General features: G+C 59.6%; 48 protein-coding genes (1 of these 48 running past the window's edge). 27 read left to right on the top strand and 21 right to left on the bottom strand.

Annotation, left to right across the window (positions count from 1 at the left end):
- From Q0R02_RS13440 to Q0R02_RS13415, 6 genes are all read left to right on the top strand, one after another.
- Positions 1 to 431 carry the 3' end of a hypothetical protein gene (locus Q0R02_RS13440; RefSeq protein WP_293884299.1) on the top strand. 523 nt of this gene lie to the left of the window's left edge, so 431 of the gene's 954 nt are visible here — the last part of the coding sequence; its start codon lies beyond the left edge, outside the window; the stop codon is at positions 429 to 431.
- An 11-nt stretch (positions 432 to 442) separates the two neighbouring features.
- Positions 443 to 904 (top strand): hypothetical protein, encoded by a 462-nt coding sequence (locus tag Q0R02_RS13435; protein ID WP_293884297.1) that lies wholly within the window; start codon positions 443 to 445, stop codon positions 902 to 904.
- Positions 905 to 977: 73 nt separating this feature from the next.
- Positions 978 to 2021 (top strand): hypothetical protein, encoded by a 1044-nt coding sequence (locus Q0R02_RS13430; RefSeq protein ID WP_293884295.1) that lies wholly within the window; start codon positions 978 to 980, stop codon positions 2019 to 2021.
- A 110-nt stretch (positions 2022 to 2131) separates the two neighbouring features.
- Positions 2132 to 3184, top strand: coding sequence for a hypothetical protein (locus tag Q0R02_RS13425; RefSeq protein ID WP_293884293.1), 1053 nt, complete (start codon positions 2132 to 2134; stop codon positions 3182 to 3184).
- Positions 3185 to 3307: 123 nt separating this feature from the next.
- A complete protein-coding gene (locus tag Q0R02_RS13420) occupies positions 3308 to 8326 on the top strand; it encodes a hypothetical protein (RefSeq protein ID WP_293884291.1) in 5019 nt (1672 codons plus the stop codon).
- Positions 8327 to 8409: 83 nt separating this feature from the next.
- Positions 8410 to 8586, top strand: coding sequence for a hypothetical protein (locus tag Q0R02_RS13415; protein WP_293884289.1), 177 nt, complete (start codon positions 8410 to 8412; stop codon positions 8584 to 8586).
- 464 nt (positions 8587 to 9050) lie between these two features.
- Here Q0R02_RS13415 and Q0R02_RS13410 read toward each other — a convergent pair whose 3' ends face one another.
- Complete coding sequence (locus tag Q0R02_RS13410) at positions 9051 to 9413, bottom strand: PilZ domain-containing protein (protein ID WP_293884287.1); 363 nt, start codon at positions 9411 to 9413, stop codon at positions 9051 to 9053.
- Between the two features lie 195 nt (positions 9414 to 9608).
- Here Q0R02_RS13410 and Q0R02_RS13405 point away from each other — a divergent pair, with 195 nt between their 5' ends.
- Genes Q0R02_RS13405 through Q0R02_RS13380 form a run of 6 tightly spaced genes read left to right on the top strand, consistent with a single transcriptional unit; the run spans position 9609 to position 17378 of the window.
- Positions 9609 to 9698: a K(+)-transporting ATPase subunit F gene (locus tag Q0R02_RS13405; RefSeq protein ID WP_293884286.1), complete on the top strand. Its 90-nt coding sequence runs from the start codon at positions 9609 to 9611 to the stop codon at positions 9696 to 9698.
- 13 nt (positions 9699 to 9711) lie between these two features.
- Positions 9712 to 11415, top strand: coding sequence for a potassium-transporting ATPase subunit KdpA (gene kdpA, locus Q0R02_RS13400; protein ID WP_293884284.1), 1704 nt, complete (start codon positions 9712 to 9714; stop codon positions 11413 to 11415).
- A gap of 11 nt (positions 11416 to 11426) precedes the next feature.
- The gene (gene kdpB, locus Q0R02_RS13395) at positions 11427 to 13448 is read left to right on the top strand and encodes a potassium-transporting ATPase subunit KdpB (protein ID WP_293884282.1); all 2022 of its coding nucleotides are present in this window, start codon (positions 11427 to 11429) and stop codon (positions 13446 to 13448) included.
- A gap of 11 nt (positions 13449 to 13459) precedes the next feature.
- The gene (kdpC, locus tag Q0R02_RS13390; protein ID WP_293884281.1) at positions 13460 to 14050 is read left to right on the top strand and encodes a potassium-transporting ATPase subunit KdpC; all 591 of its coding nucleotides are present in this window, start codon (positions 13460 to 13462) and stop codon (positions 14048 to 14050) included.
- Positions 14047 to 16701, top strand: a complete 2655-nt coding sequence (locus Q0R02_RS13385; protein WP_293884280.1) for a sensor histidine kinase KdpD — start codon at positions 14047 to 14049, stop codon at positions 16699 to 16701. The genes kdpC and Q0R02_RS13385 overlap by 4 nt, the downstream gene beginning before the upstream one ends.
- A complete protein-coding gene (locus Q0R02_RS13380; RefSeq protein WP_293884278.1) occupies positions 16698 to 17378 on the top strand; it encodes a response regulator transcription factor in 681 nt (226 codons plus the stop codon). Before Q0R02_RS13385 ends, Q0R02_RS13380 begins: the two co-directional genes overlap by 4 nt.
- Here the strand turns inward: Q0R02_RS13380 and Q0R02_RS13375 are convergent.
- Positions 17364 to 20525 carry an efflux RND transporter permease subunit gene (locus Q0R02_RS13375; RefSeq protein ID WP_293884277.1) on the bottom strand — a complete coding sequence of 1054 codons (3162 nt, stop codon included), beginning with the start codon at positions 20523 to 20525 and terminating at the stop codon, positions 17364 to 17366. The two genes, Q0R02_RS13380 and Q0R02_RS13375, sit on opposite strands and share 15 nt — an antisense overlap.
- A gap of 290 nt (positions 20526 to 20815) precedes the next feature.
- Here Q0R02_RS13375 and Q0R02_RS13370 point away from each other — a divergent pair, with 290 nt between their 5' ends.
- Positions 20816 to 21952 (top strand): acyltransferase, encoded by a 1137-nt coding sequence (locus Q0R02_RS13370; protein WP_293884275.1) that lies wholly within the window; start codon positions 20816 to 20818, stop codon positions 21950 to 21952.
- A 67-nt stretch (positions 21953 to 22019) separates the two neighbouring features.
- Complete coding sequence (locus tag Q0R02_RS13365; protein ID WP_293884326.1) at positions 22020 to 22487, top strand: phosphotyrosine protein phosphatase; 468 nt, start codon at positions 22020 to 22022, stop codon at positions 22485 to 22487.
- On the opposite strand, the gene Q0R02_RS13360 is transcribed toward Q0R02_RS13365, so the two are convergent.
- The 7 genes from Q0R02_RS13360 to Q0R02_RS13330 all read right to left on the bottom strand — a co-directional run bounded on the left by Q0R02_RS13360 (position 22456) and on the right by Q0R02_RS13330 (position 29883).
- Positions 22456 to 23658: a carboxylate--amine ligase gene (locus tag Q0R02_RS13360; protein WP_293884273.1), complete on the bottom strand. Its 1203-nt coding sequence runs from the start codon at positions 23656 to 23658 to the stop codon at positions 22456 to 22458. The genes Q0R02_RS13365 and Q0R02_RS13360 overlap by 32 nt on opposite strands.
- Complete coding sequence (locus tag Q0R02_RS13355; RefSeq protein WP_293884271.1) at positions 23655 to 24626, bottom strand: hypothetical protein; 972 nt, start codon at positions 24624 to 24626, stop codon at positions 23655 to 23657. The genes Q0R02_RS13360 and Q0R02_RS13355 overlap by 4 nt, the downstream gene beginning before the upstream one ends.
- A 74-nt stretch (positions 24627 to 24700) precedes the next feature.
- Complete coding sequence (locus Q0R02_RS13350) at positions 24701 to 26113, bottom strand: short-chain fatty acyl-CoA regulator family protein (RefSeq protein WP_293884269.1); 1413 nt, start codon at positions 26111 to 26113, stop codon at positions 24701 to 24703.
- A 70-nt stretch (positions 26114 to 26183) separates the two neighbouring features.
- Positions 26184 to 27524: a dicarboxylate/amino acid:cation symporter gene (locus tag Q0R02_RS13345; protein WP_293884268.1), complete on the bottom strand. Its 1341-nt coding sequence runs from the start codon at positions 27522 to 27524 to the stop codon at positions 26184 to 26186.
- The gene (locus Q0R02_RS13340) at positions 27521 to 28687 is read right to left on the bottom strand and encodes a glutathionylspermidine synthase family protein (protein WP_293884267.1); all 1167 of its coding nucleotides are present in this window, start codon (positions 28685 to 28687) and stop codon (positions 27521 to 27523) included. The genes Q0R02_RS13345 and Q0R02_RS13340 overlap by 4 nt, the downstream gene beginning before the upstream one ends.
- Positions 28688 to 28692: 5 nt before the next feature.
- The gene (locus Q0R02_RS13335) at positions 28693 to 29418 is read right to left on the bottom strand and encodes a PspA/IM30 family protein (RefSeq protein WP_293884265.1); all 726 of its coding nucleotides are present in this window, start codon (positions 29416 to 29418) and stop codon (positions 28693 to 28695) included.
- Between the two features lie 27 nt (positions 29419 to 29445).
- Complete coding sequence (locus tag Q0R02_RS13330; RefSeq protein ID WP_293884263.1) at positions 29446 to 29883, bottom strand: YjfI family protein; 438 nt, start codon at positions 29881 to 29883, stop codon at positions 29446 to 29448.
- Between the two features lie 123 nt (positions 29884 to 30006).
- On the opposite strand from Q0R02_RS13330, the gene Q0R02_RS13325 reads away from it, so the two are divergent.
- Genes Q0R02_RS13325 through Q0R02_RS13315 form a run of 3 tightly spaced genes read left to right on the top strand, consistent with a single transcriptional unit; the run spans position 30007 to position 31638 of the window.
- Positions 30007 to 30645, top strand: coding sequence for a DUF2491 family protein (locus Q0R02_RS13325; protein ID WP_293884262.1), 639 nt, complete (start codon positions 30007 to 30009; stop codon positions 30643 to 30645).
- Positions 30646 to 30656: 11 nt separating this feature from the next.
- Positions 30657 to 31070: a DUF350 domain-containing protein gene (locus Q0R02_RS13320; protein ID WP_293884261.1), complete on the top strand. Its 414-nt coding sequence runs from the start codon at positions 30657 to 30659 to the stop codon at positions 31068 to 31070.
- 10 nt (positions 31071 to 31080) lie between these two features.
- Positions 31081 to 31638 (top strand): DUF1190 domain-containing protein, encoded by a 558-nt coding sequence (locus Q0R02_RS13315; protein ID WP_293884259.1) that lies wholly within the window; start codon positions 31081 to 31083, stop codon positions 31636 to 31638.
- A 20-nt stretch (positions 31639 to 31658) separates the two neighbouring features.
- On the opposite strand, the gene Q0R02_RS13310 is transcribed toward Q0R02_RS13315, so the two are convergent.
- From Q0R02_RS13310 to Q0R02_RS13285, 6 genes are all read right to left on the bottom strand, one after another.
- A complete protein-coding gene (locus tag Q0R02_RS13310) occupies positions 31659 to 31934 on the bottom strand; it encodes a hypothetical protein (RefSeq protein WP_293884258.1) in 276 nt (91 codons plus the stop codon).
- Positions 31931 to 33517, bottom strand: a complete 1587-nt coding sequence (locus Q0R02_RS13305; protein WP_293884257.1) for a PepSY domain-containing protein — start codon at positions 33515 to 33517, stop codon at positions 31931 to 31933. The genes Q0R02_RS13310 and Q0R02_RS13305 overlap by 4 nt, the downstream gene beginning before the upstream one ends.
- Positions 33514 to 33819, bottom strand: a complete 306-nt coding sequence (locus Q0R02_RS13300; protein WP_293884255.1) for a hypothetical protein — start codon at positions 33817 to 33819, stop codon at positions 33514 to 33516. Before Q0R02_RS13300 ends, Q0R02_RS13305 begins: the two co-directional genes overlap by 4 nt.
- 103 nt (positions 33820 to 33922) lie before the next feature.
- On the bottom strand, positions 33923 to 35293 hold the full coding sequence (locus Q0R02_RS13295) for a PepSY domain-containing protein (RefSeq protein WP_293884253.1): 1371 nt from the start codon (positions 35291 to 35293) through the stop codon (positions 33923 to 33925).
- A 10-nt stretch (positions 35294 to 35303) separates the two neighbouring features.
- Positions 35304 to 37469, bottom strand: a complete 2166-nt coding sequence (locus Q0R02_RS13290; protein ID WP_293884251.1) for a TonB-dependent siderophore receptor — start codon at positions 37467 to 37469, stop codon at positions 35304 to 35306.
- Positions 37470 to 37616: 147 nt separating this feature from the next.
- Positions 37617 to 38024: a DUF2946 family protein gene (locus Q0R02_RS13285; protein ID WP_293884249.1), complete on the bottom strand. Its 408-nt coding sequence runs from the start codon at positions 38022 to 38024 to the stop codon at positions 37617 to 37619.
- A gap of 186 nt (positions 38025 to 38210) precedes the next feature.
- Between Q0R02_RS13285 and Q0R02_RS13280 the strand changes: the two genes are divergently transcribed.
- Positions 38211 to 40007 (top strand): IlvD/Edd family dehydratase, encoded by a 1797-nt coding sequence (locus Q0R02_RS13280; protein WP_293884247.1) that lies wholly within the window; start codon positions 38211 to 38213, stop codon positions 40005 to 40007.
- Positions 40008 to 40115: 108 nt separating this feature from the next.
- Positions 40116 to 40907 (top strand): FadR/GntR family transcriptional regulator, encoded by a 792-nt coding sequence (locus tag Q0R02_RS13275; RefSeq protein ID WP_293884245.1) that lies wholly within the window; start codon positions 40116 to 40118, stop codon positions 40905 to 40907.
- Positions 40908 to 41057: 150 nt separating this feature from the next.
- On the opposite strand, the gene Q0R02_RS13270 is transcribed toward Q0R02_RS13275, so the two are convergent.
- The 3 genes from Q0R02_RS13270 to Q0R02_RS13260 all read right to left on the bottom strand — a co-directional run bounded on the left by Q0R02_RS13270 (position 41058) and on the right by Q0R02_RS13260 (position 44272).
- Positions 41058 to 42476: a sugar porter family MFS transporter gene (locus Q0R02_RS13270; RefSeq protein ID WP_293884243.1), complete on the bottom strand. Its 1419-nt coding sequence runs from the start codon at positions 42474 to 42476 to the stop codon at positions 41058 to 41060.
- Between the two features lie 26 nt (positions 42477 to 42502).
- On the bottom strand, positions 42503 to 43363 hold the full coding sequence (locus Q0R02_RS13265) for an SMP-30/gluconolactonase/LRE family protein (protein ID WP_293884241.1): 861 nt from the start codon (positions 43361 to 43363) through the stop codon (positions 42503 to 42505).
- 279 nt (positions 43364 to 43642) lie between these two features.
- Positions 43643 to 44272, bottom strand: a complete 630-nt coding sequence (locus Q0R02_RS13260; RefSeq protein ID WP_293884239.1) for a TetR family transcriptional regulator — start codon at positions 44270 to 44272, stop codon at positions 43643 to 43645.
- Between the two features lie 141 nt (positions 44273 to 44413).
- On the opposite strand from Q0R02_RS13260, the gene Q0R02_RS13255 reads away from it, so the two are divergent.
- The 7 genes from Q0R02_RS13255 (at position 44414) to Q0R02_RS13225 (ending at position 54099) form a co-directional block, all read left to right on the top strand.
- On the top strand, positions 44414 to 46894 hold the full coding sequence (locus Q0R02_RS13255) for a TonB-dependent receptor (RefSeq protein ID WP_293884237.1): 2481 nt from the start codon (positions 44414 to 44416) through the stop codon (positions 46892 to 46894).
- Positions 46895 to 46934: 40 nt separating this feature from the next.
- Positions 46935 to 48743 (top strand): NAD(P)/FAD-dependent oxidoreductase, encoded by a 1809-nt coding sequence (locus tag Q0R02_RS13250; protein WP_293884235.1) that lies wholly within the window; start codon positions 46935 to 46937, stop codon positions 48741 to 48743.
- Positions 48628 to 49524 carry an SDR family oxidoreductase gene (locus tag Q0R02_RS13245; RefSeq protein ID WP_293884233.1) on the top strand — a complete coding sequence of 299 codons (897 nt, stop codon included), beginning with the start codon at positions 48628 to 48630 and terminating at the stop codon, positions 49522 to 49524. Before Q0R02_RS13250 ends, Q0R02_RS13245 begins: the two co-directional genes overlap by 116 nt.
- Before the next feature lie 58 nt (positions 49525 to 49582).
- Positions 49583 to 51046: an aldehyde dehydrogenase family protein gene (locus Q0R02_RS13240; RefSeq protein ID WP_293884231.1), complete on the top strand. Its 1464-nt coding sequence runs from the start codon at positions 49583 to 49585 to the stop codon at positions 51044 to 51046.
- Positions 51043 to 52461, top strand: coding sequence for an MFS transporter (locus tag Q0R02_RS13235; protein WP_293884229.1), 1419 nt, complete (start codon positions 51043 to 51045; stop codon positions 52459 to 52461). The genes Q0R02_RS13240 and Q0R02_RS13235 overlap by 4 nt, the downstream gene beginning before the upstream one ends.
- A gap of 252 nt (positions 52462 to 52713) precedes the next feature.
- Positions 52714 to 52836: a hypothetical protein gene (locus Q0R02_RS13230; RefSeq protein ID WP_293884227.1), complete on the top strand. Its 123-nt coding sequence runs from the start codon at positions 52714 to 52716 to the stop codon at positions 52834 to 52836.
- Between the two features lie 168 nt (positions 52837 to 53004).
- Complete coding sequence (locus Q0R02_RS13225; RefSeq protein WP_293884225.1) at positions 53005 to 54099, top strand: histidine kinase dimerization/phosphoacceptor domain -containing protein; 1095 nt, start codon at positions 53005 to 53007, stop codon at positions 54097 to 54099.
- Positions 54100 to 54135: 36 nt separating this feature from the next.
- Here the strand turns inward: Q0R02_RS13225 and Q0R02_RS13220 are convergent, their stop codons facing one another.
- The gene (locus tag Q0R02_RS13220; protein WP_293884223.1) at positions 54136 to 54717 is read right to left on the bottom strand and encodes a cytochrome P450; all 582 of its coding nucleotides are present in this window, start codon (positions 54715 to 54717) and stop codon (positions 54136 to 54138) included.
- Positions 54718 to 54752: 35 nt separating this feature from the next.
- The gene (locus tag Q0R02_RS13215) at positions 54753 to 55319 is read right to left on the bottom strand and encodes a hypothetical protein (RefSeq protein WP_293884221.1); all 567 of its coding nucleotides are present in this window, start codon (positions 55317 to 55319) and stop codon (positions 54753 to 54755) included.
- Positions 55320 to 55543: 224 nt separating this feature from the next.
- Between Q0R02_RS13215 and Q0R02_RS13210 the strand changes: the two genes are divergently transcribed.
- The gene (locus tag Q0R02_RS13210; protein ID WP_293884219.1) at positions 55544 to 56098 is read left to right on the top strand and encodes a TetR/AcrR family transcriptional regulator; all 555 of its coding nucleotides are present in this window, start codon (positions 55544 to 55546) and stop codon (positions 56096 to 56098) included.
- A 28-nt stretch (positions 56099 to 56126) separates the two neighbouring features.
- Here the strand turns inward: Q0R02_RS13210 and Q0R02_RS13205 are convergent.
- On the bottom strand, positions 56127 to 57671 hold a 1545-nt coding region (locus Q0R02_RS13205; RefSeq protein ID WP_293884217.1), incomplete at its 5' end, for a TonB-dependent receptor.

Genomic DNA, 57671 nt, shown 5'->3' with positions numbered 1-57671 from the left:
GCACCGGCCCCGCCGGGACCGTCTTTACGGGTGTTGGCGATGGCGGCGGCGATGCCGTGATCGGCACCTCCACAGGCGTCGGGCGCGACAAGGGTTTTTATATCGTCAGCGCGGCGACGGTTTCGTTCGTGAAAAGCGCAACCATCGCCGATCCGTTCGGCGGCACGCGATCAGTCCCTGGATCGGTGATCACATACACTCTGGTTGCGACGGTTTCGGGCAGCGGTGCGCTGTCTAACCTGGCCGTGACTGATCCCATCCCTGCCGCCACAACCTACGTCGTCGGCAGCCTGACGCTTCAGGGCGCGGCGCTGACCGACGCCACGGACAGCGACGCCGGGGAATTTTCGGGCACGGCGATCGCCGCGCGGTTCGGTGGCGTAGCCGCTGGCCAGACGCGAACCGTCACTTTCAAAACCAAGATCAATTAGGAATTAGACCGGTGATCAGACTTATTCTCGCTTTGTTTGCGCTTTCGACACCTGCCGCTGCGCTTGCTGCCAATGACGTTGCGCTGACCAGCGCGATGTTCGTCGAGCGCGCGGTTCCTCGGTCCGGTGGCAAAGTGAAAGTCACGCTCGAGCAGCCCAAGTCGGTGCCGCCGGGCGCAAAGCTGGTGTTCGTGCTGAGCTATCGCAATCAGGGCAAGACACCCGCAACCAATTTCACGGTGACCAACCCCATCCCGGCCGGCGTCGCCTTCGACAGCACCGCCGACGCGGGGGCCAGCTATTCGGTCGATGGCGGGAAAAGCTGGGGGTCTCTCGGCACGCTGCGGGTTTCCACCGCGGGCGCATCGCGCGCCGCTTTGCCCGAGGATGTCACGCATGTTCGCTGGATATTGAAAGCACCGATTGCGATCGGTGGCACCGGCAAACTGAGCTTCAGAGGTTCCGTTAAGTAATTGAGAATTCCGCCTTTTCGATGCCGGCGGTGGGGGATGGCATCATGAACTGGATTAGGAAAGAGAATTCGAGATGAAGACCATGACCAAATTCCTGGCTGCTGCCAGTGCCATTGCCTTGACAGCGCTGGGCTCGGGCCCGGCCTTTGCTGCGGGAACAGCCGCCGGGTCTAATATCGTTAACAACGTGGTGGTCAACTACAACGTCGGCGCCGTCGCGCAGACGGCGATCAACGCGTCGAACACGTTCGTGGTCGATCGAAAGATCACGCTGACGGTTGCGCCTGTCGGCACGACAACGACCAACGTGTCACCCGGCCAGATGGCCGCCGTCACGACCTTCACCGTGACCAACACTTCTAACGCGACGCTCGATTTCGGCCTGTCGCTGGCCCAGCAAGTCGGCGGCGCTGCCCCACATGGCGGCACGGACAATTTCGACGTGACGAGCCCGATCTTTTATCTCGACAATGGCGACGGCACTTTCAATGCGGCGACCGATACCGTCATCACCTATCTTGACGAAGTTGCAGCGGATAGTTCGAAAACCGTCTTCGTCGTGGTCAACATCCCGATCGGGCGCGCCACCAACGACGTTGCCGCTGTCACGCTTACAGCACAAGCAGACAATGGCGGCACCGCTGGCAGCCAGGGTGCCGTGCTGACCGAAACTGTCGGCGCGAATACTGCCCTGATGGACACGGTATTTGCCGATACGGCGGGCGCGACCGATGCTGCCCGCGACGGCCTGTTCTCCGCCAAGAACGATTATACCGTATCTGCTGCTGCACTGAGCGTCACGAAGACGGCGACGATCGTCTCGGACCCGCTGAACGGCACGACCAATCCTAAAATGATCCCGGGTGCCGTGGTTTCTTATTGCATCCTGGTGAGCAACGCCGCTGGCGGCGCCGACGCATCGGGCGTCGCGATCAGCGATCCGCTGCCATCGCAGACGACCTATGACGGCACCGGCATCTTCATCAATTCGACGGCGGGCACGTGCTCCGGCGGCACGAACAGCGGGACGATCGCTGGGACGACAGTTTCCGGCACGATTTCAACTGTTCCTGCGGGCACCACAAGGACGCTCTACTTTCGCACGACCATAAACTGACGCGCAGCCGGCAGCATGCTTTGGGGAAAGCGTGCTGCCGGCTTGCTGCGCGTGGCGTCGCTGCCTTTCGACAGTGACGCCACTTGCGGCTTTTCTCGGGGACCAAAACGATGACATCTTACTTTCGCAATCTCGCCGCCTTTGGGACCGTCGTCCTGACCGGCGTCAGTGCGCCTGCTTTTGCCGCGGGCACGACCGCCGGGTCCACCATTACCAACACGGTCTCGGTCGGTTATTCGGTGGGGGGCGTTGCCCAGACCGCCGTCAGCGCGACGAACACATTTACTGTGGATCGCAAGATCACGCTGACGGTTGCGGAAACGGGCACGGCGACGACGACGGTTGCTCCCGGTCAGTCCGCCGCGGTTACGACCTTCACGGTCACAAACACGTCCAACGCGCCGCTCGATCTCGGTCTCGCTGTTGCTCAGCAAGCGGGCGGCACCGCCCAGCATGGCGGCACCGACAATTTCGATGTTTCGGCGCCGGGCCTGTTCATCGATACCAACACCAATGGCACGTACGACGCAGGGACTGATCTCGCCGTCACCTACCTCGACGAAATCGCCGCCGATGCATCGCGAACTGTTTTTGTCGTCGCTAATATTCCCGCCAATCGCGTCAATGGCGATGTCGCAGGCATTACGCTGACCGCACAAGCGCGTGAGGCCGGGGGAGCCGGTGCCCCGGGCGTTGTGATCACCGAGACCACCGGTGCCAATACCGCGGGCCAGGACACCGTGTTCGCCGATGGTGCAGGCTCGACCGATGCCGCACGCGACGGCCAATTTTCAGCACGCGACGACTATACCGTATCAGGCGCGACGCTGACGGTGACCAAGATCAGCAAGGTCATATCGGATCCATCGAACGGCACGACCAATCCAAAGCTTATTCCGGGCGCTGTCGTCGAGTATTGCATTCAGACCGCCAACGCTGCCGGTGGTGCGGGCGCCAGTAATGTGGCGATTTCGGACACGTTGCCGACGCAGACGACATTCGTGCCAGGGAGCATTTTCATCAACGGAACCGTTACCAGTGGGTCCTGCAATGCGGACGGCACCGCTGGCGGCACTTTCTCTGGCGGAACGGTCAGCGGCACGCTGGCGACGGTCGCGGCGGGCACGGCCCGCACGCTTTATTTCCGGACAACGATAAATTGATGCGCGCGACGGCTCGCTCCTTGCTGACCTGGCAAGCGGTGTACCGTCGTGCCCTTTTTTATAGGTAACGCGATTAACCATCTGAGGGCCTTCGGAGTTTTGCTTGCAGCCATGGCGCCCGCCATGGGCAGCACACCCGCGCGCGCCGATACGATCAGCAATACCGCGACGATCCAATGGGACGCGGGAAACGCAACGGTTGTTCGCCAGTCGAACCGCGTCGACCTGTTGGTCGACCGCAACGTCGCGACCCTGACGCTTTCCACGTTCCACTTCGCCACCACGCCGAACGGCCAGCAACTGAACATCCCGCAGACGATTTGTCGCGGGAAAGTCGGCGACCGTCCAGTGGTGCTGACCGGCGCTTACGCCGACACCCCTCTCAGCCCTGCCACCGTCGAGCAGACAACACTTTTGCGCGCAGGCGAACCCCTGGTGATCCGCGTTACTTCGGCAGTCGACAATCGAGACCCTTCGCGCGTCGATACGCTGACGGTAACGCTTAAGACGCCTGCCGGGGATGAGGAGACGCTGGTCCTCGGCGAAAGCGGTGTCAATACCGGCCAGTTCGTCGGCATGATACGAACCTCTCCGGTTCCTCCCAGCCCCGTATTGCACGATTGCGAGCTTTCGCTCCAGCCTGGTGACAAGCTGCAGCTCGATTCAGTTCGCGCCGATGGTTCGCTGATCGCCAATACGCCGGTCGAGGTGCTGATAGATCCCTATGGCGCTGTCTTTGACAGCCGTGACGCCACGCCCATCAATGGAACCACCGTAACGCTCATCGATGCGGATACGGGCGCTCCCGCAACCGTGTACGGCGACGACGGCACTTCACTCTTTCCATCCACATTGGTTACAGGAACTACTGTTGTTGATGCGAGAGGGGCTACTTACACCTTCCCAGCGGGCGAATATCGCTTTCCCTTTGCCAAACCCGGCCGTTACAAGCTGCTGGTTCGGCCCCCCTCGCCTTACACTGTGCCGTCACTGTCAAATCCGGCTGACCTTGCCAGTCTGCGACGACCTGACGGGCTTCCCTTCGCGCTCGGTCCCGGCTCCTATGGGGCTATTTTCGTGTTATCGGACCCAGCCCCGGTGCGGATCGACTTTCCCGCCGACAAGCCTGCGGGCGGCCTGACCCTTCGTAAGGCGGCTTCCGCAGCGGTCGCGGTTCCCGGCGACGCCGTGCAATACCGGATTACGGTGACCAATAGCGATGCCACGCGCGCCACCGGCATTGTCACCGTGACCGATCACCTGCCATCGGCGATGCGCCTGAAACCAAACACGGTTCGCTACAATGGTGAACTCATAACCTATACGGCTAGTAGTGATGGTCGGGACCTGGATATCAGGCTCCCGGCGCTGCCCATCCGCGCATCGGGTGTCGTCACTTACCTGCTGGAGGTTCGTCCCGACGCGCAGTCAGGCCAAGCGATCAACCGGGCGCAGGCGCGCGATACATTCGGAACGACCAGCGCCATTGCGGACGCCGCCGTCCGCATCGCCCGCGACGGCATTTCGGATCGCATGACCATCATCGGTCGCATTACCGATGGCGGATGCAGCGTCGACCCCAGGGCGACCAATGGGATCGCGGGGGTCCGCGTAATGATGGAAGATGGTAGCTATTCGGTCACCGAGATTGACGGGCGCTATCATTTTGAAGGCGTGTTGCCGGGCACGCATGTCGTCCAGATCGATCCGTCGACGCTCGGCCCCAACCTCGTGCCTGCAAACTGCGCCCTCAACGCGCGTTCTGCAGGCAGCGCTATCTCGCGCTTTGTCGAAGGCCAGGGTGGTGCCCTGTTGCGCGCTGACTTCCACGCAACCGCCGGTTTCAACGCGCCGCGTTCGACCGCGACAGCCATTGCGCCATTGAGCGCCGCGACCGACCAGGCCGCGGCGGGCGCCGAGCGCGACTGGTTTAGCGGCCAGACCCCGGGCATCGCATGGCTGTTCCCCGAACCCGATCACAACCCGCGGACAAAAGCCGTGCGCGTTGCCATCAAGCATCTGCCAAGCCAGACGGTCAGCCTGTTTGCCAACGGCAAGCCGGTCGATGCAATGGCGCTGGACGGGACGCGCAAGAACGCCGACGCCACCGTTGCCGTCACCCTGTGGCGCGCGCTCGACCTTAACGACCGCGACACCCGTTTTACCGCCGAGGTCCGCGACGCCAGCGGAACGGTGGTCGAGCACCTGTCCCGCGACGTCCACTTCTCGGCAAGCCCGCTCCACGCCGAATTTCTGCGCGACCGCTCGTCGCTGGTGGCAGACGGCGTGACCCGGCCCGTAATCGCCGTTCGCCTGACCGATCGCGATGGCAAGCCGATCCATCACGGTCTGGTCGGCGACTTCAGCGTGCCCGCCCCTTATTATCCCGCCGTTGAAGCCGACGCCCAGCAAGCCCGCCAGCTCGCCGGTCTGGAACGCGCCCGCCCGGTCTGGCATGTCCACGGGGACGACGGCGTCGCCTATATCGAACTGGAGCCAACGACGGCTTCGGGCACGCTGACGCTGACCCTGCCCTTTCGCGATGGCGAAGTGACCCGTTCGCAGCGGATCGACACCTGGTTAACGCCGGGAGATCGTCCGTGGACTGTCGTTGGCTTTGCCTCGGGAACGGCTGGCTTCAACACCGTGAAGGGTCGTCTCGAAGAACTCGGCAAGGGGTCGGACGAGTGGCTGACAAGCGGTCGCGTGGCGCTTTATGCAAAGGGCAAGATCCAGGGCAAATGGCTGCTGACACTGTCTTACGACAGCGCCAAGCACGAAGACCAGACCCGGTTCGGCGGCACGCTCGATCCGCAGGCTTATTACACCGTCTATGCCGACCGCAGCGAGCGTCGCTACGACGCCGCATCGATCCGCAAGCTATACGTTCGCCTCGAACGGCCGCAGTTCTATGCGCTGTTCGGTGACTATGAAACCGGCATGGCCGAACCCCAGCTCACGCGTTACGTCCGCACCTTCAACGGTCTGAAGGCGCAGTATCGGTCGGAACATGTGGCCGCGACCGCGTTCGCCTCGGACACGCCCTATCGGCATCGTCGCCAGGAAATCCAGGGGAACGGCCTCAGCGGTCCCTATGGTCTGGCGGCGCGCGACATCTTGCCGAACAGCGAAAAGATCACGATCGAAGTTCGCGACCGCCTGCGTTCGGACAAGATCATCGAGAGCAAGGTCCTGACGCGGCACATCGATTACGACATCGACTATGTTTCGGGCACACTAACGTTCCGTTCGCCAGTGGTGAGCCGCTCGTCGCTGCTCGACCCGCAGTTCATCGTCGCTGACTATGAAGTCGATGGCGTCGCCCAGCGTGTCACCAACGCCGGTGGCCGTGCATCATGGACCAACAGCGCCAAGACACTGACGGTCGGCGCCAGCGGCATTCACAACGAAGACGACGTCGCGCGCACCAATGTCGGTGGCGTCGATGTTCGCTATACACCTTCGGCCTCGACCGAAATCCGTGCAGAATTTGCGGGCAGCGGCAACAAGGTTCGGCCAGGATCGAATGTCGCAAGCGCCGGTGCATCGACCGCATGGCTTGTCGAGGCCGAGCATCACGGTCCGAAGTACGACATCTTCGCCTATGCGCGCGAACAACAGGCGGGCTTTGGTGTTGGCCAGCAAAATGCTTCGGAAGTCGGCACGCGCAAGTTCGGGGCTGATGGCCGCCTGCGCATTTCGCCCGAACTGTCGCTGGTCGGGAGCGCATGGCAGGAAATCCAGCTTGGCAGCGACGCCCGTCGCAACGCGGGGCTCGCGAAGGTCGAATATCGAACCAAGGCCCTCGACCTGCGTGCCGGGGTCACGATTGCCAACGATCGCCTCGTGGATGGAACGACCGCCAATTCGACGATCATCCAGCTTGGTGCCACCAAAAAGCTTTTCAACAATCGCTTGGAACTGGACGCGCAAACCGAATTCGCACCCGGCGGCGTGAGCCGGAGCGTCGATTTTCCTGCGCGTCACACTGCCACGGCACGCTTTGCGGTGACGTCGGCGGTAACTCTGATCGGCTCGTACGAAATCGCCAGCGGCAAGTCGGTCGATGCGCGGACGGCGCGCATTGGCTTCGACCTCAAGCCATGGGCGGGCGGACGTCTGGTCGCGACGGCCAATCGCCAGGATGTCGCTGAATACGGACCACGCAGCTACGCCGCCTACGGCCTTGCCCAGTCGTTGCCGATTGGCAAACGCTGGACTGTGGATTTCACGCTCGACGGCAACAAGACCCTCGGTGGGATCGATCCCTCACGCGTGTTAAACGTTAATCAGCCGGTCGCGAGTGGCGGGTTTCTGGGCATCAACAACACGATTACCGAAGATTTCACCGCTGTCACCGGCGGCGCAACGTATCGCGGCGATCGCTGGAGCTGGAACGGTCGCGCCGAATATCGCAACGGCGACCTTTCCGATCGCTATGGCATTACCACGTCGATGCTTCGCACGCTGGGCGAGGGTCGCGCCTTGGGAGCGACTGCAAGCTGGTTCCGCGCCAAACAGAATGCCGGTCCGACCACCCAGTCTGCGGCGCTCGCGGTCAGCTGGGCCAATCGCCCCGACAACAGCCGCTTCGCGTGGCTCGAAAAGCTGGAACTCCGCAGCGACAAGGTTTCGAACGCGGTCGCGGGGCAAAACGATGCGATAGGTTCGGTGTTGCTGATCACCGGTGATGCTGTTTCTCGGCGGATTATCAACAGCCTCAGCGTCAATTGGTCGCCCACAACGAAAAGCGAAGGCCGCTATCTCGGTCGCAGCGAATTGTCGCTGTTTTGGGGCAGCCGATATGTGGCCGATCGCTACGACAGCGACGACCTGACCGGCTGGTCGAATGTCGTCGGTGCGGACATCAAGTTCGACCTGTCTGAAAAGATCGACCTGGGCGTGTCGGGAACTGTCCGCGAAAGCGCTGCAGGACGGGCCATCAGTTATTCCGGTGGCCCGGCAGTTGGCATTGCTCCGTTCAAGAATGGCTATATTTCGGTAGGCTACAATATTGTCGGCTATAATGACCGCGACTATAACGATGCACGCTACACCCGTTCGGGACCTTATGTGACCCTGCGCTTCAAGTTCGACCAGAAAAGCTTGTCCGGGCTGGGCCTGGGATCGTCGCGCCGCTGAGGCGGCCTACAACGATCGCCCTCCCAGGGAACTCATCGAACGGCCGTGAATTGATGCTTCGTTACGGCAGCAAGGTAATTTCCATGACTCCTGACGATAATAACACGACCGCCGAAGATGAGGGAACCATAAATAAGGTCGCAAACCAGATGGGTCCGGCGGGTTTGACCGCGGACAATGACGTAGGGCTAATTGTTTCGGGGCAGCCAATCGGCGGCCCGAATGATCTCGGCGAGAAAGCCCATGAACAAGACGAGTGATTCTGCAGGGTGACGATCCGGGTAAACGCCGATATGGTTATCCGTCACCGGAAGCCGTTTGCCGTTCTGCGCAAACGGGCCATCGAAGATACTTCGATCTTCCTACCTTTGATAAGGAGGCGGCAACCATCACCCGGCAACAGAATAACAAGTATCGGACGCCTGCCGTCGGGCTTTGTGCGGCTGCGACAGGCCCATCTTTCTTTCACCAGCAGAAAAGCCGGATGGAGGCCTTCGACCACGCGTTCATGGCGACGAAAATGACGGCGTTACAGCATCGCGAGAACATCTTTTTGCTGACTGGCACTGTGGGCATGGTCAGCGCGAGATTGCATGTTGATGTTCAAATCCAGCGACCGTTTTTTTCAACGTTTCGTCAAGACACGGGGTCAGCAAGGATCTGGACGCACGCTGGTCCGAAATGTTGGGCCAGTTGGCAAACTAAGACTGCCGGATTATCCCACTCAGCGTGTGATTTCGGCAATTTTCAGTTGTGGCGTGCCATCTAGCGTTAGCGATCGAAAAAGACTGTTCGCGATCGGAACATCGAACCGGCAGCCAACAAATCCCTTGTCGCTCCAGACAACGGTAGCGTGGATTGGATTGGTTCCTGAAAAGCGCAGCCAGACGCGCTCATTGGCACTGTGTTCGAGGGGTGATTGAATTCTGCAGCCATAGATGGACAGGTCGCCAAGAACGGCTTCGGTTGGCTGTTCGCTGAACTTCCGCACGCTGGCTTGGGCCACCAACACCGAAACGCGGGGAGACGACCGACGGTTGATGGGGTCGATTAAAGGTGCTTCAAGCCGTTGGACATTCGATACCATGTGTGTTCCCCGGGGCTATACATTCCCCGCTGGGCCTGCCTTAACGGACTGTTGTCAAACAAATCTTAACGCCGCGTTCTATGGTCGCGCGCTTCTGGCTTTACGGTTTCTTTACGCCGGAGCCGGGCAATCCACCGCGAACCTTAACGTCCATTTCGGCCATGGGTGACGCCTGACTTAACGACAGGCGGACCAATGCCCATCGATCTTCTGCTCGGCGCGATCGTCGCCGCAATCGTGCTTTTCTATTTGCTGGCCGTGCTCGCACGTCCCGAACGATATTGAGGGAGCGCACGCAATGACACTTATCGGCTGGGGGATGATCCTCCTTTTCATAGCAGTCACGGTTGCGCTGGCGCGGCCTGCGGGATCATGGATGTATTCACTGTATAGCGGTAGCGAGATGCCACTTGCCCGTCCGCTCGTTTTGATCGAGACGGGATTATACAAACTTGCCGGGATCGACCCGAACAAGGATCAAAGCTGGGTCGGCTACGCCTGTGCGCTGATGGTTTTCAATATTGCAGGCTTTGCCATGCTCTTCGCGATCTTGAAGCTTCAGGGCGTCCTGCCCCTCAATCCGCAAGGCTTACCGGCGGTGGAAAACTATCTGGCGTTCAACACGGCGGTCAGTTTCGTCACGAATACCAACTGGCAGAATTATGGTGGAGAAAGCACGCTATCGCACCTGTCCCAGATGCTTGGCCTTACCGTTCAGAATTTCTTTTCTGCAGCCACGGGTATCGCAGTCGCGTTCGCACTCATTCGTGGGTTTGCACGCAAGCAAGGAATGGGGATCGGCAATTTTTGGGTCGATGTGACCCGGACGACGCTTTATCTGCTGCTGCCTATCTCGATCATCCTTGCCGTAGTCTATGTGGCGCTCGGCGTGCCACAGACGTTTGCCGCTTCGGCAACAGCCACGACGGTCGAAGGGACAAAGCAGGTTCTGACGTTGGGACCGGTCGCGTCGCAGCTCGCGATCAAGATGCTGGGCACGAACGGTGGCGGATTCTTCAACGCCAATTCAGCGCATCCCTTTGAAAATCCTAGTGCCGTCGTCAATTTCATCCAGATGCTCAGCATACTCGTGATCGGTGCCGGCCTGACGCTGACCTTCGGCAAGGCGGTAGGCAATATCCGCCAGGGTTATGCGATTCTGGCGGCCATGCTATTGCTGCTCGTCGGCGGTGTCGCGGTCACTTATGGCGCAGAGGCGGCGGGCAACCCCATCCACCACGCTCTCGGCATCGTCGGCGGCAACATGGAGGGAAAGGAAGTTCGCTTCGGCGTCGCGACCTCCGCGCTGTTCGCGACGATAACCACGGCAACGTCCACCGGGGCCGTAATCGCGGCGCATGACAGCCTGATGCCGCTCGGCGGGATGATAGCCATGTTTAACATGCAGCTTGGCGAACTGGTGATCGGCGGGGTCGGGTCGGGACTATATGCGGTACTGGTCAATTGTATTCTCGCGGTGTTCATCGCCGGGTTGATGGTCGGCAGGACCCCCGAATATGTCGGCAAAAAGATCGAAGCGCGTGAAATGAAGCTGGCTGTCATCGCCATCGTCATTCCGCCCTTGATGATCCTCGCCCTGTCGGCGGTGGCGAGCGTCTTGCCCGCCGGGCTGGCGGGACCGCTTGCCAAGGGGCCACATGGATTTTCCGAAATCCTGTATGCTTTCACCAGCGCGACTGCGAACAACGGCTCAGCTTTCGGCGGGCTGACGGGCAATACACCCTTTTATAATCTGCTGCTTGCCTTGGCCATGTTCGTCGGGCGCTTCGGGGTGATCCTGCCCGTCCTCGCCATCGCAGGCGGTCTCGCCACCAAGAAGCGCATCCCGGCAGGTGCGGGATCTTTCCCGACCACCGGGGGGCTGTGGATCGGCTTGCTCATGGCCGTCATCGTCATCGTCGGCGGACTGACATTCCTGCCCGCACTCGTCCTCGGACCGATTGCCGACCAGGCGCAGATCGCCGCCGGCACCGTCCTTTAAGGGTATTTGAAATGGCTAACCAAACTTCGTTGTTTACGGGCCCATTGCTAACGGCGGCGGCTCGCGACAGCTTTGTGAAACTCAACCCGCGTACGCTGATCCGTAACCCGGTGATGTTCGTGACCGGATTGGTCGCGGCGCTCTCTACGGTTTTGCTGATCAAGGGCATCTTCACCGACTCAACCAGCGTCATGTTCCAGGCGCAACTGGTGTTCTGGCTGTGGCTGACGGTGTTGTTCGGCAATTTTGCCGAAGCGATGGCAGAGGGTCGCGGCAAGGCCCAAGCGGCATCGTTGCGATCGACCAAGGCCGACCTTCGCGCCAAGAAACTGATCGAGCTCGACGATAGCTGGGAACTGGTCAACGCAACCGAACTGAGCATCGACGATGTCGTGCTGGTCGAAACCGGGGACCTGATTCCCGCCGATGGCGAAGTCGTCTGGGGCGTCGCCAGCGTCAACGAGGCTGCCATCACCGGCGAAAGCGCCCCTGTGATTCGCGAAGGCGGCGGCGACCGTTCAGCGGTGACCGCAGGGACGCGAGTCATATCGGATTCAATCAAGGTGCGCGTCACCGCGGGTGCGGGCCAGGGGTTTCTGGATCGCATGATCGCCCTGGTCGAAGGAGCGAGCCGCCAAAAGACCCCAAACGAAGTCGCGCTGACCATATTGTTGGCTGGCCTAACCCTTATTTTCCTGATCGCGGTTGCCTCCTTGCCCTCCTTTGCGGCCTATGCAGGTGGCAGCCTGGCGGTTCCGGTTCTCGTCGCATTGTTCGTGACGTTAATCCCCACGACAATTTCAGCCTTGCTATCGGCGATCGGTATCGCCGGAATGGACAGGCTGGTGCGCTTCAACGTGCTGGCCAAATCGGGACGCGCCGTGGAGGCGGCCGGTGACATCGACGTACTGTTGCTCGACAAGACCGGCACGATCACCATCGGCGATCGCCAAGCGACCGCATTTCTTGCCATCCCGGGCGTTAGCGATCGCGATTTGATCGCGGCGGCGCATCTTGCCAGCCTCGCCGATGAAACGCCAGAAGGCCGCTCCATCGTAGTGCTGGCCGGCGCAGGCGAGGCGATGCCTACCGATGCAGAGCCGATCAAGTTCACCTCGCAAACCCGCGTTAGCGGTTTGCAGATCGGCAATCGTTCGCTGGTCAAGGGTGCGGTCGACGCCGTCCTGCGGCGACTGGGGGACAGTGTCGACCCGGTCGCGGCCAAGGCCCTGAAGGCGATCTCGGACGAGATCGCGCGCTCGGGCGGAACGCCGCTCGCCGTCGCCGATGGTGCCCGCTTGCTAGGCGTCGTTCACTTGAAGGACATCGTCAAGGCCGGTATCCGCGAGCGGTTCGGGGAATTGCGGAATATGGGGATTCGGACGGTGATGATCACCGGCGACAACCCGCTTACCGCCGCCAGTATCGCTGCGGAAAGCGGGGTCGACGACTTCCTTGCCGAAGCAACACCCGAGGACAAGCTTGCGCTGATCCGCAAGGAACAGGAGGGCGGGAAGCTGGTCGCAATGTGCGGCGACGGCACCAACGACGCTCCGGCGCTGGCGCAATCGGACGTCGGCGTGGCGATGAACACCGGCACGCAGGCGGCGCGTGAGGCGGGCAACATGGTCGACCTCGACAGCGATCCGACCAAGCTGATCGAGATCGTCGGGCTTGGCAAACAGTTGCTGATGACGCGGGGCGCACTGACGACGTTCTCGATTTCCAACGACGTCGCCAAGTATTTTGCGATCCTGCCTGCCATTTTCGTGGCGCTGTATCCTGGCTTGGGTGTGCTGAACGTCATGCGCCTCGGCAGCCCGGAAAGCGCGATCCTGTCGGCAATCATCTTCAACGCGCTGATCATCCCGGCATTGGTCCCGCTGGCTTTGAAAGGCGTGAAATACCGGCCCGCCCCGGCCGGGACGCTGCTGGCGCGTAACCTAATGGTTTACGGCCTCGGCGGCCTGATCGCGCCGTTCATCGGCATCAAGCTTATCGACCTGGTCGTCAGCGGCCTTCATCTCGCTTGAGGATAATCAACATGTTGACAGAAATCCGTACCGCTATCCGTCCTGCCGTCGTGATCCTCCTGCTGCTCGCGGGCATCACCGGCCTTGCCTATCCCGCCTTGATTGCCGGGCTCGGGCAGGTCGCCTTTCCGGTCCAAGCCAACGGCAGCCTGATCGTTGCCAATGGCACAGTCGTCGGCTCCGAGCTGATCGCCCAGGGATTTGTTGGCGCACGCTATTTCCACCCTCGGGCTTCTGCCGCTGGCAAGGGGTACGACGCCAGCGCATCGGGAGCGACCAACCTCGCGCCCGGATCAAAGGATTTGCGTGATGCTATCGCGAACCGGGTCGCTGAGGCTCGCGTACAGGGAATGGCGGGGCCCCTTCCGGCCGACCTCGTCACCACTTCCGCTTCCGGGCTCGATCCTGACCTCAGCCCGGAGGCGGCTTTTTCTCAAGTCGGCCGTATTGCCAAGGCGCGGAACATGCCTGCAACGGAGCTTCATCGACAGGTCGAGCACGCTATCGCCTTTCCGGCGCTTGGCCTGATCGGCGACGCCCATGTAAACGTCCTGATGCTCAATCGACAGATCGACGGATTATCTGCTAAAACATCCAAGTGAGTGACCTGCCCCGCCCGACACCCGAAGCACTGCTGAAAGTTGCAAAGCGGGAAGCGCGTGGACGGCTGAAGATATTCCTGGGTGCCGCGCCGGGAGTCGGCAAGACCTATGAAATGCTGCGGGAGGGAGCCGAGATGCTTCGCGGCGACACCGATGTGGTCGTGGGCTTTATCGAGACCCACGGCCGCCCCGAGACGGAGGCGCTGGTGGCGCCCTTCGAGGTCATCGCCCGCCGCGCGGTGACCTACGGCGCGCAAAAACTTCACGAATTCGACATTGACGCGCTGCTGGCGCGCCACCCGACGGTCGCTCTTGTGGACGAGTTTGCGCATTCCAACGTCCCCGGCAGTCGCCACCCTAAACGCTGGCAGGATATCGAGGAATTGCGCGACGCCGGGATAAACGTCCTAACGACCCTCAACATCCAACACGTCGAAAGCCTGAACGACGTCGTGGCAGGTTTCACCCGCGTCAGGGTGCGCGAGACGGTGCCGGACGCAATGCTCGACGATGCCGAAATCGAGATCGTCGACCTTCCGCCCGACGAACTGATCGAGCGGTTGAAGGACGGCAAGGTTTACGTCCCGCACGAGGCATCGCGCGCGCTCGGGCATTTCTTCTCAAAGTCGAACTTGTCCGCTTTGCGTGAACTGGCCCTGCGCCGGGCGGCACAGGCAATCGACTTGCAAATGCTCGACCATATCCGTCTGGCCGGAGAAAGCGGAAACTGGGCAGCCGGCGAACGGGTGGTCGTGGCGGTCGGCGACCAACCCGGTAGCGAAGCACTGATCCGGGCCACCAAGCGCCTTGCCGACGCATTGCGAGCGCCATGGACGGCGGTGAATGTGGAAACCCCGCGAACCGCCACACTCGGCCCGCTTTCGCGCGAGCGCATGGCAGGCGCGTTGAAGCTGGCCGCAGCATTGGGCGCAACGATCGTCACTGTCCCGGCTCGCACCGTTCTGGCCGGGCTATGCGCGCACATCATCGAGACCCGAGCCACGGCCATCGTGATCGGAAAATCGCGCCGGAGCTGGTGGTTCGAACTACGTCACGGATCGGTGGTCGACCACCTCGTGCGCCAACTCGATGGTGTCGCGATCCATGTCGTGCCGGTCAGCGACGGCGTTCCACCGCCTGAAGATGTCGCCGTCACACGCAAGGGGTCGATACGCGGGTTTGGCGGCAGCCTCGGCCTGATCGCATTGACGACCGCCTTGGCCGCTCTGATGAGGCCATTTGTCGGAGCAAATTCAATCGACCTTATCTACCTTATCCCGGTTATCGCCACGGCAACGTTATTCGGCTTGCGGTCATCCCTACTCGCCAGTTTTGCGGCCGCCCTCGCCTATAATTTCTTTTTCCTGCCGCCGCTTTACACCCTCACGATCAGCGATCCCGGAAATGTCGTGACGCTGCTCGTGTTCGTGATGGTCGGCACAATCGCCAGTCAGATGACAGGTAGGTTAAAGCGCGAGGCGACGATCGGTGCTCGCACCGCGACCGAGAATGCCGCACTGGCCGCATTCGGGCAACGTCTGGCCGGGGTCTCGGATGGAAAGGGCACGGCGGACGCAGTTTGCGAAGAAATCTCCGCCTTGCTCGATGTATCGACCGTATTGTTCACCAGCCGAACTTCGCCCCTGCAAGTCACTAGCGCCAGCCCCCATGAGCCATCGCTCGGCCCCGTCGACATTGCTGCCGCCGAATGGGCTTTCGACCAGGGGACCGTGTCGGGCCGCGACAGCGAGACACTGAATGCCTCTGACTGGCAATTTCACCCGCTGATAACGGCGCTGGGGACATTGGGGGTGCTGGGTATCGCGCGTTCCACCTCCGGCGACCCGGTGCCGACGGAAAAGCGAATATTATTCTCAACGCTCATCGGACAGGCGGCACTGGCCCATGAGCGGCTAAAGATCGAAGCGAATGCGTGGGAGGTTGACGCGCTCAAACAACGCGACGAGCTGCGCGCTACCCTTTTGTCTTCTCTGGGCCACGACCTGAAAACGCCGCTTACCGCGGTAGTCGCTGCGGCCAACGCCCTGGCCGTCGAACATGGATCATCCCAGACATCGGATTTGCTGCAAAGCGAAGCGCGTCGTTTGCGGCGGGTGTTCGACGACCTCGTGGAGATGACCCGGCTGGAAACGGGGGCGCTTGTCATGAAGCGCGAGGCGACCGATCTGGTGGATGCGATTGCGTCTGCCGCGCAGGACCTGCGAGCCGAATTAGCGACCCACCAGCTTATTCTCGACGTCGCTCCCAACCTGCCATTTGTGCAGGCCGATCCCCGGATGCTCCATCATATCCTGATCAACCTGTTGAGCAATGCTGCCAAGTTCTCGCCGGTCTCTGGTCGAATATCGGTGACGGCCACGCGCTCTCGCAATGGCCTGCGCCTCGTCGTTGGCGATGAGGGTCCGGGCCTTCCGCTCGGCGGTGAAAACGACATCTTCCTCCGGTTTTCGCGTGTCGAGGGCGACGACCGGAGCGGCGGGACGGGACTGGGGCTGGCGATCGTAAAGGGGTTTTCCGATGCCATGGGCCTGACCGTGCGGGCCGCAAATGGGGAAGATGGTGGGGCTCGCTTCGAAATAGATTGGCCAGAGGCGATGCTGCGTCGCGTGACGCCGGCCACTGCCCAGTGACCGGACAAATCTTGATCGTCGATGATGAACCTGCCATCCGCCGGCTGGTCAATGCGGCGCTTGGACGGGCTGGCTATGCGGTCGATGAGGCGGCCAATGCCGTCGAGGCTCTTGTCATTGCCAGGCGGCCCGGTTGCGAGCTGATCTTACTCGACCTCGGCCTGCCGGACCGCGATGGCCTGGAACTGATCCCTCTGATCAAGGCGATGGATCGTGAGCTGATCGTCCTGACGGCGCGTGATGCGACCAGCGAGAAGGTTGCAGCACTCGACCTTGGGGCCGACGACTATGTGGTGAAGCCATTCGACACCGAGGAACTGCTGGCGCGCGTCAGGGCGGCGCTGCGCCGTCGCGCGGGGGGAAATTCGACATCCGGGCCGGTGACTGTGCGTAACATTGTTATCGACACCGTTTCCCGGCAGGTCTTGCGCGATGGCAATGAAATCCACCTAACCCCCAAAGAATATGGGGTTCTGACCGAACTCGCGCGCCATCTTGACCGCGTCATCACGCATACCGAGTTACTGTCGACCGTATGGGGTCAGGCGCACCGGACCGACATCGAATATCTGCGTGTCGCGGTTCGCGGGTTGCGGCTGAAGCTGGAGATTGATCCTTCCAGCCCCGAGCTGATCAGGAATGAACCAGGAGTGGGTTATCGTCTAGTCGGATTCTGAATGCGCCGGCCCGGAGCTCGCATCCGATCCGTGGAACATCTTGCGCACGAGCACGAAAAACAGCGGCACGAAGAATATTGCCAACAGCGTCGCGGTCAGGGTGCCCCCGACGACCGCAGTACCAATCGCCACCCGGCTTTTGGCACCTGCCCCCGTCGAAAGAGCGAGCGGCATGACACCGAAAATAAACGCGAGGCTGGTCATGATGATCGGCCGCAATCGCAGGCGTGCTGCTTCCAGTGCCGCATCGAAAGCCGACTTGCCCTGTTTCTCGGCCAGTTCTGCAAACTCCACGATCAGGATCGCATTCTTGGCGGAAAGCCCCATCGTCGTCAGTAAGCCTACCTGGAAAAAAACGTCGTTGTCCAACCCCCGCAAGGCGACCGCAACCGCCGCCCCCACCAGTCCCAGTGGTATGACAAGCATAACCGACAACGGGATCGACCAGCTTTCATACAATGCCGCCAGACACAGGAAGATCACCGCCAGCGACAACGCATAAAGATAGGGCGCCTGTGCGCCGGATAGGCGCTCCTGATACGAAAGACCGCTCCACGCAATCGACGTGCCCGGTAGCGTCGCCGCGATTGCCTCAATCCGCTTCATGGCGGCCCCAGACCCGACGCCACCCGCTCCCTGTCCCTGAATTTCGAATGCGGCCAAGCCATTGAAGCGGCTGAGCGTCACCGGAGCGACTCGCCATGATGTCGTGGCAAAGGCGGAAAATGGCGCCATCTCACCGTTGGCCGATCGGACAAACCAGTTCGACAGGTCGTCAGGCTTGCTACGAAACTGGGCATCGCCCTGGAGATAAACGCGCTTCACCCGGCCCCTGTCAACGAAATCGTTGATATAGTTCCCCCCCCAGGCAGCGGATAGGGTGGCATCGACCTGCGATTGCACGAGGCCTAGCGCGCCAACCTTCTCCTGATCAATATCGACGTTGAGAGTCGGTGTATCTTCAAGGCCGTTGAGGCGGACGGCGGTAAGCTGATCGTCCCTTTGGGCTGCATCCAACAAGGCATTCTTGCGTTGCGTGAAATCTTCGCGACTGAGACCACCGCTGTTGAGCAGTTCGACGGTAAATCCGGTCGAGTTGCCGAGGCCACGCACGGTCGGCGGATTGAGCGCAAAGAATTGCACATCGCGCAAGTTCGCCAGCCCCGCGGTAACGCGCTTTACGATTCCGGCGGCGCTGTGTTCTTCACCCCTACGCTCGTCCCACGGCGAGAAGGCAATGAATCCTCTTCCGGCATTTTGTCCTGCTCCACCTTGTCCCTGCCCCGCGACCGTATAGACGATCGGTACGTCGGCCTTTTCATTCTTGTAGAAATAATCCTCGATCGCCTTGGCTGCAGCAATGGTCCGCGCCTGGGTCGCTCCTGGGGGCAAAGTAAATTGCAACTGCGCTCGCCCCTGATCCTCGCTCGGCAAAAAGCTGGTCGGCAGGCGTAAAAACACGACCACCAGAAGCACGACCACCAATGCGTAAGCACCGAGCGAGATATAACGGCGCTCCCAGATCGTGACGATTGAGTTACGGTAGCGATCGGCGGTGCGATTGAACCAGCCGTTGAATTTTTCTCCAAGACGATGCGCTTTGGCAGCAAGTCCGTTGCCTTGCGCCTGGGCATGCACATCGGGCCGCTTCAAGAGGGTTGCCGCCAACGCCGGCGTCAGGACGAGCGCCACCAGCACAGACAGGACCATCGCCGACACGATCGTGATCGAAAACTGACGGTAAATCGCACCGGTCGATCCGCCGAAGAACGCCATCGGCAGGAATACCGCCGTCAACACCAGTGCGATAGCGATCAGTGCCGTCTGGATTTCACCCATCGACTGTATGGTCGCGTCGCGGGGAGACATGTCGGGATTTTCCTCAAGAACCCGCTCGACATTCTCGACCACGACAATGGCATCGTCGACCAGCAACCCGATGGCCAGCACCATGGCGAACAGTGTCAGCGTGTTGATCGAATAGCCGGCTATGGCGAGCACGCCGAAAGTGCCCAGCAAAACGACTGGCACGGCAATTGCCGGAATCAGGGTTGCCCGCCAGCTTTGCAGGAACACGAACATGACAATCACCACCAACAAGACCGCCTCAAGCAATGTCTTGATGACTTCGTTGATCGAAAGCTTGATGAACGCGGTCGCGTCATAGGGGAAGGCGTAGTTGAAACCCGACGGAAACGATTCCGCTTGGTGGAGCACCTCGTTGCGAACCAATTCAGCCGTTTTCAGCGCATCCCCACCGGGCGCAAGGGAGATCGCGATGCCTGCGGCGGGATGACCGTTTAGTCGGCTTATCGAAGAATAGCTTTCGCTGCCCAGTTCGACACGGGCGACATCGCGCAGCCTAACGGTCGATCCGTCAGTCTGCGTCTTGACGATGATGTCACGAAATTGTTCGGCGCTGGTTAGGCGCGAACGCGCTGTAATGGTGGCATTCAGCATCTGCGTATCGGGCGACGGCTGGCCGCCAATCTGTCCGGCAGCGACCTGGGTGTTCTGAGCCTCGATCGCCGTCCGCACATCGCTCGGCATCAACTTGACCCGCGCCAGCTTGAACGGGTCGATCCAGATCCGCATCGCATATTGCGATCCGAACACGTTGATATCACCAACGCCCGGCAGCCGCGACAGCGAATCCTGCAGGTTGGAGACGAGATAATCCCCGATATCGGCACTGGTCGCCCGGTCGCTCGCGTCGTAAATGGCAGCGATAATCAGCGGATCGCTCGATGATTTGGTAACGACCAGTCCCTGTTGCTGGACCGCCTGCGGCAAACGGGGAAGCGCTTGCTGGACCTTGTTCTGGACCTGCACCTGCGCGATATCGGGATTAGTTCCTTTGGCCAGGGTCACCGTGACCGACACCGATCCCGCCGAGCTGGATTGCGACGAAAAATAGAGCAGGCCATCGATCGACGTCAGCTGCTGCTCAATTACCTGAGTGACGCTTGATTCCAGCGTTTCAGCCGATGCCCCGGGGTAGTTGGCGCGAACGTTGACCGAAGGCGGCGCAATGTCGGGAAATTGTTCGACCGGCAGCGCCAGGATGCCGCCTATGCCCGCCATCATGACGATGATCGCCAGCACCCAAGCAAAGATCGGTCGATCAATAAAAACGCGGGAAATCATCGCGTCATGATGCTTTTGCACGCTGTCCGGACCAGTATCGCATAGGCCTCAGACTGATCAGGATAGCGGCCGTTGGTCATTAAGGGATGCCCTAGCTGGGGACGCCATGGACCGCCTGTCCAATAGGGCCCGGAAATTCGCTCCCCCGCCCCCGCGCCTTAGCGTCCGCAGGCGATTTGAAAAGGGTGGCAGAGCGCAGATCGCTACGTTTTTAGCGGAAAGTCGCCGTATGGCGTGTCATAGGCAGTTCAATATCCGTTCGAAGATCATTTATGCATCGTGGACAATCCTTGTATTTCGACCTCTTGCGGCTGTCGGCCGCGCTGGAGGTATTCGTTTTTCACCTCGCGGGCTTGCCAAACACCGGCGCGTCGAAGGCGTTGTGGAACAGCTTTGGCCACGAGGCGGTGGTCGTATTTTTCGTATTATCCGGCTTTGTCATCCCATTTTCGACCACGCCCCCCCGGACCACCGGCGTCGATCCAAGGCCACCGGCAGGGGTTCGTGCCTATGCCGTTGCTCGCCTCACGCGCGTTTATTCGGTGGTGCTGCCTTGCCTTGTGCTGACCTATGTTTTCGACCGCACCGGCCAAGCGATTGATCCACAATTGTATAGCGGGATGCCGCCGCCGGGCTCGGATTTCTTGCGCCTGCTAATGGGTGCTACAATGCTGAATGAAGCGTGGGTGTCCATCCAGATTATGTCGAACACCCCGTTCTGGTCGATCAGCTACGAGTTTTGGTATTATGTGATTTTCGCGACCCTGTTTTACTGTCGGGGTCGGACCAGAATTGCCCTGACTGCCGGTGTCATGCTGATCGCGAGCCCCAATATCATGTTGCTGTTCCCGATCTGGGCAGTGGGATGGCTGGCTTTTCGCGAAACGGCCACGAGGAGATGGCGGAAATCAATGATCTGGCTGGCGTTCGTACAACCAGCTGTGGTGTTCGCCGTTTATTATAATCTGGACCTCCAACGAGCTGGCGGACAGTGGCTGGAGCGCGGTCTGGGCCATGACTTTTGGTGGACCCAGATGGCGTGGTCGCGATACCTGTTGACCGACACCATGCTCGCTTGCAGCATTGCGCTCAACCTGACGGCTGCCAAGCAACTGGGTCCGGAGCTGAACGCCGTTATAGGATTTTTCCGATCCCCGATCCGTTGGGGTGTCGCCCGGTCATTCACACTTTATCTATTGCACCAGCCTGCGATCCTGGTCGTCACAGCCGTGCTCGCAGCCTATTTCCCGAATGAAAGATCGGCGGTCCTTATCGCCACGATTGCGCTGGTCATTATCGCGGTCGTGGCGCAGGTCACGGAGATGCAACGCGGACGGTTAAAGCCGCTTGTGCGGTGGCTCGTCGACCTGGTGAGTGACAGGCTGAAAGCTTTACGGGGAGTCAAGCAGTACCGTGCCCAGAGTTAGCACAATCGATCGCTCCTTCGGCACCTGGCGCGGGCTGGTACGGCTCATCATTTCCCATGGTCAGTCATTGGTCGTACCTCGGGCCGACCTGACCAAAATCAGACGATTGGTATTCGTTTGTCACGGCAATATTTGTCGTAGCTCATATGCCGATGTCCTGGCACAAGACATTGGGTTGAATTCCGCTTCCTTCGGTCTCAGCACGACCAGCGGGCTTCCCGCGCATCCTCCAGTGACCGAGGTAGCGCGCGAACTGAACGTCGATCTAACGCGCCATCGCACGACCGCGGTCGGGGATTTTCAGGCCCGGCCCGATGATCTGATGCTGGTGATGGAGGTTCGTCAGATCGCGAGGTTGCACAGCGATCCACGGTTCGACGGCCTGCAGATTGACTTGCTGGGGCGGTATGCGGGCGTTCCGCACCTGCACGACCCGTATCGGCTGTCGGAGAGTTATGTGCGAACCTGCCTCAAGCGGATCGATCACGCGGTCCGGACGCTGGCTATCCTTGTTCCCGGGACCAAAGCTTCCTGACGATATTGGCGAAATCGCAGATCAAGGGCCTGGGGTCATCGAACCTGAAGACATAATATCGCGTCCGGAAATTAAAAAATTCGAGGAAATAGTCGAGGGTTTCCGCCCAAGGTCGCCGCCGAAAGCTGCTGTCCCTGATGGCCTGTTCTTGGAAAACGACGCGCACCAACCTGCGGGATTCGGGAATCATGTATCGCGCGCGCAGGTCTGTCCGTGGGACGGGTGCGGTCGCGGTCTCACGCAGCACGCTGCGCCGAAACGATTCCCATGCAAACTCTGCCCCGCTTGCCGACGCCAGTGGCAAGCTTCCCCAAAATCGGCCGTTGACCTCCATCAACCAATAGCGCCCGGTTGCCGGGTCGTGACGATATTCCACCATCGCGGGCCCATCCCAGTCGAAAGCCCGCAGCAAAGCCTCGGACTGTATCATCTGGGCGCTGTGTTCGGTGATGGGAACGCTTCGGCATAGCGTCGAAACGCCGCCTTCAGGTGGCCATTCATGGAGTCGGAGATGCTGGAAACGAAGCGTTGCCTGCCCTCCCGACATATGGATCATCTGGCCGATACCGACACCCGGGCAATAGGTTTGAACCAGCGGCCAGCGTGCCAGCCCGTCGTATCGGCTGAGCGCCGCAAGCAAAGCGCTTTCGTCGTTCGCATACTCGGCCTTCAGGAAGGTCAGTCCCCGTTCCGCGAGCATGGGCGCGAGCCTTGGCGGGTCGGCCCATTTCAGGATAACCGGATAATCAAAGCTTTGCGTCCGCGCTGCAAAGTCTTCCCCCTGAACCGGCTGCCAGCTGATTGGGACGTCCATTTTGAGCGAGCGCCCCAGTGCCAGCGTCACCGACTTGTCGAGCACCTGGGCCAATGGTCCGGGGCGCGGCGTCAGGATGTGGCAATTTTCGATAAGCCTTGGCAGCGCGGACAGCTCGAGGAGATCGGATTCGGACACCGCCAGCAGCGCGTCCGCGCCGGACTGTCTGATGAGCTGCGGAACCCACTGGTCGATCGCACCCTGTGGCCGGACATGCTCCTTCGTAGCGAAGCGTGACGCGCCGCCGATCGATCGACCGGAGCGCCCGATCGCCTCGACCTCGACGCCATGCGCACCCAGTTCACGGATGATGGTCAGTCCAATCGGCGTGTCCGACCCAAGGACCAGCGCCTTCATGAACGTGACGTGCGTTCGTACAGAACGGTCGCGGCAACCTGTTCGACCGTGCGCGCCACGGTTCGAAATATGTTCGGCGCGCGACGCGGCAAATTCTCACTGACCGACGCGGCAGGATCAAGCGTCCCGAACGTCGCGCTTTCCAGACGCGGGTGGCTGCCGATGAATTTGGCGAGGCGGTCGAAACGCTTGATCACTGACCAGTTCGGACGCTGGCGATCGCGGGACAGCATTTCGAAACTGTGCGTGACGATCGTCGCCACCGACTGTCCTATGGTAGCCGCATGATCGAGCATAGCGCGCATCTCCCAGTCCGACATCGCACAGACCTGCGCGGGCCTGAAATGACCGGGGCGGTCGTACAGGCCGGAAACAGGCAGTTCGATCGTCGAAAGAATCTCGACGGGTGAGTTTTGCCCGGCAGGTATCGTGATCTGGCAATCACCCCGAAGAAAATCGGCGTTGACGCTGGAGTCATACGTCAGTCCGACCGCTGCAACTGCTCTTAGCGTATCGTCATTCGCACCGAAGTTTCCCGCCCTGAATGCGGTCGGTCGCGGGGCACCCGCGCGCTCGAGGACGCCACAACCATAGTCCAGCAGACTTATCTGATCGGCCAGCGGGAAATCGGCAATGTTGCGACCGCGCCGCCCCTCGACTGGCGAGGCGATCGCCCATTCGAGCCATTCAGGATGGCAATGGAGTTGGACCTCGTGACCCCGCGCAAGGACACGTTCAACGATGCTGGCAATGACCGCTTCACCGAGGACCAGCGACGGCATCGGGTCTACAAAATAAATCCCCTTCAGTCCGTGTCTGTCCAACACGTGCATCTGCCATTCGATTCCGAAATGACCGGCGCCACACCGTCCGAGGACAGACAGATCGAAATTTTCCTGCGCGCTGGTCCCAAGGCGGTGAAGTCGAGCGGACAGCTCGGTATCAACAGTGATCAATACGGCGGTCATTGTGGTTCTTTAGCCGCCATAGTGTTTCTTTGCCGTTAGCGCCTGTGCGGGTTAAAATAACACCTGAATTGACGTCAGTCGAAAGTGTAGGGCACCACGCCACGATGGTCGGGGTTTACGTGGATGTTCCGCCCAGCCGGGGGAAATGCGCGCTGCTCGCATTCCCGTCGCGGGCAAATCCGGCAGGATACGCCGATCGGCGTCACGCTTCGGCTGCCCGCCACGTCGAGTTGATCGCCATAGATAAAGTCCTGTGCATAGTCGACCTCACACCCCAGCGCGACGGCATAGCGGCGGCTCGGCCGGGCAAAGCTGCCCGACGGTTTGACGAGACCCTTGGCCATCGAGACGTAGCGCACGCCATCGGGCGTCTCGGCAAGTTGCACCAGAACGCGGTCGGGAATGGCAACCGCTTCATGGACGATCCACAGCGGACATGCGCCACCAAAACGCGCAAATTGCAAACGCGTGGCCGAATGGCGCTTTGTAATATTTCCCGCCATGTCGACGCGGCAGAAAAAGAACGGAATTCCTGTGGCGCCCGGACGTTGCAAGGTCGAAAGACGGTGGCACGCCTGTTCGAAACTTACACCGAATTCCAGGCGCAGGGCGTCGATATCGTGCCGCGATGCGCGGGCAGCGTGCCTGAATTGTGAATATGGCATCAGCAACGCGCCGGCGGCATAATTGGCAAGACCCACTGAAAGTAGCTGAAACGCTTCCTCGGAGCGCAGCCGGGCGCTGTCTATGACAGCGTGGATCGGCGCTGCCAGCTCCAGTCGCATCAACTGGTGGGCAAGCAGGAATAGTCGGCTCTCGCTGGGCAATGATGGATCGACCGACAATGTTCTTGAGGTCACGTCGAAGCTTCGCAAAGGGCGATCCGCAGGCAGGTCGCTACCGATTGAAACGCCATGCGCCCGCTGCAGGCGCTCAGTGATTGCAGCCGCCGGACCCGCCTCGTCCAGTAATTCCAACGCGATTGCTTCAGCCCGCCGGTCGATTGCGTCGATATAATTGCCCGACGCGTGGAACCAGTCGCGGACCTCCTCCCACGGCAGCGGCGTTTCGCTGCCGCTGTTCAGCGCATCATCGAGCGAGCGTAGCTGCTCCTGCGACCGGGCGTAGGCGGCATGAAGCGATACCAGATGCGTGGCAAGAAGCGGTTGCTGGTTCACGGCCCGTCGCATTGCATCGGGCGGAAATTCGGAATCGGGGGTCGTCGTCGCGTGCACAGCAGCCTCGACCGCGGCCAGCAAGGCCATTGTGTCGTCCGCTCCGGTGTCCGCCCAGTCATCGGGAAATGCACGGGCGAATGCCATCAGGACGGCATCGGTCATTGGGCGGTCGTTGCTTTCGATCTGCGAAAGATAGCTTACGGACAGGCCGATCCGCGCCGCCAGCTCGGTTTGGTTTAGGCCATGTCTTGCCCGCAAGGTGCGCGCACGTTCTCCTGCGAAAACACGTTTGCGCGGTGTCTGCAACATAGGCTGTCAGGTCCATTGCAAAAGATCAGTGGCGTTTTGCAAATCCGCCGGGCGAAGTCCAGCCGAGTATTCAGCCTGCGGAAACAGCGCCCTTCGGCAATGGTTCGACCGGAGGCGCGCGGCCAGTCAGCGCGGCTTCAAGCTGAACGCTATCCAGCGCGCCTTCCCACCGCGAGACCACGATTGTCGCCACCGCATTGCCGATGAAGTTGGTCAGGCTGCGGCATTCGCTCATGAAGCGATCGACGCCCAGTATCAAAGCCATTCCCGCGACGGGCACGGATGGAACAATCGACAGTGTCGCGGCCAGGGTTATGAAGCCAGCCCCCGTGACCCCTGCTGCCCCCTTTGATGACACCATGGCGACGCCGAGTAGCAACAGTTGCTGTCCGATAGTGAGGTGCACGTTGCAAGCCTGCGCAATGAACAGCGCGGCGAGCGTCATGTAGATATTGGTGCCGTCCAGATTGAAGCTGTAGCCTGTGGGAACGACCAGACCCACGATCGACTTGGGGCAGCCCGCCCGCTCCATCTTCTCGATCAACGATGGCAGGGCGCTTTCCGATGACGAGGTGCCAAGGACTAGCAGCAATTCGGCTTTCAGATAGGCAATGAGTCTGAAGATCGAAAAACCGGCAAGTCTCGCGACGGTTCCGAGGATCAGAATGACGAACAGCAGCGAGGTGGCATAAAAAGTGCTCACCAGGAGCGCGAGGTTGGCAAGCGTTCCGATCCCGAATTTGCCGATCGTGAAGGCCATCGCACCGAATGCGCCGATTGGTGCAACACGCATCACGATACTGACAAGTTTGAAAAATACGATTGACACGTCTTCCAGAACGATCAACGCGCGCGCTCCGCGATCACCGATCAGCGCGAGGCTGACGCCGAACAGAATCGAGACAAAGAGAACTTGCAAGATATTGCCCTGTGTCAGGGACGACAGGAACGTGTCGGGGATGATTGCCGTAAGAAATCCGGTAACCGAGCTTTCGTGCGCTTTTGCCGCGAACTCGCTCACTTTTGACGCATCGAGCGTGGCTGGGTCGATATTGAGCCCGGCACCCGGACGAATGACGTTGGCGACGATCATCCCGACGAACAGCGCGAGCGTTGAAAAGAACAGGAAGTAGGCGAACGCCTTGGCCGCAACCCGCCCCGCGCTTTTAAGGTCGCGCATTCCGGCTATGCCGGTGACGATCGTCAGGAAGATCACGGGCGCAATGATCATCTTGATCAATTTGATGAAGGCATCGCCGAGCGGTTGCATCGCCTGTCCGGTCGCGGGCGCAAAATGGCCGAGAAGGACTCCCGCGGTTATGGTGATGACGACCTGGATGTAGAGCTGGCCATACCAGGGCTGCGGGATCGGCCGGTCCGGTAATGGCTCGCGGGGTCGGCCGACGATCACTGCGCCTCGATGATGTGCGGCACGAAGCGCGCGAGGTTGCGCGTAATCGGGTCGACATCCTCCCGCACGCCCATGCCCACGGCCGCATCGCCGACCATCCAGACGCCAAGGACCGGATACTTGCCTGCAAATTCGGGAGGAGGAAGCAGCGCCTGGCAGACATGGCCTTCGCCGCCATAGCCCTGATCGACCGTGGCTCCGGCAATGCCATCGCGAACCGTTACGATATTGGCACCCTCACGCGAGAAGATCGGCTTTCTGACATAGCTGGGGCCAAGGGTATTGGCAGCGGGATCATCGGCGAAAAAAGCGGGCAGAAGATTCGGGTGTCCGGGATGGCGTTCCCACAGCAATGGCAAAATGCCCTTGTTCGACAGGATCGCCTTCCATGCCGGCTCGATCCACCGGACCCCGGCGGTCAGAAGGTGGGGCGCATAAGGTTCGCGGAGCATGTGCTCCCAAGGATACAGCTTGAACGCCGCTCGCAATTCGAACCCGTCTGCATCGACGAAGTGCCCCGTGGCATTCACTCCGATGTCGCGCATTGCAACGAATTTTGGTTCGATACCGACCTGCGACGCGATGTCCTCGAAGAACCGCACCGTCTGGCGATCCTCGATCGCGTCCGCGTCGGCTGCGAAATGAACGAACCCTCCGGTCGGGAACAGCGTGGCAAAGCGCCCGCGCAGGGCGTCGAACAGGCTGTTGAACTGGTCGGTTTCGGCGGACAATGTCCCCGATGCGAGCAACTCCTCGAGCCACAACCACTGAAACGTCGCACATTCGAATACCGAGGTGGGCGTATCCGCATTATATTCGTAGAGCTTTGCCGGCCCCCGCCCGTCGTAGAAGAAGTCGAACCTGCCATAGAGTGAGGGCTGTCGCGACCGCCAGGATTCGGCGACAAACGCGCGATAGGGCTCGGGTATGGCGAGACGGTCCATCAGCGCGTCGTTGCGCACGACCTCGTCGACCAATTGAAGGCAAAGCTGGTGGACTGCTTCGGCTGCGGGCTCGATGTCGTTTTCGATCTCGGCCAGCGTAAAGCCATATGCGGTCGCCTCGTCCCAGTACGGCGCGCCGTCGGTGTCGTGATAGACAAAGCCGATCGCATCCGCTTTTTCGCGCCAATCTGTGCGGGGCTCAAACGTGATGCGTCGCACCAGACTCAGCTTTCGAGCGTCTTGGTATCATTGCGTGCTTCGAGGAGCGGTTTGGCCGGCGCGGCAAGTCGCGCGAGGATATCGTCAGCCGAGGACTGGCCCGGCAATATCCCGGCGATCCGCAGTTTCTCGTCGAGGTCCGCGCCCGTGCGTCGATCCTCGATTTCGCCTGCTGCCCGAATTTTCTCGCCCCGAATTGCCTGCCGCTCACGTATACGCGCAAGGCTGTCGGCGGCCGAACCGAGCGAACTGCCGGCGCCACTCGCCGCGACGGTCGCCTGAGCCCTTTGCACCGATTCGTTGACCTTTACGACTTCGACCTCGCGCCGCAATTGGTCGATCTTGCGATCGGTCGTGGCGATCGTTGCGTGGATTTGCTCCTCGGCCTCGCGCATCCCGTCGATCTGCGGGACCTTCAGCGACATGTCCTGTTCCAGATCGGCGATGCGCTGGGCAACCTGACGCGCCAAATCCATGTTGCTCTTTTCGACCGCCGTGCGTGCGGACGCTTCGTATTTGGCAACCTGCGACCGAAAACTCTCAACCTCGGTTTCCAGCATCCGGCGTCGGGCGACCAGACCGGCCAGGTCGTCACGCGCCTTTCCCTGCGCCTTGTCGGCGTCGCGAATTTCCTGATCGAGAATACGCAAAGCGTTGGCGTCAACGACCGCCGCAGTCGCTTCATGCGCGCCTGCGCGACCGAGGGTGAATAATTTACTCCAGATTGCCATGGCAACGTCTCCGAACAAATAAGGGGATCAGGTCGCAGGAACGAACGCCTGGCGCAAATCGGTGGCCGCCGCGATGGCGTTTTCAGCCAGCATACGCAATTCGATGACGATCGTCTCCAGCGAGCTGGTCGTCGCGAGTTCGCCGAACAATTCGTAAAAATCACGCCCGTCGACGGTACCGATCCCGAAATTCGAAAGTGGCACCAACTTCTGCGCCTTCAAAAGAAACTCGTTGAAGGCGGCACGGTTCTGCTGCTCGTCACAGGGCCAAAGCAATACCGACGCGGCGATCTGTGCTTCGCTGACATTGACAAAAAGTTCCAGGTCGCCGTGGCTGTGCACCGTGACCATCAAGACCGGGTCCGTCCCCTCGACAACACGGGCAGTCACTTCGCCGTTGCTGGAAGCCGGATGGGAGTCGAGCGCGGCCTTCAGCGTGCGGACGGTCCACGGGGTGTCGGTCATATTCGCTCCAGAGCAGGCATTTGTGTCCTCATAGAACATCCGCCAAAGGGCGCCAGTGATTTGGCGGTGCTATCGCACCCGGCGGGTTTACCCTATAGCCAGAAGCTCACCTCGAGAGGTTTTATGTTTAATCGTCTTTTCGGTCGAAAGCAGGCCTTGGAAGGGTCACCACTTCCCATCATCCGAAACGTCACGCTGGGTCGCAGTATGATCCTCGATCCGTTGGCGTGGCGGCGGTTTGGTGACGCCCTTAGATTTCCGTTTGATAGCGACACCCTGCAGATCGTAGCGCAGGGGCTGGTCGAATTGGGCGAAGGCGGGTTCGTTCATCGCTTCTACACCGATGATGACATCATGTTCCAGGCCGTCACAAACGATCGCGAGGGGCAGGACGTTACCGATGTGACTCTGTTCGCGCCTTGGCAAAGTAGCTATCCTGGAGCGGCCGCAGAACGAACGGCATGGCGCGCGCGACTTTCGGCCCCCGCCTTTACGACGTCGGACCTTCCCGAATATCGCCGCTTCTGGTTCGACGATGCTGCTCCGTGCCAGGAACCGGTAAGTTTTTGGGAGGATGTCCACGACGACCGCGATGGTATCGTGGATCGCCGTATCTTCCAGACCTGCATGCTGTTCGCACGCCCGCTGGACGGTGATGGTCGCGAACTTTTGCTGGCGATCGACCAAGAAAACGAGGCCGGGGAAGTGTCGTTTGAAATAATGCTTGGCGTCGCGCTCGAATTTGGCGAATTCAAGGCCTGAAGGGGAAGAATATGATCGACCTGTACAGTTTTCAAACCAGCGCAATCGCCTTCATCATCGCGTTTTTTGCCGCAGGATTGTTCACCATTCTTTTCAAGATCGTCTATCAATGGGCCACGCCCTACAACGAACACGAATTGATCCGTGACGGCAACGTCGCTGCCGCACTCACTTTGGGTGCGGCGCTGATCGGCTATGTGCTGCCACTTGCGTCCGCGCTCGCCCACACGTTCACGCTTGCCGAGTTCGCGTCATGGGCGTTGCTGGCGGGTGTCATCCAGATCGTCGTGTTCACCGTGGTCCGTCGGTTCGTCATGCCCGATTTCAGCACCCGGATCGTGCGCGGCGAGATGGCAGCGGCGACCTATATGGCGAGCATTTCTATCACCGTCGGCGTTTTGAACGCCGCGTGCATGACGAACTGAGGACGCAATCATGAAGCGATCAAAGGCTCTGGTCCTTACCACGATGATGGCAGGCGCAGGTGTCTCTCTGACAGCGTGCGATGGGGCGGATAGCGTTGGCAAGCCGGTCGATGCCGTCAGCTACACATCGGTGGCGGAGTGCCGGGCGGCGGGGGCCCTGCCCGCCGCGCAATGCGATGCCGCCTATGCCCAGGCGCAGGCCGACAATGAGAAGGTTGCGCCCCGGTACGAGGACAGGCAAACCTGCGAAGAGCAATATGGCGCGGCCCAATGTGCGCCTCGATCGAACGGCAGTTTTTTCACACCGTTGCTGACCGGCTTCATCATCGGCCAGGCGCTGAACGGCGGCGGAGGCTATCGTGGCGCACCGATGTATCGCGACCGGAATGGCGATTATTTCGGAGGTGCCGGAGGCCGCATCACGCGCGACTATGTCAGTGGACGCACTCAGGTCGGATCCAACGCGTTCAACCCGGCTGCCAGCGCGCCAGCAAGGGTTCAGTCGCGCAGTTCGGTTATTTCGAGAGGGGGGTTCGGCGGGTCGATCGGGCGCGGCTTCGGTGGTTGACCATCAGGTTGTTAGGGAAATCAGGGTCGCCCGGCGCTGAATTTGCTGATGGCCAGCGTGATGCCCCATCCGATCAGGGAGCATCCGCCGACCCAACCCAGGAATCCTGAGACATCACCGGTCGCAGCAAGAATCATGCCGGGGAGGCACGCCAGGGCAACCGCGATGCGCCGAACAGACTTGCCCTGCCCGTCCCCGCGCCCGGAGCCGACGCGGCGGCGCTTGGGATCGCCGACGCACAAGACCCCAATCGATAGGCCCGACACGGCGATGGCCAGGACCGGGAGCACGATCATTCGGCGCGTTTCAGTGCAGCGGGCAGAGGTGCCAGCTTGCGATCCGAGATTCGAGAGTGCTGCCACAAAATCCAACAGCCTGCCGCGCCGACCGCGATGTCGACGGCCATGATCACCGGTTGCCCCGCCGCAAGCGCCATGGGCCATCCCGGCCCGCCCATGACGAGACGAAGGAAGGGCAGCGCGACCAGCGTTGCTCCGGTTATTCTCTGCAGGAAATAACCAAGCCGGGCATTGGTGCGCATGAAAACGCCCGCGGTTATTGCAATGGCGGACGCGATCAGGAACGCAGCGGGAGTCCAGAAAACGGCCGATCCGCGCGGCATCGACAGCAGGAAAGCCGCCGCCGACAGCGCGAGGGCGAAGGGCAGACCAAAGCCGACGACAGTCGTGGCGCGTTCGAGCCAGTCGAGCGATCTTTGCTGGTCACGGCGACGCACCAACCACAGGCGAAGTCCGCTCAGCGTGACATAGCACATCGCAAAGCCCAGCCCGAACCAGACCGCCTTTGACAACACGCCGAAGAAATTACCGAAATGCAGCGGGCTCATCATGCCCGCCGCCGACCCGCCGAAGGAGGGTCTGGCCCCGATCAACGGCTTGATCCGGTCGAAGGCTGCGGTCGCGCCATGGTAGCCGAGCGAGACGGGGACGATGGCGCCCTCCCCCGCCGGATGGTAGGTCGTGACACTGGCGTCGGCGCGCCCGAGTTTTTCGATCGTCATGAAAGTCGGTATTTCACCCGCGCGCAATATCGGGTCGCGCGCGATGCGATCGAGATTGCCGGTTCGGGTCGCGGTGGCATCGGGTTTCACCGGATTTCCATAAATCGCTTCGTTCATGGCCTGCTGGTCGCCGCCGAATGCTGCCATGGCGACAATCGGCACCCCGACGGTGCCGAAGAACGAAAAGAAGCTGCCGGTGAAGGCGAGAACGAATGCGAATGGCAAGCTCCAGGTCCCGGCCACGCTGTGTCGATCCCGCGCAACGAGGACGGACCCGACGTTTTTGCGCAAGGTGAAAATATTCGTGAACAGATGACGATGGATCAACAGGCCCGAGATTGCCGCAACCAGCATTGCGAGGCCGAGGATCCCGGTGAGGATCAGCCCCCATGGGTTCGGCAGATGAAGGCGCACGTGCGTATCGACCAGAAAACTGCTCAGCGCATCGTCATTCCGCGGACCGAACACCTCCTCGCTGGTGCCTTCGCGGGCGCTGATGATCTTGTCCGCTGTATCGAGCTGGTAATAAATGCCCCGGCTGATCGGCTCGCCACTTTTCGCAACCTCGTCGCGGTGGAAAAATGCCCCGAGGCCGTGGTCGCCAACTTCGAAGAGATTGATGTCGTCATGATATTTGACGGGCGTGCGCGCGGCGAGGTCGCGGATCGATCGATCGATGGGCCGCTGGAAAGCCGAAACGGTCTGCACCCGTCCGGCGGACCAGATACCGATCTCGTCTGCGAAAACCGCCATCATGCCGGTGAGCACGACCGCATAGAGCAGCAAGCCGAGCACGATCGCCGACCAGCCGTGGACGGCGATCATCAGCTTGGTCTCGCGCTTGGCCAGGTTGATCATGGGCGCGATCCAGCGGCAGGAACCGGGTGGTCGAGAAACTGACCGGCGATCAACGCGGCGTGGACCATGAAGACTAACAGTGCGACCAGCGCGACCCGCCCGATCCGCCGGTCGAGACACGCATGAAAAAGCAGTGCCGCCCAGACCAGTGGAACCAGCATCAACGGCAGCACCAAATTGTCGATCCCTGCGGCCCCGCGCGGCAACCACAACGCCATGCCGGCCATCGTCACCAGCGCGATGACGACCGCGCCCGGCCCCGCAAATCCGATCCTGATCCATTTGATCGTAGTGGCCGACATCGTGCGAACGCCCCATATGTTTATGCTGGCCACGGCCGTAGATGTCGATAATTCAAATGAGAACAATTCTCAATAGCACAAACGCAATGGGCGACGCTTTGGCTTATGATTTGAGCGATTGCCTGCACCAGTCGATCAGGAAGATCGCCACAAGCGACAGGCCGAATACCGGGAACAGCACGCCGCCGATGACCAAAACAACTGCCAGTCCACGCACATTGCCGGCGGATACCCGTGTCGGCGCACCGATTGTTCCCGGCGGACGGCGGCGCCACCACATGACGATCCCGCTGACGACAAGCACGATGATGGCGATGCAGGTGGCAAGCATAAGCAACTGGTTCGCCAGCCCGAAATAATTGCCCATGTGAAGCTGGATGCCGAGTTCAATCGCTTTCGCGGCCCAGCCATAATCCCGGTAACCCACTTCCCGGATCATGGCCCCCGTCCAGCGATCGAAATAGAAGGTGCGCTGGCCCTGCGGCTGATCGGGATAGGTATAGGCGGTGTAAACGCCCGACGGCCCGCTGGGCAGGAACAGCCGGTAATCCCCTTTCAGATCGTATTTGAAAGCCAGCGTATCGCGGATGCGGTCAACACCCGTGACGGCGGCATCATCATTTGCCGACGGCATGGGCATCGCGTGACCGGCGTGACCGGTCGGCATCGCCGACGCTGGCATCGGTGCCAGTTGCATCGTCCAGGGCGCCTCCCCCAGTGCGGTTTTCATCGGCAAGCTGGTCGGCGCGTTCTCGGTGCGGTTCGATGCCGGATATCCGATACCCAGAGCGGCCGTGCCCCGGTTTAACAATGCCCCCTCGACCCCCGCCCAGGGCAGGCCGGTCAGCAGCAGGAAAGCGATGAAGGCGGCCGCCCAGACCCCCGTCACGACATGAAGATCGCGCCAGAATACGCACCGACCGCCTCGCAAGCGTGGATACAGGACCCCAGCCAGACCGCGTCGCTCACCCGGCCACCACAAAAACAGGCCGGTTACGATCAGCACCAGCGCCCAGCACGCGGCCAGCTCGACAATCCTGTCACCGAAGGTCCCAAGGGTCAGCGAACCGTGCATCTCGTCGGCAAATCCCACCAGAGTGTGGCTATAGACCGTCGAACCCAGAACCCGGCTGGTCGCGGGATCGACCGCGACCCGAACCGGATCGCCCACGACCGGCGTGATGAACACTGTGGCTGATCGACCGGTTGTGCGCGGAAGATCGATCCGCGTCGGTGTTCCCGGAAAGGCCCTTGCCGCCGCCTCGATCATTCGTGACGGTTGCTGATCGACCCGGTGCGACGCGACAAACCGCTGTTCGGGATAAATGACGTCGTTGATCTCGTCGTTGAACAGGTAAATTGCGCCTGTCACACTGAGGATCAGGAGGAAGGGCGCGATCATCAGCCCGGCGTAGAAATGCCAGCGCCAGAAAACGCGATGAACACCGGACCGAACGAGTGTGCGATTGAGCATCGTGCGGCTCCTAGAACTTGCTGGAAACAGTGATTTCGACGCTGCGTGGCGCCCCGACAAAGACCTGCGTGTCGCTGTATCCCGACCAATAGGCGTAGAACTTGTTCGCCAGGTTTCGCCCCCTGATGGTGAAAGTGGCCCATGGCGCCCGATAGATGAGCGCCGCATTCATGATCGTGTAACCCTGGACCCGGATGTCGTTTGCCGTGCTCGTGTAAATGTCACCGACATGGCGCACGGCGGCGCTGGCCGTCACGGGCAGGCCGTCGAAACTGTAAAAGATCGTGAGGTTGGCGGTCCGCTGCGGCACATTGACCGAGCGGTTGCCCGACAGGTCGACCCCGCTTCCGTTCGTCAGCCGATCATATCGTGCCTTGAGAACCGCCGCATTGGCATCGATGGTCAGGGCGCGCGTGACATTGCCGACCGCGGAAAACTCCAGCCCCCGCGACGACTGGGTGCCACCCTGCACCTGGATGGACGGTCTTGCCGGGTCACGCGTCAATATGCCCGCCTGCCTGATCGTATAGGCCGAAGCCGTCAGTGTCAGACGATCGGCAAACAGGCTGGCCTTCAGCCCCCCCTCGATCGAATCCCCCTTCGTCAGATCGACGCTGGCGCGCAAGCTGTTGGAAAGCAGGAGCGAGCCAACCGGCGTGATGGCATGGCTGTATTGCGCGAATAACTGGGTCTTTGGGGCCAAGTCATAGGTGGTTCCGATCCTCCCCGACACCGCCTTGAAGGATCGCCCGAACAGGTTGGTCGTCATCGTGTTCAGATCGTCGATGCGACGGTGCAACTGGATATCGTCGAACCGCAAGCCACCCAGCAACAACCATTTGTCGTTGAGGTTCAGGGCGTCCTCAGCGAACACCGCCCAGCTGACGATCCGGGAATCGTAGTTGGCACGGTTGCCGTTGCCCGGATAATTTGCGGCGATGTCGACCGGAAAACTGCCGCGCGCCGGATCGAACAGTGCAACGGCGGTCGTGTCGCCAAATCGACGAATGGTTTGGAACCTGGTTCGGCTATATTCGACGCCCAGGTTCATGCGGTTGCGCAGGCCCGCCACGGTAAAGCTGGCCGTCAGATAAGCGCGGTTCGACCAGAAGTCCTGATCGTGGTAAATCTTGGTCGTGCTGCGGTCGAGCAATCCCGATGATTGATTGTAGGTGAAATCCTCCGAATTCTCCCACTGACGCTTACCCTTATAGGCATTGATTTCATCCGTCAGCGTCCACCCCTCACCAGAGTCATAGCTGACCCGGCCCCGTCCCCAATACGCGTCTGAATCCATGCGGCCGTCGGTGACGTTATAGTTTTCGTCGCGCATCGCCTTGTCGAGGACGTAGCCGTTGGTCGTTCGAACGACGTTTGACGGGTCGCGCGCGACCGATCGGGGAACCAGGGGCGCGCCCTGATACGGCGTGCGGTTGCGGTCGCCATAATAATCGAACGCCAGCAACACCGACAGATTGTCCAGCGGTTGCAGCTTCAGGCTGGATGTCGACTGGATCGTCCGGGAATTGGTGTCATGGACATAGCCGTCGGAGCGCGACAGGCTGAGGTCGGTCCTGAAGGCAATATTTGGCGACAGCGGCTGATTGATCCCGACGCCGAGCCGAACTGTATTGAAGCTGCCGTAGCTGGCCAGGACATCGACCTGCTGCTTGTCGAACAAAGGTGTTTTCGGCACCAGATTGATGGCTCCGGCCAGCGCGCCGTCGCCATAGAGGACCGATGCGGGCCCTTTCAGAATTTCGATCCGTTCGAAATTGAAGCTGTCGTAATTGCGGTTCAAAATCGTTGAATCGGCGGCGCGCATACCGTCGAAAAGATACGAAACCGCGCCGGTCGAAAAGCCGCGAATGGATGCGCTTGCAGGCTCACCGGGCAACAGCCCGGCGACCACGCCCGGCGCGCTGTCATAAGCCTCGACCGTTGTCCGCAGTCCTTTTGCAAGCATTATTGTCTGGGTGATGGTCTCGATTGTCGCGGGCGTTTCACGGGTGGTGAGACCCAGGCGACTCCCAGCTTGGGTGACCTGATCGAGCGGGTCTGTTGCGCGTTGGCCGGTCACGATAATCTGCGGTTGATGGCTGCTGCTGTCCGCGGCTTTGGCAGACGCGGCGAACGCAAAAACAGACGCTGAAACGATGAGAAATGTTTTTAACATGAGAGATCCTGAAATCGGCGCGGAAGACCGGCTCCCGGCGCAAGCACTGGCCGCGCGGCCCAAGGGCCACGCACGGGCGTCGACCCGGCTCTGCGGGCGACTGGCTGATGATCTGTCGGGACGTCGCGCCTCGATCAGGTCATGGCATCAGGCAGCGATTGGCGGACCTCTGGAAGGGGGGCGGCGGTGCAACTGACACTCCGCGCCCTGCTGCGGGACTAGGCGAAACGCCGTTGTGACAATCAGCGCGATATTAGTCGCCAGCAGAACCGGATCGACAGCCGAAAGTGCCGAATGCGCAAGCCCGGCAAAGGCACAGGGTGTCGCATTGCCCTGATGGTCCTGGCGGTGCTCGACGTCCTGTGTATCACCCACTGCTGTCGGCATCGTGATCTTCACGGGACCGGCGCCCGTGCACATGACAATCTGGATCGAGCCGGATGTGGACGCAACCATATAGCCGGTCGGAACCAGCATTTTCACGAGCAACGCCAGGGCGAGCAGCAGCACGGCCATGCGACGATGACAATGAGCAAGATGGCGGAGCGCGATCACAATGCGCCCTTATGCCGTCCGCGGACTGGTGTCACTCGGCCGATTGTGTCGCTTATCGATGACTTGCCATGCTTTCATTTGTCGGACTATATAAAGTCCGTAATTCGATTGTCGCCGAATGACCCCGGCAATCCCTATGTCCGTGTCATGATCTACCTTTCAATCGCTTGCTGACGGAACACCAAGATGAACGACAGACCAGTGCTTACGCTTCGATCACGCGCGTGGTTCGATAATCCCGACAACATCGACATGACGGCGCTGTACCTGGAACGTTACCTGAACTTCGGCATCAGCATGGACGAACTGCGTTCGGGGCGGCCGATCATCGGCATCGCCCAGACGGGCAGCGATCTCAGCCCGTGCAACCGTCATCATCTTGTGCTCGCCGAACGCATTCGCGACGGCATCCGCGAGATGGGTGGCGTGCCGCTTGAATTCCCGGTCCACCCGATCCAGGAAACCGGCAAGCGCCCGACCGCCGGGCTGGATCGCAACCTGTCATACCTTGGGCTGGTCGAGGTGCTGTACGGGTATCCGCTGGATGGCGTGGTGCTGACGATCGGCTGCGACAAGACGACGCCGGCGTGCCTGATGGCCGCCGCGACGGTCAACATCCCCGCCATCGCGTTGTCGGTCGGCCCGATGCTCAATGGCTGGCACAAGGGCGAGCGCACCGGGTCGGGCACGATCGTCTGGAAGGCGCGGCAGATGTTGGCGACAGGCGAGATCGACGATGCCGGTTTCATCAAGCTGGTGGCGAGTTCGGCACCATCGACCGGTTATTGCAATACGATGGGCACCGCCACGACGATGAACAGCCTGGCCGAGGCGCTGGGCATGTCGCTGCCGGGATCGGCGGCAATTCCCGCGCCATATCGCGACCGCCAGGAGGCCGCCTATCATAGCGGTCGGCGCATCGTCGAGATGGTCGCGGAGGACCTGAAGCCCTCGGACATCATGACGCGCGACGCTTTCCTTAATGCCATCGTTGTCAATTCGGCCATCGGCGGATCGACCAATGCGCCCATTCACCTGGCCGCGATTGCCCGTCACGTCGGTGCCGACCTGACGCTCGATGACTGGCAGGATTATGGCCACAAGGTGCCGCTGATGGTCAACTTGCAACCGGCTGGCGAATATCTGGGCGAGGATTTCTACCGGGCCGGGGGCGTGCCTGCGGTGGTAGCCGCACTGATGAAGCAAGGGCTAATCCGTGAAGGTGCGATCACCGCCAATGGCAAGACCATCGGCGAAAATTGCCGCGACGCCACCATCGAGAACGACCAGGTCATTCGGCCTTTCGCAGCGCCCCTGATGAGGGACGCCGGGTTCATCGTGCTGCGGGGTAATCTGTTCGATTCCGCGATCATGAAAACCAGCGTGATCAGCCCTGAATTCCGCGAGCGTTATTTGTCGAACCCCGACGATCCCGAGGCGTTCGAGGGGCCTGCCGTAGTGTTCGACGGTCCCGAGGACTATCATCGCCGCATCGACGACCCCGCGCTGGCGATCACCGACGATAATTTGCTGTTTATGCGGGGGGCCGGACCGATCGGATATCCCGGCGCGGCAGAAGTCGTGAACATGCGCCCGCCCAGCTATCTGATCCGCGAGGGCGTTGACGCGCTGCCGTGCATCGGGGACGGTCGGCAGTCGGGCACATCGGGCTCGCCATCGATCCTCAATGCCAGCCCAGAGGCAGCGGCGATGGGCGGGCTTGCCCTGCTGCGGACCGGCGACCGGGTGCGGGTCGACCTCCGGCGCTGCACCGTCGACGTGCTCATAACCGCAGCAGAACTTGCCGAACGCCGCCGCGCTTTGGTCGATGCGGGCGGCTATGCCTATCCGAAGTCGCAGACGCCGTGGCAGGAAATTCAGCGCTCGGTCGTCGGCCAGTTGGAAAGCGGCGCGATCCTGGAGGGAGCGGAGAAGTACCAGCGCGTTGCCCAGACCGCCGGCCTGCCTCGCGACAGTCACTGACCGGAACGCGCGTCTTCCGTCCTCGCCTATCCCGCCGCGAAAATCGTTTCAGCATATGTGGTTATGCCGCAAGGTTCCCCCTGCCCCGCCTGCATGATACACAGGCTTATGAAGGATGCGTTGCCAAAGTCGGTTTCTAATTTTCCGGGAAAAGCCGCAGCATTGTTGACTCCATCACAGGCCGTATTGGCACCGCGCCCCACCGGTCGGCGCCTGAGAGGCGCGATTGCCAACAAGATCGGGATTGCGATCCTTTCGGGCATCTACAAACCCGGTGACACATTGTCGGGCGAAATCGCTTTTGCCGAGGAACTCGACGTGTCCCGCTGCGCCTATCGCGAGGCCATTCAGGTGCTGACCGCCAAGGGCCTGGTGCACAGCCGCCCGAAGGCGGGAACGCGCGTCCTGCCTCGGGATCGCTGGAATTTGCTGGACCCTGACGTCCTGACCTGGGCCTTTACGGGCGAACCCGATGCGCGTCTTATCCGCAGCCTGTTCGAAGTCCGGTCCATCATCGAGCCGGCGGCGGCCAGTATGGCTGCCGCGCGCCGAGACCAGGAAGATTTGGCGCGGATGCGCGACGCCCTGGCCGGGATGCACGAGTTTACTTTGGCTACCGAGAATGGACGCATGGCCGACCGGGAATTTCACACCGCAATCCTATATGCGACCAGAAACGATGCGATGATCGTTTTGAGTGCGTCGATCGGTGCCGCCGTCAACTGGACCACGCAGTTCAAGCAGCGTATGCGCGTGCTTCCGCGTGACCCAATTCCCGATCACGCGCGAGTTTATGAAAGCATCGCTGCGGGGGATGCGGACGGCGCGGGGGCAGCCATGCGGGAGTTGGTTCATCTGGCGATGGAAGACACGCGTTCGGTTATCGAGCTGGACTTCTAGGCAAAATATCGGGACCTTTTCTGGCTTGATTACTCATACAATCGCCCCCTTTCTACCGCATAGACACCTGCTGATCCGATAGGTTGCCGCCGCCGGTCCGACGCCGCGTCACGCCGCCCACTGCGACGTGACGCGTGGGGACGTTGTGTGTTAGCCTTCCATCGCTTCCAGTTCCTTGCCCTTGGTCTCCTGAATGAACTTCTGGACCAGGAAAAAGCTGATCGTCGCGCAGACCGCATAAAAGGCATAGCTTTTGGCCAGTCCGATACTGCCGAGCATGATCGGAAAGGATTGGGCAACGAGGTAGTTGGCGAACCACTGGGCAAAACCGCAAACCGCCAGCGCCGACCCGCGCAACTGGTTCGGGAACATTTCACCCAGCATTACCCACATTACCGGGCCCCAGCTGACGTTGAACATCACCGAATAGGTCAGCGCCGCAGCCACGGCGACCTGGCCCATATTGCCCGGTAGCGTCAGCTTTCCGTCGATAAGGGTGCCGGTGGAAAAAGCATAAACCATCGTGAACAGCGTAATCGCCATCCCGGCCGAACCGATCAGCAGCAAAGGCTTGCGACCGATCTTGTCGACCAGGCCGACCGTAACGAAACATGCGACGATCGACACGCTACCCGAGATGATATTGGTCATCAGCGCTTGCGATTCCGAAAATCCGGCCGCCTGCCATAACGTCGAACCATAATAGAAAATGACGTTGATACCGACCAGCTGCTGGAAAACCGCCAGCAATAACCCGGCCCAGACAATGGGTCGCAATAGGGTTCCCGGCGCCAGGACGTCGGACAGCCGGGGCCGGTGGTCGACCGAAAAACTCGCCCGAATCTCGTCGAGCTTGGGAGCGGCTGCAGCAGGGCCGAACAGCTTTGCCAGCACGATCAAGGCCTGTTCATTCCGCCCCTTCGAAACCAGGAACCGAGGGCTTTCAGGAATGAAATACAGGGCAACGAGGAATACCAACGCCGGGATCGCCTGCATCAGGTACATCCAGCGCCAGGCGGCGATGCCCAACCAGAATGGGCTTGTCGACGCACCCGCCGCCTGGGTCAGGAAATAGTTCACCACGAACGCTGCGGTCAGCCCCGTGATGATCATTATCTGCTGGACCGTTGTCATGCGCCCGCGAATGTTGGCGGGCGCGACCTCGGAAATATAAGCGGGCGACAATACGCTGGCCGCACCGACCGCGATACCGCCGCAGATGCGCGCGACGACGAACAGAGGGTGGGCATGTGCAAAGCCCTGGGTCAGCGCACCGATCAGAAAGAGAATTGCGGCAAGGCGCATCACATTGCGCCGCCCCATCGAGTCGGCCAGCGTGCCGGCAAAGAATGCCCCGATAAAGCAACCGATCAACAGCGATCCGACGGTGAAGCCAAGGCCACCATCGCTGAGCGCGAACGCCGCCCGCAATCCGTCCTGCGTTCCATTCACTGCGCCACTGTCATAGCCGAACAACAGCCCTCCAATCGTCGCCACAGCCACGATTGCCGCGATGAATCCGATGTTGTCCGTTTCGGGTGCAGATCCGTGTTGGTCGGCAGTCGCCATTTCGCTCTCCCTTGATTATCGTTTTTTTAAATATTCGCGTCGGCGAGCGCGACCCCGGCAACCCCTGCCTCAAAGGTGAACACATCGCCCGCCATAGGTTGCTCGGCCAAAGCCTGCGCGTTCAGCCCTTGGCGCGCTGTCGTTACATAGGCAACGCGCAAGTCCGGCCCACCGAATGCCATCTTAGTCACGTTGGAGACCGGCAATCGAACGGTCTGGATGAGTGCACCCGCCGGATCGTAGCGACGAATGCCCCATCCGCCATAGAGGCCCGTCCATAGGCAATTCTCGGCATCGAGGACCGATCCGTCTGGATATCCGGCACCATCCTCGATTTTAATGTGCGGTTCTGCCCGTCCCAGCGCACCGTCGTCTTGGATGGGAACCCGCCAGATGATCTTGGCGAGCGTGTCGGTGTGGTAAAGCGTTCGCGCGTCGGCACTAATCGCAGGTCCGTTGGTGATAGGGACTGGCGGCAGGCCGGTGTCGGCGACGGTTCCAGCGTTGTGGGAATACAGGCGACCAGTCTTGTCGACATGACCATCGTCCATGCTGCCGAACCACAGCCGCCCCTGCGCGTCGGTCGTACCGTCGTTGAGGCGATTGCCCGGATTGTCGGGCTCAGGATCATGCAAATGCGTGAACGTTTCGGTCCGCGGATCAAACCGATGCAAACCGCTCTGCAGACCGACGATCATCCCGTCATTCACTGACGGCAAGACCCAGCCAACCTGTTCGGGGGTGACCCATTGGCGATGCGCGCCGCTCGCGGGATCGAAGCAATGGATCAACTGCCCCTTGATATCCACGAACCACAGCGCCCCGCGTATCCATGCAGGCCCCTCCCCCAGCGTCGCGCCGACCGCCAAGGCCCGTTCGACTTTCATCGACAGCAGCCTGCGTTCATAAAATACCCGTGTCCGGTGCACATCCTTGCATTATCAGAAGCACCACCAATGATCAGTAAGCACTTGCCGATCGGATTTGGGTGTGACGTGCGCAGCCGCGCGGGGGAGGCAATCGGAATGGGCTTCACCTTCGGTTCTCCAGCATTCCTTGCTGCTCAAAATCGGTCATAATCGTCCTTATCCGTAAAGTCTATCGCGATGCGTTGGCAAACGTAACGACCCGTTGGCCGGGCCCACACATTCTCCAAAACCTTCGCCTTATCGAGTTTCCAGACCATGAAAACCAAACGCCGAAATTGAAGACATTAGCCGGTCAACGGTTATGTCGGCAGGAACCCATTTGGCCAGCCAGATCAGTGTCCCAAGAAGAAGTTGAACCACCATCGCGGTTTCGCATTCTACCACCGAGCCGTCCTCTATTCCGTCAATAATAAAACGCTCAAGGCCAGCGGTAAGGCGTGCCGCCCAGGTATCGATTGTCTGCCGGTTTGCTGCATCCAAATAGGAGTGGTCGCCGAAATACAGCTGAGGTCCATTTTTTGCAGAATCGACCAACATGTGCTTGATGAATTGCCGAAGTTTTACAAGACCGCTGCCGTTCGAGTGCGCCACGCCGGCGAGCAAAGCTTCAAATCGTTCTAGCGAACGCACATGGCACGCAAAAACGAGTGTTTGCTTGTCCGAAAAATAATAATAAAGCGCGGCGTCGCGCATTCCCAAGCTACCGGCAATTTCGGTCATGGTCGCAAGCGCGAAACTCTTTTCGTTGATGATTTCAATCGCGGCGCGAATGATAGCATCGCGCTTTCCGGCAGATTTCAAGCTGCGAGAAACACCCTTGGTGATTTTCGCCGCGACGGCGGGCTGTACGCTGTCCGACAAAGCCATCTCCAATCCGGTGATCGTCTAAAACAGGCATCCTGCCCCAACGCAATCAAATCCACTAGAAAGATTCTAGGTTGCACTAAAATATAGTTTGCACTAAAAATTGAATCGAGACCGGATAACCGGACCGACAGGGAGAGAGACATGCAAGGCACAGTTCTATTGGGCGTATCGCTAATTGCGCTAGCTGTCAGCACACCAGTGTTGGCCCAGAGTTCGACCGCCCCGCCACCATCGGACACGGCGCGCGACTCAGAAGATATCATCGTTACCGCCACGAAGCGCGAACAGACGCTGCAGGACGTTCCAATTTCGGTTTCGGTCACAAGTCAGGCGACGCTTGAAAAGGCCCAGATTCGAGATTTGATCGATCTCCAGTCGGTTGTGCCGTCGCTGAAGGTCTCACAATTCAATACAGTCGGTCAGACCAACTTCATCATCCGCGGCTTTGGCAACGGCAATGGCAATCCGGGCATTGAATCATCGGTCGGCGTTTTCATCGATGGCGTGTACCGCTCGCGCAGTTCGGCGGCTCTTGACGACCTTCCTGAAGTCGAACGCATCGAGGTCTTGCGCGGACCCCAGTCAACGCTTTTCGGCAAAAACGTGTCGGCCGGCGCGATCAGCATCGTCACGCGCAAGCCACAGTTTGAATTCGGCGGAAAGGCCGAAGCCAGCATTGGAAATTATGGCCTCATCCAGACGCGCGGAACGTTCACGGGACCGATCAGCGAAACGCTTGCGGTTCGCGTGTCGGGTACTGTCAATGAGCGGGACGGTTATCTTCACAACTTGACGACGGGCGGCAAGCAGAACGACCGCAATCGCTGGTCGCTCCGTGGCGACGTCTTGTGGCAGCCGACATCGACGCTCTCGGTTCGCGTCATTGCGGACTATAACCTGATAAAAGAGCGTTGTTGCGGGGTCGGCCAGATATTTAATGGCCCGGCTACACAGTTTATCGGCGCAGCGCCTCCAGCCGGCCTGGGCAAGGGCATCAGCGATCCTGCCAGGATTTTCGACCGCAATGTCAACGCGAATACGGATCCGGTAAATCGTGTGCGCGGTGAGGGTATCTCGGGACAGGTCGATCTCGATGTTGGATTTGCAAAGCTGACATCGATCACGGCCTATCGGGATCAGGAAAACCAAACGCGCGAGGACGTCGATTTCAGCGGAGCCGACCTCGCCAATCGCGCCGACGCAATAAGAATAAAGACGTTCACTCAGGAATTCAGGCTTGCGTCCAACGGAAAAGGCCCGTTGAGCTGGCTGATCGGTGGATTTTATCAGGATGAAAAGCTCAGTTCCGCAGATGCCATTACTTACGGTCGCGATATTCGCGCTTATGCCGACGCGCTCAGCGGCGGCGCCATCCGACAACTCGAAACTATCCAGCGCGGTGGCTTTGCTGGGATCCCCCTGAACGCCAGCATTGTTCCAGGATCCACCTATTTCCAGGCAGGACAGGGAATTTCGGAACAGTTCAAGCTATATCAGCGGTCTTATTCGATATTCGGCCAGGCCGAATATAAAGTCACCGATCGCCTGACCCTGACCGGGGGGCTCGCTTATCTTAATGACCGCAAGCGTTCGACCGCCAATATCGTGTTGAACGATCCCTTCTCGTCATTGAATTTGCAGAATGTTCCAAACCTTGCCTTTTTGGGAGCGCCAGTGAACGCTTTTGGAGGGCTTGGTGGTCTGCAATTCTTCTTTGGGGATACCGCCAACCACGCCCCTGTGAATTATCCCAACGCAAACGAGTCCGGTATTCTGAAAGGCGACAAGGTCACTTATGCCGCTCGCGCTGCTTATGATCTTGGATTCGTCAATGCCTACGTCAGCTATTCGACAGGCTGGAAAGCGGGCGCGGTCAATTTGACCGAGAACACGCGTCCGCCGAATGCGCAGGGGTTGGGTCGAACGGTCAATCCCGAAAATGTGCAAGTTTACGAAGCGGGTCTAAAGGCGAAGTTTCAAGGTGGTTATTTCAATCTTGCAGTCTTCAAGCAGAGCATCAAAGGATTTCAGTCCAACGCCTACGACGGTGTAGCCTATAATCTGGTCAATGCCGGGAAACAGTCTGTACGCGGATTTGAGGTTGATACCGCCTACGCTCCTGTTCGCTGGCTCGCGCTGACCGGCGCTGTTACTTACCTCGATCCCAAATATGACTCGTTCACGGCAGCCCCTTGCTATGTTTATGACACCGCGCGCTGCCCGGTGAACCCGGTCACGGGTCGCATTCCACCATCCCGCGACCTTTCGGGAACAAAGCCGGCAGGCATTGCAAAATGGAGCTTTTCGGCTTCTGCGACAATTTCTCAGGACTTTGGCGAGCGCTTCAACGCGTATGTCCGCGGCGAATATGATTATTCGAGCAATACTTACCTGACCGAAACTGCTCCTCCCAACATCGCCACGTGGGGGATCAACAATGTGAATGCGAGCGCCGGTTTTGTCGACAAGCTCTCCAAGCTCGAGGTGATGGTCTGGGCACGCAATCTGACGAAAGATCGTTCGCTGATCGGGGTATTTCCGACGGTGGCCCAGTCGGGAAGCTACAGCGCTTATATCACGCAGCCTCGGACATACGGGGTAACTTTGCGAAAGACGTTCTAAGCAAGACTTGGCCGATACGAGATTGAAATGGAACCGATAAATGGCCGAGGCCGACACCGCAAAGACTGACTACAATGCCCTCCGCGCGCGCTACGAAGAGGAGCGCAAGCGGAGGGAGCACGCGAGTGCCCGTGAATATCGGAACATCTCCGACGGTCTGGAGCATTTGGCCGCCGATCCCTATTCGTCGTATCAACCGCGCGAACCGCTAAGCGATACCGTTGATGTGCTCGTCGTCGGCGGGGGGTTCGGCGGTCTGCTGACAGCCGCTCGACTTCGTGAGGCCGGAATTGCAAGTGTGCGGATCGTCGAAGTCGGCGGGGACGTCGGCGGGACCTGGTATTGGAACCGCTATCCGGGGGCGGCCTGCGACGTCGAAAGCTACATCTATTTCCCGTTACTCGAAGAAACCGGCTACATGCCGGTCGAACGCTACTCGAAAGCAGCTGAAATTCGACAGCATTGTGGGCGCATTGCTGAACATTACGACCTTTACAACAATGCTGTCTTTTCGACACAGGTGACGCGCATGACCTGGGATGCCCAGGAACAATATTGGCGGGTCCAGACTGATCGCGACGACGACATGAAGGCGCGGTTTGTCGTATTGACGACTGGCCCGCTTAATCGGCCCAAATTGCCTGCAATTCCGGGCATCGAAACCTTTACAGGTCACAGCTTTCATACCAGTCGCTGGGATTATGATTACACGGGGGGAAGCGGGACCGATCCACTTGTCAATCTTGCAGACAAGCGTGTTGCGATCATCGGAACGGGAGCCACGGCTGTCCAATGCGTCCCTCCCCTTGCTCGGTCTGCCAAGCAGTTACTGGTTTTTCAGCGGACGCCGTCGTCTGTCGACGCGCGCGACAATGCTCCGACGGACGCCGCTTGGGCGGAAGGCTTGCAGCCCGGTTGGCAACAGCGGAGGATCGAAAGCTTTACCGCTCAGTTTACGGGCGATTTGCATATCGAAGATCTGGTTGGCGACGGATGGACGGTGCTAGCACGCGCCGTTCGGGAAAAGCTCGCGGCAGACTCAACCGCTGATCCAGGTATTCTGCTCGAGCAGGCTGATCTTGAGACGATGGCACGTATTCGTACCAGAATTGATGACATCGTTGACGACCCTCGCACGGCGCAAGCCCTCAAGCCGTGGTTCAGTCTTTACTGCAAACGACCCTGTTTTCATGACGAGTATTTGCAGAGCTTCAATCGACCCAACGTCACGCTTGTCGATACCCAAGGCAAGGGGGTCGAGCGGATCACGGAAAACGCGCTGGTTGTCGATGGCGTCGAATATCCAGTTGATTGTTTGATCTTCGCGACGGGGTTCGAGACGTCGACTGATTTTTCCAAGCGTTCGGGATTTGAAGTCATCGGTGTCGGTGGGCAAGCCCTTCATGATAAATGGGCCGATGGCATGATTTCATTGCACGGCCTTCATACTCGAGGATTTCCGAACTGTTTTGTCATCAGCCATTCGCAATCGGGCATGTCGGTGAACTTTCCACATATGCTCGACGAGCAGTCTAAACATCTCACCCATGTAATCGAAGAATGCCGAAACCGTGGGATCACGACCATCGAAGCAACGGCAGAAGCCGAAGCGCAATGGGTTAAAACCATCATGGGTATGAGCGGCGCGCGGCGGTCATTTCTCGAACAATGTACGCCCGGCTTTTACAACAATGAAGGCCGCGCTTCGTCGGTTGCCGATCGCAATTCGCCTTATGGAGCCGGACCGATCGCTTTCATCGCTCTCCTACGTGCGTGGCGGGATGACGGAGACTTTGCCGGACTCGAACTCAATGGCGCGCAAGCGAACAGGAAATCACAGGATGCTTAAATCTGCTGGCCGCAAATCTGTTTTTATCACTGGCGCTGCATCGGGCATGGGACGTGCAACGGCGCTTCTTTTTGCTCAACATGGCTGGTTCGTTGGCGCATTCGATGTCAATCAACCGGGTCTCGACGCGCTTGAGCGTGAAATCGGTGCCGATAACGGGCATTTCGGTGTGCTTGATGTTGCAAATGCCGACGCATTTTCCCGCGCCATGTCGGCCTTTTCGGGGGCGACCGGGGGCAAGCTCGATCTTTTGATGAACAACGCTGGGATCGCCGTCGAAGGCATGTTCGACGAGATATCATGGGAAGACGTGATGAAGGTCATCAACGTCAATTTGATTGGTGTGATGATCGGCATCCGTGCCGGCATGCCTCTGCTGAAAGCGACGCCAGGTTCGCTGTGCCTCACGACGTCCTCGTCGTCGGCGATCTGGGGCACAGGGGGAATTGCGGTATATTCAGCAACGAAACACGCCGTGCGCGGTCTGACAGAGGCGCTGTCGGTCGAATTCCAGCGTTATGGCGTGCGTGCAGCCGACCTTCTGCCTGGGTTGATCGATACGGCAATCCTTGGCGACACAATGCGCGCGATGGCGCCTGAGGAAGGAATGTGGCGCCTTACGCCCCCCTCAGCCGTCGCAGAAGCGACTTGGGCTGCATATCACGAAAACAAACTTCATTGGTATGTTCCCGCAGAACTCAAGGATTTCGACGTGGAAGTTACAGCATTCCCGGAACGCGTACGCGACGAGCGCGCCCAGATGTTTGGTTTTGCGCAATAGCTTCTCAACTTGGGCCGTGCGGTGCACGGCCCATTTTTAAATTATAGGAATTGGCATCATGTCGCTTTTGCAACAACAGCCCATCACAGCCTTGTCCGACTCCAATGCCGAAACAGAAATAGTCGCGCTCCGCCGGGCATTCGATGAGCAGCGCACCGCCTTTGCGGGCGACCGGAACCCAAGTTTGGACGAACGGCGCGAAAGGCTGGAAAAACTGATTGGCATGATGCTCGCCAATCGCGAGCGGATCAGCGCGGCGCTGATCGCTGACTTTGGTGCACATCCGGTGCCCGCATCGGACATGATCGAAGTTCTGGGCGTGGTGGCGCGTGCGCAATATGTGCTGGCGCATCTGAAAGACTGGATGCATCCCGAAGATCGGGAAATGGACGCCGGCATGTATGGCAACGCTCATGCCTATGTGCAATTGCAGCCCAAGGGCGTGGTCGGCAACATCGTGCCGTGGAATTTCCCCTTTGATCTTGCGGTTGGCCCAATGGTCGAAATACTCGCCGCAGGTAATCGCGTTATCGTCAAGCCTTCCGAATATACCCCAGCGTGCGCCGCCCTGCTCAACGAAATGATTACAGCAACGTTCGATCCGTCGCTGGTTTATGTGGCCGTTGGCGGACTGCAATTAGCGCAAGCGTTCTCGACACTTCCCTGGGATCATTTACTTTATACCGGAAGTCCGGATGTGGGGCGCCAGGTCATGATGGCCGCAGCCCAGAACCTCACGCCGGTGACGCTCGAACTCGGCGGGAAATGTCCTGCCCTCATCACCCCCGGGTCGGTGACAGAAGGCAATGTGGAGTCGGTGATTGGAACCAAAATAATCAAGAACGGCCAAATGTGTGTGTCGGTCGATTACGCCCTTGTGCCGCGCAGCGACCTGGCGTTGTTTGTGGACCATGCGACCGCTTTTATGAAGCGCGCAGCACCCGACTATGCACGCGGCCAAGAGGTGACCGGCATCATTTCCAATCGTCATTTCGACCGGTTGACCGAACTTCTCGCCGAGGCAGCCGATCGCCAGACAGTGATCGTCACGCTTGAAGACGACACCACCAGCGATCGCGGAACACGACGGATGCCGATATCGCTGGTTGTTGACCCCGCGCCCGATCTGCGAATTATGACTGAAGAAATCTTTGGGCCGATCCTGCCCATCATTCCATATGACGACTTGTCGGAAGCGATTGACCTGATCAATGCTGGCGAACGTCCTCTCGCTCTCTACGTCTTTGGCGATGATCCGCTGGTGACCCATGAAGTGCTGAATAAAACGATTTCGGGCGGCGCTGCCGTGAACACCTGCGCGGTCCAAAGCGCGCTACCCTCAATGGGCTTCGGTGGCTCGGGAATGAGCGGCATGGGACGGCACCACGGCATCGAGGGATTCCGCGAGTTTTCGAACCAGCGCGGAGTAGTGGTGCGTGGTACGGGCGATATGATCGACGCCTTTTATGCCCCATACGCGAAGGGTGCCGCGCTCGTAGCTGCAGTTCTGGGATCCAGTTGAGCAACCCTGCAGCGTCACATAAGCCGAAACTGTCAGATCCGACGCTTGGCTTGTCATCTTGGTGCTGGGCTTTGTTTCAAGGGGTCCGCGATCCCTATATCATACTGATAACGATCTACGTTTTCGTGCCGTATCTCGTTACCAGCGTTATCGCGGATCCGGTGCATGGGCAGGCCATCGTCGCAAGCGGCGCGAAATATGCAGGATGGGGCGTGATGCTGACCGCACCCCTGTTGGGTGCAACCGTCGATCGCATGGGATCTCGCAAGCCTTGGCTTGCGGCCGTTGTGGCGCTGATGGTTCCGCTCATCATGGGTCTGTGGTGGGCAAAATCCGACGGATCGGGATTGAGCGTGCCGTTGATCGTTGCGATGCTGGCACTTATCTCGGTCCTGTTCTCCTATACAGAAACGCTTCACAACGCGTTGTTGATTCCGGCCGCAGGCATGAAACACGCAGGCGCAGCCTCTGGACTAGGTTTGGCGCTCGGAAACTTTATATCTGTGATGATGCTTGCGTTTGTGATGTGGGCCTTCGCCCTGCCAGGGAAGGTAGACTGGGCTTTCGTGCCATCGCAGCCGTTGTTTGGGCTTGATGTCCTCAGCCATCAGCCGGATCGAATCGTGCCGATCCTGGTCGGAACCGCATTTTTGTTGGGCGCTCTGCCATTGTTCCGTTTCGTGCCCGATGTTCCCGCTACCGGAGTTAGACTCTTAAAAGCGATACGGATGGGCATCGCCGATCTAAAATTGTTGTTTAGTCAGGCACGTGGTCATCGCGATGCGCTGACCTATCTGGCGGCAAGAATGCTGTTTACCGACGGATTGACCGGAATTCTGATATTTGCCGGAATCTACGCGGCTGGCGTCATGGGCTGGAGGTCGCTTGAACTCCTTGCTTATGGAATGTTGCTAAGCATTTTCTCGGTCTTTGGAGGGCTGGCCGCGGGCTGGCTGGACGGTCGCATCGGGCCGAAACTGGCTCTCAAATTCGAGATCGCCGGCGTTATCTTGTCGCAATTGTTATCGCTTGGGAACACCCCGCACTTGCTGTTCTACCAAGCCTACGACCCAACCACACACGTCCCGCTGTGGAACGGCCCTCTCTTCCGAACAGCTCCAGAAATTGGCCTTATCGTTTGTGGTTTCCTAGGTGCCATGACGGTGACAGCGGCTTATTCATCTAGCCGTACCTTGCTTACCAGGCTCGTGCCTCCAGAAAAGATCGGCATTTTCTTTGGCTTGTTCGTCATTGCGGGAACGGCGACGATGTGGCTCGGCCCGCTGCTCGTACAGCTTGCGACCGATTTAAGTGGGTCGCAACGGATCGGTCTCCTTCCAATCTCCGGACTGCTGGTGGCGGGATTATTGACCTTACAATTTGTAAAAGGTGGTGGGGCTCTGCCGACGAGGTAACTCTCGAGCATGGCGATGAAACGTATGCTACTGCGTGCTGAAACCCGTTGGTCGAAAAGATGTGCTTCTAACCAATAGCTGCCGTTCCTTTCGTAACAGCTTCGCTATGTAGGATGTTCACCATTCGCCAGAGGAGGAGTTCCTGCAAAATTGCGGTTTTGACGTTCAACGGGTTCAATGAACTGGGCTCGTTCGTTGCGGCGGCAATCCTGAACCGCATGAAGCCACGCCTCCCAGTATCTCGCGACTTGGATGATCGCCCGTGGCGCAACCATGCGCGATGCCGAGGAGGCGATGCGCTACGTCGCGCCGGTGGGCGAAAAGGCACTCTACGTCAGTCAAGCCGTGAAAGTCGTTGCGCCTTTCATCTCTTAAAATACCGTTATCGATATTCGATCTTGCCACCGCGGACGGCAGCTTTCCGGTTGGATCAATCGGCCGTAGACCGCACTGTTCATGTTCAGGTTTGATTCCGCATGCCATTATTATAATAGGAAAATGCGACGGGCGCGGCGAGCGCCCGGGGTCCTGGGGAAGATCACGATGTCGATCCAAGAAAAATCATTGCCGGATGAGGCTGGGCGCATAAGGGCGGTTCGTCGCTATGACATTCTCGACAGCCCGCCGGATGGCGCATTCGATCGGATCACCGCCTTGGCCGCACGGCGGTTCGGGGTTCCAATTGCCATCATAAGTGTCGTCGATGAAGACAGGATATGGTTCAAGTCGCATCATGGCCTGCCCGTCAATCAAATCGATCGGGAACCCGGCTTGTGCGCTTCCGCCATTCTCGGCGGCGTACCCTATCTGATCGAGGATGCGCGAATTGATCCGCGTTCCTTGGCAAATCCATTGGTCGCCGGGGACTTCGGCCTCCGTTTCTACGCCGCCGTGCCGCTGACAACAAGCGATGGGTACAACCTTGGCACCTTATGCATCATCGACAAGGAGCCGCGTTCATTCGGCCAAGAGCAAATCGAAGATTTGGAGGACCTGGCCACGATTGTCATGGACCAGCTTGAGCTTGGGCTTTCGTCACGGAACGCTGTGAGCAAGGCGAATTTGATGGCGAAGGAAATTGACCACCGAGTGATGAACAGTTTGCAGTTTGTTTCCAGCTTGCTTTCGCTGCAAAGCCGATCGCCCGGGGCCGAGCAGGCCGCCACTCACCTAAAGCTGGCCGCCAACCGGGTAGCGGCGGTTGCCCAGGTTCACCGTCACTTTTACGCCGATGTCGCCGACAATGTATCCTGCATCGCGTTCCTTAAGCGGCTCTGCGATGATCTTGCGGCGATCCTGGATCGTGAGATCGTCGTCACGGGTGATGAGGACATGATTCCTGCCACCTCAATCCAGGCGATTGGATTGATCGCCAACGAGCTGGTCACCAACGCCGCAAAACATGGCGCGGGCAAGATCGACGTCACATTCCGAACGTCGGGTGACCTCAATAAGCTTATCGTTTGCGACGAAGGCACCGGTTTGGTCGATGGGTTCAATGCCCAAGCTGCGAACGCGGGATTGGGAATGCGCGTGATAAACACGCTGGCAAAGCAGCTTGGTGGCACGCTGGACGCCGCTCGACGCACTGATGGCGAAGGCGCCTGTTTTACCGTTAAATTCCCTCAAACAGCCTGACGAAAACTTGGGACCATCGAACTGTGCCGATGAGCATCAAGCGCGGAACGCACAACGCAGCGACGCCAGTCCCCGCAATGTATTATGGGGCTTCCGAACAGGGTCGGAAGCCTCGATCCGACAGACTTTCGCGACCATGGCCTCCAGGATGATCGAAATTTCGAGTTTGGCGAGGTGCATGCCCGCGCAAACGTGGGTGCCCATTCCAAAACCGAGATGGTCGCTGGGCTTGCGCGTGATGTCGAAGCGGGTCGGCTCGATAAATTTCGCAGGATCGCGGTTCGCACAAGCGTAGAGCATCAGAGCGCGTGACCCTGCGGGAATACGAACGTCTCCCACGTCGACGTCGGTCGTCACGAAACGAGAAAATGCACGGATCGGCGATTCCATGCGAATAATTTCGTTGATGGCGTGTGGGATCAGCGCAGGCTCACCACGAAGGCGGTCCCATTGATCGGGATATTCTGCAAAAAGTTCGAGCGCCGCGCTGGTCGCGTTGATTGTCGTGTCCAACGATGGGGTAAGATAGTCGATCAGCATCATGCGTGCGGTTTGTTCGGTGATTGCACCAGCGTCTGCTGCGCGAAATAAGGCTTCGCCCCATCCCCCGGGGACCATTGTTTTCCGGTCTACCCGCTCCAGAACATAGCTGATCACCTGCTGAGTAATTTGTAGTCCGTCGACCGTGCGGTCGTTTTCGATCGGTCGAAAGCGTTGAATATCGCTGCGGCCCATTCAAGCATGCGGGCTTGGCCCTCTTCGTCCAGACCGACTAGTTCGGTCACAATCGCGAGCGGCAGAAAATGAGCCAGGTCGGCAACACCATCGAACATGCCGACTTTGCTAAGCTGATCGATCTTATCGCCTACGAGAGTTTCAAGACGCGGGCGCAACTCATTCAAAGCCTTTGGCAGCAACGGTTTGGCAAACAACCGGCGCATGACAAGATGATCCGGATCGTCGCTGCAAAGCATAATTCCTTTGCTCGCGCTGTTCATCGGTTCGTTCATCATGCAGCCGCTGGCAGACGAAAATACTTCCGAAGACAGCAATGCTCGTCGCACGGAGTCAAAATGGGTCAAGGCCCATGCGTCATTTCGCGCCAGCCATACCGCCGGGCCCAATTCCCGCAGACGATCATAATGCGGATAGGGATTGAGGATGACCTCATCACTCCAGAAATCTTCGTTAAACGTTGGAACAAGGTCCATCAAAGCCATGATATGTCTCCTCGATTTTGCTTCGTTAGCACTTGCTTTCCATCCAGATGACAATCTGTCATTGTGATGACGTGAGTATTATGAATTCCGGTGAGATACCCGTGGAGCCTGCCCGCGAGGACCACCGGGTCCGTGTCGGGCGAGAGCGACGTACGCGCATGCGTGCTCATCTGCTTCAGTCGATCTTGACCGTGTGCGCGGGCCGCAAATTGACCGGCCCAACCGTGATCGAGGATGTCGTACGTCACGCCAAAGTGTCCCGCGGCACATTTTATAGGCATTTCGATACGCTTGACGAGGCGGTGACACAGCTCGCTTTTGAACTTGCCGAGCAGATGACCTTCGACATCTTCAACGTTTACGATATCCTCGACGACCCTGTAATGCGGACGGCAACTGGTTTTCAGACGTTTCTCGCGCGGGCCTGGATCGATCCGGACTGGGGGGGATTTATCACTCACCTCGGCCTGATGGACGGCGAGCACGGGTTGATTTCCAGCAAAGTCAAGGGCGACATCAGGAAGGGCGTGACATCGGGGGATTATACCGTGGTCTCCGTCGATCTCGCGGCTGACCTGCTGATGGGAGCCAAACATGAAGCGATCCGCCGTATCATTTCGGGTGGACGCGATCCGGCCTATATTCGGGGGGTCACGGCGATGGTTCTGGGCAGCTTTGGGGTCTCGCCGGAGAAGGCCAAACAGGTTGCGGCGCAGGCGTTCCAGCGCCTCGTCACAGAGGCGCCGGGCAGGGTGAGCTGGTGGCGCCCGATCGAGTGATGTCAGGTCGGGCGCCATCTTTGGCCGCTCAATATTTGAAGTGTGCCGAGAGCATAACAGTACGCAGAGCATTGGGTCCGGCCAGATACGCCCCGTAAAAGGCACCAAAGCGCGGATCGACAGAGGGACTGGCGAAATCCTGGGAGATTGAATTGGTCACGTTCTTGGCAACCACGTCGATGCCCCAGCTTTTATCCGCCATCTCGATCCCCGCCTGAAGATCAAGCGTTGTGAGCGGTTTGGAAAGAAACATCTCCTGATCCTGGTTGAACATGCTGCTGCGGTGGCGAACGCTTGCGCCCAGGTGACCCCCCAAGCGATCGGTCAGCCTTGTGTCGAATGTGGCCCCTGCATTGAAGATTACTTTCGGCGCCTGTGACCGGCGATAACGACCGAAAACCGCCTTGCCGTTAGCATCGACCTGGGGAAACAAGGTGACTGGATCGATCGGCTGCAGAACGCTGGTCGAGTCCGCATAGGTCAGCCCACCGTCGAACCGCAGGCTTGGCGTTATTTGAAACGCGGTCTCGATCTCGGCACCACGACTGCGCGCGGGTCCGTTAAAGGTAATGAAGCCAAGGGTGCCACCGGTGAAAATCGTGTCCTGAAAATCCTTGATGTCGGTCCAGAAGCCAGCAATGTTGAAACGCAGACGTCTATCGAACAGGGTCGTCTTGACGCCGATTTCGTAGCTTTTAACCTTTTCGTCCCGGATCGCCGACCCTGCCGCCACGAGCGCCGCGGGAACCTTGCCATTGACAAGCGCCTGCGGGGGCACTGCAATCGTGTTGGTTTCGACAAAGCCGCCGGCCTTACTGCCATGTCCGAACGAGGCATATGCCATGACATTGGGGGTCACGTCATATTGCAGGCTGACGTTGCCATCGACAAAGTTCGAGCCGTGATTGAGCGGTGTTGGATCGAAGGGTGGATTTGCGATCGTATTCCAAACCGTGAGCGCTCCAAAGGGCGTCCGGCCAAACACCACGTCCTTGGTCTCGCGCGTATAGCGCAATCCCCCCGCCAGTCTGAGCCGATCATTGATATGGAACGTGCCCGATGCGAAGCCCGAATAAGCTTTCTGATCCTGCACAAAATGATTGGCGAACGGACCGTTGAATAACTGCCCCGGCCCGGGAGGACCCGCCGGCGGAAACCCTGGCACCTGCCAGATCTGTTTCTCAAGCGAATCCCAGTGGCTGCTTAGGAAAAAGACTCCCGCCATATAATCAACGCGACCGCCGGTAGGCGACTGAATCCGCAACTCCTGGGTAAACTGACGATAGCTTTCGGAACGATCGAAATTTACACTGTCATCCGTGGAAAAATCGAAATCATCCTGGTTGCGCAACTTGTAACTTACGTAAGCGCTTTGTGCGACGATAGTGAACTCCCCAACCTCCCATTCGCCTTTAAGCGACGCGATGTTGGACCGTGTCCGGTGGTGAGTGTCGCCATCGGATGTCAGGCTGGTATACTGCGCGGTGTGGTTATCGAGCGTGCTTTCGCCGTATCGCGCCGGCAACGACCCGCCGACGAACTGATAACTTGAACCGATCTGAATATTCTCTGC

The sequence above is a fragment of the Sphingomonas sp. genome, from assembly GCF_025353885.1.
In the GTDB taxonomy this organism is placed as follows: Bacteria; Pseudomonadota; Alphaproteobacteria; order Sphingomonadales; family Sphingomonadaceae; genus Sphingomonas_O.
The sequence above is the reverse complement of the archived record's forward strand: the minus strand, read 5'-3'. Positions and strand labels throughout refer to the sequence as shown.

What these genes read in the sequence shown, in the direction of transcription:
- Q0R02_RS13430 (WP_293884295.1), top strand. Translation starts at nt 978, where the DNA reads ATGAAGACCATGACCAAATTCCTGGCTGCTGCCAGTGCCATTGCCTTG.
- Q0R02_RS13425 (WP_293884293.1), top strand. Translation starts at nt 2,132, where the DNA reads ATGACATCTTACTTTCGCAATCTCGCCGCCTTTGGGACCGTCGTCCTG.
- Q0R02_RS13420 (WP_293884291.1), top strand. Translation starts at nt 3,308, where the DNA reads ATGGGCAGCACACCCGCGCGCGCCGATACGATCAGCAATACCGCGACG.
- Q0R02_RS13415 (WP_293884289.1), top strand. Translation starts at nt 8,410, where the DNA reads ATGACTCCTGACGATAATAACACGACCGCCGAAGATGAGGGAACCATA.
- Q0R02_RS13410 (WP_293884287.1), bottom strand. Translation starts at nt 9,413, where the DNA reads ATGGTATCGAATGTCCAACGGCTTGAAGCACCTTTAATCGACCCCATC.
- Q0R02_RS13405 (WP_293884286.1), top strand. Translation starts at nt 9,609, where the DNA reads ATGCCCATCGATCTTCTGCTCGGCGCGATCGTCGCCGCAATCGTGCTT.
- kdpA (WP_293884284.1), top strand. Translation starts at nt 9,712, where the DNA reads ATGACACTTATCGGCTGGGGGATGATCCTCCTTTTCATAGCAGTCACG.
- kdpB (WP_293884282.1), top strand. Translation starts at nt 11,427, where the DNA reads ATGGCTAACCAAACTTCGTTGTTTACGGGCCCATTGCTAACGGCGGCG.
- kdpC (WP_293884281.1), top strand. Translation starts at nt 13,460, where the DNA reads ATGTTGACAGAAATCCGTACCGCTATCCGTCCTGCCGTCGTGATCCTC.
- Q0R02_RS13375 (WP_293884277.1), bottom strand. Translation starts at nt 20,525, where the DNA reads ATGATTTCCCGCGTTTTTATTGATCGACCGATCTTTGCTTGGGTGCTG.
- Q0R02_RS13360 (WP_293884273.1), bottom strand. Translation starts at nt 23,658, where the DNA reads ATGAAGGCGCTGGTCCTTGGGTCGGACACGCCGATTGGACTGACCATC.
- Q0R02_RS13355 (WP_293884271.1), bottom strand. Translation starts at nt 24,626, where the DNA reads ATGACCGCCGTATTGATCACTGTTGATACCGAGCTGTCCGCTCGACTT.
- Q0R02_RS13350 (WP_293884269.1), bottom strand. Translation starts at nt 26,113, where the DNA reads ATGTTGCAGACACCGCGCAAACGTGTTTTCGCAGGAGAACGTGCGCGC.
- Q0R02_RS13335 (WP_293884265.1), bottom strand. Translation starts at nt 29,418, where the DNA reads ATGGCAATCTGGAGTAAATTATTCACCCTCGGTCGCGCAGGCGCGCAT.
- Q0R02_RS13330 (WP_293884263.1), bottom strand. Translation starts at nt 29,883, where the DNA reads ATGACCGACACCCCGTGGACCGTCCGCACGCTGAAGGCCGCGCTCGAC.
- Q0R02_RS13325 (WP_293884262.1), top strand. Translation starts at nt 30,007, where the DNA reads ATGTTTAATCGTCTTTTCGGTCGAAAGCAGGCCTTGGAAGGGTCACCA.
- Q0R02_RS13320 (WP_293884261.1), top strand. Translation starts at nt 30,657, where the DNA reads ATGATCGACCTGTACAGTTTTCAAACCAGCGCAATCGCCTTCATCATC.
- Q0R02_RS13315 (WP_293884259.1), top strand. Translation starts at nt 31,081, where the DNA reads ATGAAGCGATCAAAGGCTCTGGTCCTTACCACGATGATGGCAGGCGCA.
- Q0R02_RS13310 (WP_293884258.1), bottom strand. Translation starts at nt 31,934, where the DNA reads ATGATCGTGCTCCCGGTCCTGGCCATCGCCGTGTCGGGCCTATCGATT.
- Q0R02_RS13305 (WP_293884257.1), bottom strand. Translation starts at nt 33,517, where the DNA reads ATGATCAACCTGGCCAAGCGCGAGACCAAGCTGATGATCGCCGTCCAC.
- Q0R02_RS13300 (WP_293884255.1), bottom strand. Translation starts at nt 33,819, where the DNA reads ATGTCGGCCACTACGATCAAATGGATCAGGATCGGATTTGCGGGGCCG.
- Q0R02_RS13295 (WP_293884253.1), bottom strand. Translation starts at nt 35,293, where the DNA reads ATGCTCAATCGCACACTCGTTCGGTCCGGTGTTCATCGCGTTTTCTGG.
- Q0R02_RS13290 (WP_293884251.1), bottom strand. Translation starts at nt 37,469, where the DNA reads ATGTTAAAAACATTTCTCATCGTTTCAGCGTCTGTTTTTGCGTTCGCC.
- Q0R02_RS13280 (WP_293884247.1), top strand. Translation starts at nt 38,211, where the DNA reads ATGAACGACAGACCAGTGCTTACGCTTCGATCACGCGCGTGGTTCGAT.
- Q0R02_RS13275 (WP_293884245.1), top strand. Translation starts at nt 40,116, where the DNA reads ATGAAGGATGCGTTGCCAAAGTCGGTTTCTAATTTTCCGGGAAAAGCC.
- Q0R02_RS13270 (WP_293884243.1), bottom strand. Translation starts at nt 42,476, where the DNA reads ATGGCGACTGCCGACCAACACGGATCTGCACCCGAAACGGACAACATC.
- Q0R02_RS13265 (WP_293884241.1), bottom strand. Translation starts at nt 43,363, where the DNA reads ATGAAAGTCGAACGGGCCTTGGCGGTCGGCGCGACGCTGGGGGAGGGG.
- Q0R02_RS13260 (WP_293884239.1), bottom strand. Translation starts at nt 44,272, where the DNA reads ATGGCTTTGTCGGACAGCGTACAGCCCGCCGTCGCGGCGAAAATCACC.
- Q0R02_RS13255 (WP_293884237.1), top strand. Translation starts at nt 44,414, where the DNA reads ATGCAAGGCACAGTTCTATTGGGCGTATCGCTAATTGCGCTAGCTGTC.
- Q0R02_RS13250 (WP_293884235.1), top strand. Translation starts at nt 46,935, where the DNA reads ATGGCCGAGGCCGACACCGCAAAGACTGACTACAATGCCCTCCGCGCG.
- Q0R02_RS13245 (WP_293884233.1), top strand. Translation starts at nt 48,628, where the DNA reads ATGGAGCCGGACCGATCGCTTTCATCGCTCTCCTACGTGCGTGGCGGG.
- Q0R02_RS13240 (WP_293884231.1), top strand. Translation starts at nt 49,583, where the DNA reads ATGTCGCTTTTGCAACAACAGCCCATCACAGCCTTGTCCGACTCCAAT.
- Q0R02_RS13230 (WP_293884227.1), top strand. Translation starts at nt 52,714, where the DNA reads ATGATCGCCCGTGGCGCAACCATGCGCGATGCCGAGGAGGCGATGCGC.
- Q0R02_RS13225 (WP_293884225.1), top strand. Translation starts at nt 53,005, where the DNA reads ATGTCGATCCAAGAAAAATCATTGCCGGATGAGGCTGGGCGCATAAGG.
- Q0R02_RS13220 (WP_293884223.1), bottom strand. Translation starts at nt 54,717, where the DNA reads ATGGTCCCCGGGGGATGGGGCGAAGCCTTATTTCGCGCAGCAGACGCT.
- Q0R02_RS13215 (WP_293884221.1), bottom strand. Translation starts at nt 55,319, where the DNA reads ATGGCTTTGATGGACCTTGTTCCAACGTTTAACGAAGATTTCTGGAGT.